Source organism: Streptomyces sp. NPDC030021 (assembly GCF_055574035.1).
Genome location: NZ_JBVIAH010000001.1, coordinates 308,133 through 364,362, shown reverse-complemented (window position 1 = coordinate 364,362; position 56,230 = coordinate 308,133). Strand labels below are relative to the sequence as shown.

General features: G+C 73.3%; 48 protein-coding genes, 1 tRNA gene, 2 pseudogenes and 1 riboswitch (1 of these 52 running past the window's edge). Of the genes and pseudogenes, 27 read left to right on the top strand and 24 right to left on the bottom strand.

Annotated elements, in window-relative coordinates:
* From ACZ4YL_RS01595 to ACZ4YL_RS01585, 3 genes are all read left to right on the top strand, one after another.
* Positions 1–468, top strand: partial view of a hypothetical protein gene (locus tag ACZ4YL_RS01595; RefSeq protein WP_468113211.1) — the 3' portion only. It extends 39 nt beyond the left edge of the window; only the last 468 of its 507 coding nucleotides appear in the window; its start codon lies beyond the left edge, outside the window; it ends in the stop codon at positions 466–468.
* 171 nt (positions 469–639) lie between these two features.
* Positions 640–1,539, top strand: coding sequence for an arginase family protein (locus tag ACZ4YL_RS01590; protein ID WP_468113210.1), 900 nt, complete (start codon positions 640–642; stop codon positions 1,537–1,539).
* 65 nt (positions 1,540–1,604) lie between these two features.
* Entirely contained in the window at positions 1,605–3,578 is a 1,974-nt protein-coding gene (locus ACZ4YL_RS01585; protein WP_468113209.1) for a DUF5107 domain-containing protein, read from the top strand.
* Here the strand turns inward: ACZ4YL_RS01585 and ACZ4YL_RS01580 are convergent.
* Complete coding sequence (locus ACZ4YL_RS01580; RefSeq protein ID WP_468113208.1) at positions 3,565–3,975, bottom strand: LppU/SCO3897 family protein; 411 nt, start codon at positions 3,973–3,975, stop codon at positions 3,565–3,567. The genes ACZ4YL_RS01585 and ACZ4YL_RS01580 overlap by 14 nt on opposite strands.
* A 90-nt stretch (positions 3,976–4,065) precedes the next feature.
* Positions 4,066–4,917 carry a methyltransferase domain-containing protein gene (locus ACZ4YL_RS01575; protein WP_468113207.1) on the bottom strand — a complete coding sequence of 284 codons (852 nt, stop codon included), beginning with the start codon at positions 4,915–4,917 and terminating at the stop codon, positions 4,066–4,068.
* Between the two features lie 200 nt (positions 4,918–5,117).
* On the opposite strand from ACZ4YL_RS01575, the gene ACZ4YL_RS01570 reads away from it, so the two are divergent.
* From ACZ4YL_RS01570 to ACZ4YL_RS01560, 3 genes and pseudogenes are all read left to right on the top strand, one after another.
* Entirely contained in the window at positions 5,118–5,690 is a 573-nt protein-coding gene (locus tag ACZ4YL_RS01570; RefSeq protein ID WP_468113206.1) for a TIGR03086 family metal-binding protein, read from the top strand.
* A 180-nt stretch (positions 5,691–5,870) separates the two neighbouring features.
* On the top strand, positions 5,871–7,088 hold the full coding sequence (locus ACZ4YL_RS01565; RefSeq protein ID WP_468113469.1) for an aminotransferase class I/II-fold pyridoxal phosphate-dependent enzyme: 1,218 nt from the start codon (positions 5,871–5,873) through the stop codon (positions 7,086–7,088).
* Between the two features lie 6 nt (positions 7,089–7,094).
* A pseudogene (locus ACZ4YL_RS01560) lies at positions 7,095–7,445 on the top strand (MBL fold metallo-hydrolase); the annotation flags it as partial.
* Between the two features lie 16 nt (positions 7,446–7,461).
* Here ACZ4YL_RS01560 and ACZ4YL_RS01555 read toward each other — a convergent pair.
* Entirely contained in the window at positions 7,462–7,923 is a 462-nt protein-coding gene (locus tag ACZ4YL_RS01555) for a MarR family transcriptional regulator (protein ID WP_468113205.1), read from the bottom strand.
* Positions 7,924–8,063: 140 nt separating this feature from the next.
* Between ACZ4YL_RS01555 and ACZ4YL_RS01550 the strand changes: the two genes are divergently transcribed.
* A complete protein-coding gene (locus ACZ4YL_RS01550; RefSeq protein WP_468113204.1) occupies positions 8,064–8,309 on the top strand; it encodes a hypothetical protein in 246 nt (81 codons plus the stop codon).
* Between the two features lie 94 nt (positions 8,310–8,403).
* Here ACZ4YL_RS01550 and ACZ4YL_RS01545 read toward each other — a convergent pair whose 3' ends face one another.
* Positions 8,404–9,033, bottom strand: a complete 630-nt coding sequence (locus ACZ4YL_RS01545; protein ID WP_468113203.1) for a DedA family protein — start codon at positions 9,031–9,033, stop codon at positions 8,404–8,406.
* Positions 9,030–9,806, bottom strand: coding sequence for an MBL fold metallo-hydrolase (locus ACZ4YL_RS01540; protein WP_468113468.1), 777 nt, complete (start codon positions 9,804–9,806; stop codon positions 9,030–9,032). Before ACZ4YL_RS01540 ends, ACZ4YL_RS01545 begins: the two co-directional genes overlap by 4 nt.
* A gap of 282 nt (positions 9,807–10,088) precedes the next feature.
* On the opposite strand from ACZ4YL_RS01540, the gene ACZ4YL_RS01535 reads away from it, so the two are divergent.
* The 6 genes from ACZ4YL_RS01535 to ACZ4YL_RS01510 all read left to right on the top strand — a co-directional run bounded on the left by ACZ4YL_RS01535 (position 10,089) and on the right by ACZ4YL_RS01510 (position 17,835).
* Entirely contained in the window at positions 10,089–10,493 is a 405-nt protein-coding gene (locus ACZ4YL_RS01535) for a recombinase family protein (protein ID WP_314246320.1), read from the top strand.
* 147 nt (positions 10,494–10,640) lie between these two features.
* Positions 10,641–12,899, top strand: coding sequence for a phage holin family protein (locus tag ACZ4YL_RS01530; protein WP_468113202.1), 2,259 nt, complete (start codon positions 10,641–10,643; stop codon positions 12,897–12,899).
* Positions 12,900–12,974: 75 nt separating this feature from the next.
* Positions 12,975–14,378: an amino acid permease gene (locus ACZ4YL_RS01525; RefSeq protein WP_468113201.1), complete on the top strand. Its 1,404-nt coding sequence runs from the start codon at positions 12,975–12,977 to the stop codon at positions 14,376–14,378.
* A 41-nt stretch (positions 14,379–14,419) separates the two neighbouring features.
* Positions 14,420–14,860: an SRPBCC family protein gene (locus tag ACZ4YL_RS01520; RefSeq protein ID WP_266377403.1), complete on the top strand. Its 441-nt coding sequence runs from the start codon at positions 14,420–14,422 to the stop codon at positions 14,858–14,860.
* 99 nt (positions 14,861–14,959) lie between these two features.
* Positions 14,960–16,021 carry an ATP-binding protein gene (locus ACZ4YL_RS01515; protein WP_468113200.1) on the top strand — a complete coding sequence of 354 codons (1,062 nt, stop codon included), beginning with the start codon at positions 14,960–14,962 and terminating at the stop codon, positions 16,019–16,021.
* Positions 16,018–17,835: a vWA domain-containing protein gene (locus tag ACZ4YL_RS01510; protein ID WP_468113199.1), complete on the top strand. Its 1,818-nt coding sequence runs from the start codon at positions 16,018–16,020 to the stop codon at positions 17,833–17,835. The genes ACZ4YL_RS01515 and ACZ4YL_RS01510 overlap by 4 nt, the downstream gene beginning before the upstream one ends.
* 75 nt (positions 17,836–17,910) lie before the next feature.
* Here the strand turns inward: ACZ4YL_RS01510 and ACZ4YL_RS01505 are convergent, their stop codons facing one another.
* On the bottom strand, positions 17,911–19,494 hold the full coding sequence (locus tag ACZ4YL_RS01505) for an RNA polymerase sigma factor (protein ID WP_468113198.1): 1,584 nt from the start codon (positions 19,492–19,494) through the stop codon (positions 17,911–17,913).
* 215 nt (positions 19,495–19,709) lie between these two features.
* Positions 19,710–20,471 carry a class I SAM-dependent methyltransferase gene (locus tag ACZ4YL_RS01500; protein WP_468113197.1) on the bottom strand — a complete coding sequence of 254 codons (762 nt, stop codon included), beginning with the start codon at positions 20,469–20,471 and terminating at the stop codon, positions 19,710–19,712.
* A gap of 57 nt (positions 20,472–20,528) precedes the next feature.
* A riboswitch (ZMP/ZTP riboswitch) is annotated at positions 20,529–20,631 on the top strand.
* 84 nt (positions 20,632–20,715) lie between these two features.
* Between ACZ4YL_RS01500 and ACZ4YL_RS01495 the strand changes: the two genes are divergently transcribed.
* Positions 20,716–21,561 (top strand): bifunctional 5,10-methylenetetrahydrofolate dehydrogenase/5,10-methenyltetrahydrofolate cyclohydrolase, encoded by an 846-nt coding sequence (locus ACZ4YL_RS01495; protein ID WP_468113467.1) that lies wholly within the window; start codon positions 20,716–20,718, stop codon positions 21,559–21,561.
* A gap of 107 nt (positions 21,562–21,668) precedes the next feature.
* Here ACZ4YL_RS01495 and ACZ4YL_RS01490 read toward each other — a convergent pair whose 3' ends face one another.
* From ACZ4YL_RS01490 to ACZ4YL_RS01475, 4 genes are read right to left on the bottom strand one after another with little or no spacing between them, the layout of a single operon-like run.
* A complete protein-coding gene (locus ACZ4YL_RS01490) occupies positions 21,669–22,877 on the bottom strand; it encodes an MAB_1171c family putative transporter (protein ID WP_468113196.1) in 1,209 nt (402 codons plus the stop codon).
* Positions 22,874–24,394: an NAD(P)/FAD-dependent oxidoreductase gene (locus ACZ4YL_RS01485; protein ID WP_468113195.1), complete on the bottom strand. Its 1,521-nt coding sequence runs from the start codon at positions 24,392–24,394 to the stop codon at positions 22,874–22,876. Before ACZ4YL_RS01485 ends, ACZ4YL_RS01490 begins: the two co-directional genes overlap by 4 nt.
* A 16-nt stretch (positions 24,395–24,410) precedes the next feature.
* A complete protein-coding gene (locus ACZ4YL_RS01480; RefSeq protein ID WP_468113194.1) occupies positions 24,411–25,046 on the bottom strand; it encodes a toxin-antitoxin system, toxin component in 636 nt (211 codons plus the stop codon).
* A complete protein-coding gene (locus ACZ4YL_RS01475) occupies positions 25,043–26,068 on the bottom strand; it encodes a hypothetical protein (RefSeq protein WP_468113193.1) in 1,026 nt (341 codons plus the stop codon). The genes ACZ4YL_RS01480 and ACZ4YL_RS01475 overlap by 4 nt, the downstream gene beginning before the upstream one ends.
* Before the next feature lie 251 nt (positions 26,069–26,319).
* Here ACZ4YL_RS01475 and ACZ4YL_RS01470 point away from each other — a divergent pair, with 251 nt between their 5' ends.
* Positions 26,320–26,763 (top strand): hypothetical protein, encoded by a 444-nt coding sequence (locus tag ACZ4YL_RS01470; RefSeq protein ID WP_468113192.1) that lies wholly within the window; start codon positions 26,320–26,322, stop codon positions 26,761–26,763.
* A gap of 172 nt (positions 26,764–26,935) precedes the next feature.
* Here the strand turns inward: ACZ4YL_RS01470 and ACZ4YL_RS01465 are convergent, their stop codons facing one another.
* Positions 26,936–27,922, bottom strand: coding sequence for a hypothetical protein (locus ACZ4YL_RS01465; protein WP_468113191.1), 987 nt, complete (start codon positions 27,920–27,922; stop codon positions 26,936–26,938).
* Positions 27,923–28,189: 267 nt separating this feature from the next.
* Between ACZ4YL_RS01465 and ACZ4YL_RS01460 the strand changes: the two genes are divergently transcribed.
* Together ACZ4YL_RS01460 and ACZ4YL_RS01455 are read left to right on the top strand one after the other, a co-directional pair.
* Positions 28,190–28,366 (top strand): hypothetical protein, encoded by a 177-nt coding sequence (locus ACZ4YL_RS01460; protein ID WP_468113190.1) that lies wholly within the window; start codon positions 28,190–28,192, stop codon positions 28,364–28,366.
* Positions 28,367–28,811: 445 nt separating this feature from the next.
* Positions 28,812–29,234 (top strand): hypothetical protein, encoded by a 423-nt coding sequence (locus ACZ4YL_RS01455; RefSeq protein WP_468113189.1) that lies wholly within the window; start codon positions 28,812–28,814, stop codon positions 29,232–29,234.
* Here ACZ4YL_RS01455 and ACZ4YL_RS01450 read toward each other — a convergent pair.
* Both ACZ4YL_RS01450 and ACZ4YL_RS01445 read right to left on the bottom strand, forming a co-directional pair.
* A complete protein-coding gene (locus ACZ4YL_RS01450) occupies positions 29,220–30,008 on the bottom strand; it encodes a helix-turn-helix domain-containing protein (RefSeq protein WP_468113188.1) in 789 nt (262 codons plus the stop codon). The two genes, ACZ4YL_RS01455 and ACZ4YL_RS01450, sit on opposite strands and share 15 nt — an antisense overlap.
* Positions 30,009–30,032: 24 nt before the next feature.
* On the bottom strand, positions 30,033–31,814 hold the full coding sequence (locus tag ACZ4YL_RS01445; RefSeq protein WP_468113187.1) for a hydroxysqualene dehydroxylase: 1,782 nt from the start codon (positions 31,812–31,814) through the stop codon (positions 30,033–30,035).
* A 174-nt stretch (positions 31,815–31,988) separates the two neighbouring features.
* On the opposite strand from ACZ4YL_RS01445, the gene ACZ4YL_RS01440 reads away from it, so the two are divergent.
* Entirely contained in the window at positions 31,989–32,294 is a 306-nt protein-coding gene (locus ACZ4YL_RS01440; protein WP_468113186.1) for a 4a-hydroxytetrahydrobiopterin dehydratase, read from the top strand.
* A 29-nt stretch (positions 32,295–32,323) separates the two neighbouring features.
* Positions 32,324–33,058 (top strand): class I SAM-dependent methyltransferase, encoded by a 735-nt coding sequence (locus tag ACZ4YL_RS01435; protein ID WP_468113466.1) that lies wholly within the window; start codon positions 32,324–32,326, stop codon positions 33,056–33,058.
* Between the two features lie 75 nt (positions 33,059–33,133).
* On the opposite strand, the gene ACZ4YL_RS01430 is transcribed toward ACZ4YL_RS01435, so the two are convergent.
* From ACZ4YL_RS01430 to ACZ4YL_RS01405, 6 genes are all read right to left on the bottom strand, one after another.
* Positions 33,134–33,982: an aldo/keto reductase gene (locus ACZ4YL_RS01430; protein WP_468113185.1), complete on the bottom strand. Its 849-nt coding sequence runs from the start codon at positions 33,980–33,982 to the stop codon at positions 33,134–33,136.
* Between the two features lie 128 nt (positions 33,983–34,110).
* Positions 34,111–34,887, bottom strand: a complete 777-nt coding sequence (locus ACZ4YL_RS01425; RefSeq protein WP_468113184.1) for an ABC transporter ATP-binding protein — start codon at positions 34,885–34,887, stop codon at positions 34,111–34,113.
* Positions 34,884–37,553 (bottom strand): ABC transporter permease subunit, encoded by a 2,670-nt coding sequence (locus ACZ4YL_RS01420; RefSeq protein WP_468113183.1) that lies wholly within the window; start codon positions 37,551–37,553, stop codon positions 34,884–34,886. Before ACZ4YL_RS01420 ends, ACZ4YL_RS01425 begins: the two co-directional genes overlap by 4 nt.
* Positions 37,554–37,562: 9 nt before the next feature.
* Positions 37,563–38,831 (bottom strand): ABC transporter substrate-binding protein, encoded by a 1,269-nt coding sequence (locus ACZ4YL_RS01415; protein WP_468113182.1) that lies wholly within the window; start codon positions 38,829–38,831, stop codon positions 37,563–37,565.
* Positions 38,832–38,988: 157 nt separating this feature from the next.
* Positions 38,989–40,812 (bottom strand): AMP-dependent synthetase/ligase, encoded by a 1,824-nt coding sequence (locus ACZ4YL_RS01410; protein ID WP_468113181.1) that lies wholly within the window; start codon positions 40,810–40,812, stop codon positions 38,989–38,991.
* Positions 40,813–40,915: 103 nt separating this feature from the next.
* Entirely contained in the window at positions 40,916–41,773 is an 858-nt protein-coding gene (locus ACZ4YL_RS01405) for a LysR substrate-binding domain-containing protein (RefSeq protein ID WP_468113180.1), read from the bottom strand.
* A gap of 126 nt (positions 41,774–41,899) precedes the next feature.
* On the opposite strand from ACZ4YL_RS01405, the gene ACZ4YL_RS01400 reads away from it, so the two are divergent.
* From ACZ4YL_RS01400 to ACZ4YL_RS01390, 3 genes are read left to right on the top strand one after another with little or no spacing between them, the layout of a single operon-like run.
* Positions 41,900–42,940, top strand: a complete 1,041-nt coding sequence (locus ACZ4YL_RS01400; RefSeq protein WP_468113179.1) for a bile acid:sodium symporter family protein — start codon at positions 41,900–41,902, stop codon at positions 42,938–42,940.
* Positions 42,941–42,949: 9 nt separating this feature from the next.
* Complete coding sequence (locus ACZ4YL_RS01395; protein WP_468113178.1) at positions 42,950–43,381, top strand: (2Fe-2S) ferredoxin domain-containing protein; 432 nt, start codon at positions 42,950–42,952, stop codon at positions 43,379–43,381.
* 1 nt (position 43,382) lies between these two features.
* Positions 43,383–43,847 carry a hypothetical protein gene (locus ACZ4YL_RS01390; protein WP_468113177.1) on the top strand — a complete coding sequence of 155 codons (465 nt, stop codon included), beginning with the start codon at positions 43,383–43,385 and terminating at the stop codon, positions 43,845–43,847.
* On the opposite strand, the gene fdhD is transcribed toward ACZ4YL_RS01390, so the two are convergent.
* Positions 43,837–44,664: a formate dehydrogenase accessory sulfurtransferase FdhD gene (fdhD, locus tag ACZ4YL_RS01385; protein ID WP_468113465.1), complete on the bottom strand. Its 828-nt coding sequence runs from the start codon at positions 44,662–44,664 to the stop codon at positions 43,837–43,839. The genes ACZ4YL_RS01390 and fdhD overlap by 11 nt on opposite strands.
* Positions 44,665–44,869: 205 nt before the next feature.
* On the opposite strand from fdhD, the gene ACZ4YL_RS01380 reads away from it, so the two are divergent.
* The gene (locus ACZ4YL_RS01380; RefSeq protein WP_030011093.1) at positions 44,870–45,811 is read left to right on the top strand and encodes a beta-ketoacyl-ACP synthase III; all 942 of its coding nucleotides are present in this window, start codon (positions 44,870–44,872) and stop codon (positions 45,809–45,811) included.
* On the opposite strand, the gene ACZ4YL_RS01375 is transcribed toward ACZ4YL_RS01380, so the two are convergent.
* A complete protein-coding gene (locus ACZ4YL_RS01375) occupies positions 45,798–46,964 on the bottom strand; it encodes a low temperature requirement protein A (RefSeq protein WP_468113176.1) in 1,167 nt (388 codons plus the stop codon). The two genes, ACZ4YL_RS01380 and ACZ4YL_RS01375, sit on opposite strands and share 14 nt — an antisense overlap.
* Positions 46,965–47,253: 289 nt before the next feature.
* Here ACZ4YL_RS01375 and ACZ4YL_RS01370 point away from each other — a divergent pair.
* A tRNA-Leu gene (locus ACZ4YL_RS01370) sits at positions 47,254–47,338 on the top strand.
* Positions 47,339–47,751: 413 nt separating this feature from the next.
* Here ACZ4YL_RS01370 and ACZ4YL_RS01365 read toward each other — a convergent pair.
* Both ACZ4YL_RS01365 and ACZ4YL_RS01360 read right to left on the bottom strand, forming a co-directional pair.
* Positions 47,752–48,471 (bottom strand): annotated as a pseudogene (locus tag ACZ4YL_RS01365) (IclR family transcriptional regulator domain-containing protein); the annotation flags it as partial.
* An 812-nt stretch (positions 48,472–49,283) separates the two neighbouring features.
* The gene (locus tag ACZ4YL_RS01360; RefSeq protein WP_468113175.1) at positions 49,284–49,859 is read right to left on the bottom strand and encodes a sigma-70 family RNA polymerase sigma factor; all 576 of its coding nucleotides are present in this window, start codon (positions 49,857–49,859) and stop codon (positions 49,284–49,286) included.
* Positions 49,860–50,355: 496 nt separating this feature from the next.
* Here ACZ4YL_RS01360 and metG point away from each other — a divergent pair, with 496 nt between their 5' ends.
* From metG to ACZ4YL_RS01345, 3 genes are all read left to right on the top strand, one after another.
* Entirely contained in the window at positions 50,356–52,071 is a 1,716-nt protein-coding gene (gene metG / locus ACZ4YL_RS01355) for a methionine--tRNA ligase (protein WP_468113174.1), read from the top strand.
* A gap of 209 nt (positions 52,072–52,280) precedes the next feature.
* Positions 52,281–53,513, top strand: a complete 1,233-nt coding sequence (locus tag ACZ4YL_RS01350; RefSeq protein ID WP_468113173.1) for a glycosyltransferase 87 family protein — start codon at positions 52,281–52,283, stop codon at positions 53,511–53,513.
* Between the two features lie 40 nt (positions 53,514–53,553).
* Positions 53,554–56,106 (top strand): MFS transporter, encoded by a 2,553-nt coding sequence (locus ACZ4YL_RS01345; RefSeq protein WP_468113172.1) that lies wholly within the window; start codon positions 53,554–53,556, stop codon positions 56,104–56,106.
* Positions 56,107–56,230 lie beyond the last annotated feature (124 nt).

Genomic DNA, 56,230 nt, shown 5'->3' with positions numbered 1-56,230 from the left:
TACCCCGTCGCGGAACTCACGGACCGTGACATCCCGCCCATGTTCCACGAGGTGGCGGTCGAAGGCTGGTCGTACACTCCCAACGGCGCCCGCGTGCTGACCGGACTTGTCCCCGAGCTGGCCGGCTCGTATTTCGACGTGCTCCAGGAGGAGACGTCGATCAATGGACGGGGCATGATCGATTACGATCTCCCGGCGGCGGAGTCCGATCGGACCGGCCCCCTCCTCAGGAGATGCCTCGCCTATGTCTTCGCCTGTCTCGTCGAAGCGGAGCGGAAATTCGGGGACCAGGAAGTAAGGTCGTACGTCATCCTTTCCCTGGGTGGAGAGGACGATGACCTCCTGACCGCCACCGTCACCTTCTGCACTCACAACCCCAATGCCGTGCCCTACATTCGCAACGTCGAGAACGTTCAGGACGCGGCTGTCGCAGAGCTTGCTCTGGACGACCGTGAAGGGTGGTACTGACGGTCGTCGAGCAGCCACGCCCCCGACGCGGAGAGCGGCCTCGGGCCGCACCGCCCGCAGGGGCTCTCACCAGGCTTCCTCACGTGGACGGTGCCTGGCGTGACGACGAGTGCTGCGGCTGCGCCGGGGAAATGCCGGGCCCCGCGGGGTGGCATCGCACAGGATGAGGGCATGCGAACCCTCGTGCTCCTCGACGCCCCCTCCAACCTCGGGCTGCGCCCGCCCGCGCCCGGCGCCGTACCCGGCGTCTACAAGCTCGCCGGGGCCCTGCGCGAGCAAGGCCTGCTGGCCCGGCTCGGTGCCGTCGAGGGCGGGGTGGTGGTGCCGCCGCGCTACGACCGCGGAGACTGGCGGGAGGGCGACGGCGTGTTCCACGCCGAGGCCCTCGCCGCGTACACGGTCACCCTCGCCGACCGCATCGAACGGCACCTGCGGGCAGGGGAGTTCCCCGTCGTGCTCGGCGGCGACTGCTCCATCCAGCTCGGTGCGGCCCTCGCCATGCGCCGCCTGGGACGCTACGGTCTGGCCGCGATCGACGGCTCCGCCGACTTCCGCCACCCCGGCAACGAGGCGGTGAACGGACCCGTCGGCGCCGCCGGCGGCGAGGAGCTGGCCCTGTCGACCGGCCGCGGCCAGGCGGATCTCGCCGACCTGGAAGGGCGCGGCCCCTACCTGCGCGACGAGGACGTACGGCTCTTCGGGCTGCGCGACGGCGACCCGGACCTCGCCGAGCTGCACGCGGCCCGGATTCCCGTCGCCACCGTCGGGGAGATCCGCCGGCGCGGCGCGGGACCGGTGGCCCGGGCGGCCCTGGACGGACTGCACCCGCCGGAGACCGCCGGGTTCTGGGTGCACCTGGACGCCGACGTGCTGGACCCCGTCGTCATGCCGGCCGTGGACAGCCCCGACCCCGGAGGCCTGCTCCCCGACGAACTCGCCGAACTGCTCGCCGTCCTGGTGGGCTCGCCCCGCTGCGCCGGGCTCAACGTCACGATCTACGACCCGGACCTGGACCCGGACGGACGTGCGGGCGCCCTCCTCGCCGACCTGGTCGCGGGCGCCTTTGCGTAATCCTGACCGGTGGTGATCCGCGGAACCCCTGTGCACCGGCCGCCCTGGCGTGTTCCATTTCCCTCATGGCCACCACCGCCCGACGCGCCGTACTGACCCTCCCCGCAGCCCCGTTGGGCTCGGACAACCCGCTGCCCGCCCTGCGCGCGCCCGACGAGGCGCACGTACTGGACGAGCGTGCGCGCGAGGGGATGCCGCGCGACATGGCACGGCAGATCGGCTACGAGCCACTGCGCTCGCTCCTGCCCGTACGGATCCGCGACGGGTACGGACGGGAGCGCGCGGAGCGGGAGTTCGAGTCGATCGTCATCGAGAACGACCACCTCCGGGTCACCGTGCTCCCGGGCCTGGGCGGGCGCGTCCACTCGCTCGTGCACCTGCCGACCGGCCGTGAACTCCTCTACCGCAACCCGGTGTTCCAGCCCGCCAACTTCGCCCTCAACGGGGCCTGGTTCTCCGGCGGCATCGAGTGGAACACCGGTGCGACCGGACACACCACCCTGTCCTGCGCCCCGGTGCACGCCGCGCTCGTCCCGGCCCCCGACGGGGGCGTGATGGTCCGGCTGTGGGAGTGGGAACGGCTGCGCGACCTGCCCTTCCAGGTGGACCTGTGGCTGCCGGAGGACTCGGAGTTCCTCTACGTCGGCGTCCGCGTGCGCAATCCGCACGAGCGGCCCGCGCCCGTGTACTGGTGGTCGAACATCGCCGTCCCGGAGGACCCCGGCACCCGGGTGCTCGCCCCCGCCGACGAGGCCTGGCACTTCGGCTACGAGCGCGCGCTGCGCCGCATCCCCGTACCGGAGTGGGAGGGCACGGACCGCACGTACCCGCTGCGCGGCGAGTATCCGGCCGACTTCTTCTACGAGGTCCGGGGCGGGGCCCGGCCCTGGATCGCCGCCCTGGACGCCGCCGGACACGGGCTCGTGCAGACCTCCACCGCGCGGCTGCGCGGGCGCAAGCTGTTCGTGTGGGGCGCGGGCGGCGGTGGCCGCCGCTGGCAGGAGTGGCTGACCGAGCCGGGAACCGGCGGCTACGCGGAGATCCAGGCCGGGCTGGCCCGGACGCAGCTGGAGCACGTACGGCTGGAGGGCGGGGCGGAGTTCAGCTGGCTGGAGGCGTACGGGCCGCTGTCGGCGGATCCGGCGCAGGTGCACGGCCCGGACTGGGCGGCGGCCCGCGGCGCGGCCGAGGGCGCGCTGGACGCCGTACTGCCGCGGGAGCGGGTGGACGCGGCGTACGAGGCGTGGCGCGGCCGTGCCGACACCGAGCCGGGGGAGCGGCTGGCACAGGGCTCCGGCTGGGGCGCGCTGGAGCTGCTGTGCGGGGGCTTCGAGCTGCCGGGCACCCCCTTCGCGGAGGACACGCTCGGGGAGGAGCAGGAGCCGTGGCTCCAGCTCTGGCGCACGGGTGTCCTGCCGGCCCCGCGGCGGGTGGTTCCGCCGGGGCCGAGCCTGGTCGCCGCGCACTGGCGGGACATGCTGGAGACGGCCCCGGCGGATCCGCTGACGGAGTACCACCTGGGCGTGGCCCAGTGGCATGCCGGGGACGTGGCCCAGGCGGTACGCAGCTGGGAGCGCGGGCTGGCGCTGGCCCCCTCGCGGTGGCCGCTGCTGCGGTGCCTGGCGGTGGCGGACGCCCTGGCGGGCGACGCGGAGAGGGCGGCCGACGGATTCGCGGCGGCCTTCGAGGACCTGGCCGTGGAGAGCCGCGGCAGCGAGCCGTGGACGGCCGCCGAGTCGGCGCTCGGCCAGGAGGCGATGGCCGCCCTCCTCGCGGCGGGCCGGCTGCCGCAGGCCCGCGCCGTCTGGGACCGGCTGCGGCCCGCCCTGCGCGAACAGGGCCGCTTCCGGCTCCTCGCGGCCCGGCTCCTCGCGGCGGAGGGGCACGTGCGGGCGGCCCGCCGGGTCTTCGAGGACGGCTTCGAACTGCCGGACCTGCGGGAGGGCGAGGAGACCCTCGCCGCGGTCTGGTCCACCCTCACCGACTGCCCGCTGCCCGCGCGCTACGACTTCCGGATGCGGCCGCCTACTTCTTCTTGATCCCGTCGAAGCAGAGCACGAACCGCTTGCCGGACTTGTGCCGGGCCCTGTCGGCCTGCTCCTCGTAGCCCATGTCCGACACTCCCTGGCACCTGGCGGTGTCCACCGTGTCGTGGAACACCTGGACCACCTTGTACACGGCGTCGGCGTCGGCGCAGTCGACCACGCGCAGGTCGGGGAAGACCGGGTCCCCGTTGTTCCTGAGGCAGTCGCCGGCCTCGGCGCGGTCGGCGCCGTCCTGGCTCATGAAGTAGCCGACGGCGACGGCGGCGAGGACGACCACGGCCCCGATGATCCCCAGGGCCTTCCGGACGCCGATGCCCCCGCTCCGGGACGGCGCCGCCGACGGCTGGGCGGACCCCTGCTGGGGCGAGGGTCCCTGCGGCGGTTGGGTCATGGGTGTGTCCCCCGGTGTGCGTGTCATGCGTATTGACGTGCACACGCTATATCGACGGGCCGACACTCCCGCGGGCGAGTCCGCCCGGCGTCAGGCCCGGCACAGGATCTCGGCGTTCAGGACCGAGAACCACGCGTCGGGGTCCGCGCCCCAGGCGTGCCAGGCGTCGGCGACGGCCGCCAGCTCCGCGGCCGTCGCATGGCCGCCGCGGGTGGCGACGGAGGCGTACGCGGAGGCCCGCGTACGGTCCGCCCACAGGGCCGACCACCAGGCGGTCTCCTCCGGGGTGGCGAAGCACCAGGCCGTTGCCGAGGAGGTCACGTCCGTGAAACCGGCCTGCCGGGCCCAGGCCCGCAGGTGGCGGCCCGCGTCCGGTTCGCCGCCGTTGGCGCGGGCCACCCGCCGGTACAGGCCCAGCCAGTCGTCCAGGCCCGGCGCGGCCGGGTACCAGGTCATCGCCGAGTAGTCGGCGTCGCGCGCGGCCACGATCCCGCCCGGCCGGCACACCCGCCGCATCTCGCGCAGCGCCTGGACCGGATCGCCCACGTGCTGCAGCACCTGGTGGGCGTGGACCACGTCGAAGGAGTCGTCCGGGAAGTCCAGCGCGTGGACGTCCGCGGTGGCGAAGGACACGGCGTCGCCCAGGCCCCGCTCCTCGGCGCACGCACGGGCCTGCTCCAGGACGTCCTCGGCGGCGTCGACGGCGGTGACGTGGCCGCCCGGCGCGACCAGCTCCGCCAGGTCCGCGGTGATCGTGCCCGGGCCGCAGCCGACGTCCAGCACCCGAATCCCGGGGCGCAGCTCGCCGATCAGATACGCGGCGGAGTTCTCGGCGGTACGCCAGCGGTGCGAGCGCAGCACCGACTCGTGGTGGCCGTGCGTGTAGACGGCGGTCTCCTTGGCGGTGGCTTCCCTGGCGGCGTCTTCCCTGGCGGCGGTCATGGCCGGACCCCTCCTCGTTTCGTCGTCGAAGCGTTGTCCCCACCGTAGACGATCAGTTCGTCATTTGAGATCACCGTTTTGACATATGGACAGGGGTGGTGCGTGCCAAGGAGATCGGGTGGGGCGGTGGCAGGTCGATGCGGGTGCGAGGAGAGTGGCTGCAGGGGGATACATCCCCATGGCAGAGGGCGGTGAGGGTCATGACGGACACGCTGCTCGAACGGCACGCCGAGGCGCTGAGGCTCTTCGGCGAGCGGGTGCGTGACGTCCGCGGCGACCAGTGGGGGGAGCCGACCCCGTGCACGGAATGGAACGTGCGGGAGCTGGTCAACCACGTCACCGCGGAGCAGCTCTGGATCCCGCCGCTGGTCACCGAGGGCCGGACCGTCGAGGAGCTGGCGGGCAGGTTCTCCGGCGACGTGCTGGGCGACGACCCGGTCGCGGCCTGGGACCGGGCCTCGGCCGCCGCGCACGCCGCCTTCGCCGCGTCCGGCGCAATGGACCGGACCGTGCGCCTTTCTTACGGGCCCGTGCTCGGATCGGCGTACTGCTCGGAGCTGACTGCCGACTGCGTCGTGCACACCTGGGACCTCGCCCGGGGCATCGGCGCGCAGGACCGGCTGCCCGACAGCCTCGTCGAGTTCTCGATCAAGGAGATCATGCCGTACGCCGACGGGCTCGCGGCCAGTGGCGCGTACGCCGAGCCGGTGGAGGTCCCGGCGGGCGCGGACGCGCAGACCAGGCTCCTGGCGATGGTGGGGCGCAAGGGCTGACGTGCGGGGTGGGGTGCGCGGGGCTTACGCGCAGGGGCGGGCATCCCGCATAACAGGCATACAGCACTAAATAATCGTATAAAGGTCAGGTCTGGCGGGGTGCCGTGGGGCATCGCGGTGCGTCGCGGGGCCCGGCGGGCGTGGCAGGGCGAGCGCGGAAGGCGGGAAGCGGTGGCGGGGATGCAGCGCACGGCGGCGGAGGGCCGCGGCCCGGTCCGGTACGGCCCGCCCGCCCCCCAGCCCGGCCTGCCCGTGCTCCCCGAGCTGCTCTCCGTCCTCGCCGCGGCCGCCGGACGCGCCGCCCCCGAGCCCCCGGGCGGCGGCGAGGCCGTACGGGCGGCCGCCTGCCGGCACTGGGGACGGCGGGGGCTGGCCACCTCCCCCGAGAACGTGGCCGCGGGCCCCGGAGCCCCCGCGCTGCTCCTGTCCCTGCTCGGGGCGTACGGGGGAGACGTGATGCTGCCCCGGCCCTGTCCCGCCTGGTGGACCCCGCAGGTCCGGCTGCTGGGACGGCGCGCCTACCACGTGCCGACCCCGGCCGAGTGCGGCGGAATTCCCGACCCCTACGCCCTGCTGGAGACCGTCCGGCGGGTGCGCGCCGAGGGCGGTGACCCGCGCGTGCTGCTGCTGTCGGTCGCCGACGACCCCACGGCGACCGTGCCGCCGCCCGAGATGCTGCGCGAGGCCTGCGAGGCCGCCGAATCCGCCGGACTGTTCGTCGTCAGTGACGAGAGCTGGCGCGACACCGTCCACCGGCCCCACGACACCCTGGTCCTGAGCCCCGCCGAGATGCTCCCCGAGCAGGCGGCCGTCCTCATCGACCTGTCCGGGGCGATGCTGCCGGCCGGCTGGCCCGCCGCCGTCGTCCGCTTCCCCGACACCCCGCGCGGGACCTGGCTGCGCGCCCGTACCCTCGACGTCCTCACCGCCACCGGGGCGATGGTCGCCGGACCCGTCGCGGGGGCCGCCGCGCACGCCCTCGACGAACCCGACGCCGTCGCCGGGCGCGCGCACGCCGCCGCCGCCCTGCACGGGGTGGTGGCCGCCGCCGCGCACCGGCGGCTGCTGGAGGCGGGGGCACTGGCCCGGCCCCCGCAGGCCGGTCGGCACCTGTACGCCGACCTCACCCCGCTGCGCGCCGGACTCGCCCGGCACGGGGTCGGCGACGCGATGGAGCTGGAGGACTGGCTCGGCGGCCGGCTCGGCGCGCCCACGCCCGGCGGGCAGCGGTTCGCCGACGAACTGGGCGCGCTGCGCGTGCGGTTGTCCACCGGGCCGCTGCTGGGCGCCACCCCGCAGGAGCGGCTGGCCGCCCTCACCGCCCGCGATCCGCTCGCGCTCCCGCACGTACGCGACTCCCTTGAACTCCTCGGATCAGTCCTGACCGGGCTGGCCTGACCGCCCCCGGCCCGGATGACCCCGGTCGGGGTGTGCTGGGAGGAGCTGCCGCCGGTGGACGCGGTGGTGATCAGCCACCACCACTACGACCACCTCGACGCCCCCACCCTCAAGCGGCTGCCCCGGCACACACCCCTGTTCGTACCGGCGGGCCTGGCCTGCCTCGACCTCGGCGCCCGCCGGATGGCCCCCGTGCACTGGGCCACCTTCGTCCTCTCCGCGGAGCCGGTCATGGAGCCCCTGCACCGCACCCTGGCCGCCTGGCACCGGGCCGGCCCGCCCCGCGAGGACCTCTGGGACCTGCCGATCGGCGCCTCCCGCACGCTGGTCCCGGAGGGCTCCCGGACCGGCGGGTGAGCGGCGCCGCCCGGGCTCAGTGGTGCCAGGCCTGACCGCCCACGTTGTGGATGAACCGCTGGAGCACCTTGAGGGTGATCAGGTACTCCTCGTCGGAGATGCCCGCGTGCCGCTCGTCCCACAGGTCCTTCTGCAGGGCCGCGGCCTTGTCGAAGAACTCCCGCCCCTCGGGGGTTATCTCCAGGCGCCCTCCGGTGTCCTGGGTGATCCAGCCCTGGACGATGGCCGTGTCCATCTCCTCGGACAGTGCCTCCTCGCCCACCGCGAGGTAGCCCCGCAGGGTCTCGGTCAACCCGTCCCGGGTCATGACCTCGTCGCCCGCCAGGGCGACCCGGGCGAGGATCCACCACTGCGGCTGGGTGGTACCGAGCCCGGCGAGCGCGCCGCGGGTGCGGCTCACGATCGCGTCGTAGGCGGCCCAGCTCCAGTAGCCGATGGGCTGGCGGATCAGTTCGGCGTCGTCGTGCGAGTACTCCATGGTGAGTCGGCTCCCCGTCGGTGTGCGGCGTGATGCGGTGTGGTGCGATGGACAAGACCCTAGGAAATCAACCGCACTTGAGGTCCAGCCCCCGGCGGAACCCGTCCCGATTCCGCCCCCGCGCGGCCTCCGTCGAACGCGTGGCGAAGAAGCCCATGGTGCCCGGCGCGCTGGTGCTGCTGCGTACTCCGCAGGGCACCTGCCGGGCCGTCGTCGGCACCGTCGAGCGGGGCAAGGCCGATCCGCCGGACGTGCGGGACGTGGTGCGGGTCCGCGAGACGGGCGGCGGCGGACAGGTCACGCTCGCCTCCACCGGCCTCAACACGCCGACGGGCCTCGCGTTCCCACCGCCCGGCGCCCGCCCGGGACACGACCGGGACCGGTAAGCCCCGCAAGGCCCCGCAAGGCCCCGCAAGGCCGCGCAAGGCCGCGCAAGGCCGCGCAAGGCCCCGTAAAGCCAGGCAGGCGGTGAGGGCCGGCTCAGGGGCGGGGCCGCAGGCGGCGCCAGAGCGAGGGGCCCGTGCTGATCGCGAGGGCCACGCCGACCGCCAGGGCCACGCCCTTCCAGGGCTCCGCGAAGAGGGTGCCGCCCAGGATGCCGATCAGACCGTACGTCGCCGCCCAGGCCAGGCAGGCCGGGGCGTCGCCGCGGGCGAAGCGGCGCAACGGCATCTGCGCCAGGAGGCAGGCCAGCATCACCGGGATCCGGCCCGCCGGGACCAGCCGCGACAGGACCAGGACCAGTACCCCGTGCTCGTCGAGCCGCGTCCGCGCCTGCTCCAGCCGCTCCGGTGCGGCCCGGCCGCGCAGCGTCTCCAGCCAGCGCGAACCGCCACGTGAGCGCACCCCGCGCTGCCCGAGCCAGTACAGCGTCATGTCCCCGGTGAACGCCGCCAGCGCCGACACCGCGAACACCAGCAGCACCCCGTAGGGCGGCGACTGGTGGTGGAAGGCCACCACCGCCGCCGAACTCACCAGCGCACCCGTCGGGATGACGGGTACCAGCGCACCCAGGGCCACCAGCAGGAACAGCGCCGGGTACCCCACCGCCTGCTGGGTGCTCTCCGGCGGTACCTGGCCGGCCGCCGCCGCGAGCTCGCGCCACGTCACGGCAGTCGCACCCGCTCGCCGTGCTGCGGCACCCGTACGGTCACCTTGGGCGCCACCTGCCGCGCGAGCCGCTCGAACTCCTCGCCCGGCGCGTGGAATTCATGCGGCCGCACCGCGTCCATCCCGACGGGCCAGTACGTCCCGTAGTGCACCGGGACCGCCGCCGCGGGCGCCAGCCGGGCCAGCGCCTGCACCGCCCGCCCCGCGTCCAGGTGCCCCGGGCCCAGGTACGGCCCCCAGCCGCCCACCGGCAGCAGGGCCACGTCCACCGGCCCGACCTCCTCGGCCATCGTGTCGAACAGCCCGGTGTCCCCGGCGAAGTAGGTCCGCGCCGCGCCCCGCACCACGTAGCCGAGCGCCGGGCACCGGTGCGGCCCGAACGGCAGCCGCCGTCCGTCGTGCCGCGCGCCGACCGCCCGGACCCGTACGCCGTCCCGTACGGGGACCTCCTCGCCCGGCACCACCTCCGTCACGGCCAGCCCGCGCAGCCCGGCCACCCGCGCCAGCCCCGGCACGGCCCGGCGCGCCCCGCGCGGCACCAGCAGCCGGGTGCCGGGCGCGAGCCGGGCCAGCGACGGCAGGTGCAGGTGGTCGGCGTGCAGATGGGAGACCAGCACCACGTCCGCCACCGCCGCCTCGGGCGGGGGCACCGCTCCGCGCCGCCGCCGCAGGTGCGCGAGCCGCCGCGCGAACAGCGGGTCCGTGAGCAGCCGGACCCCGGAGTCCTCGACGGTGCACGTGGCATGACCCCACCAGGTGATCTCCACCGGCACCCGGCCCTCCCTCCCTCGCGCCTCGCTCACGAGCCTAGGGGGTGTCTTGCCGATCAGGCCGGGCTCGCGGTGGTCGGCACCGCGCCTCGCCGCGTTGTCCTCGGTCGGCGACGCTCCGCGTCGCCTCCCTCGTCCGCCTTGCGATCCACGGCACCGACCACCGCTCCCTGATCCGGCCTGATCGACATGACACCCCCTAAAGTCTGCCCCGCGCGGCCGCTCGGAACCGGATCTCGGCCGCCCCCTCCTCTACGGCGGAGTATCGGAGTAGGGTCCGGCGGCATGGAAGAGTTGCGCGTGGCCGCGATCACCAGCCTGGCCCCGCTCGAAGACCTCGACGCCGACCCCTTCGCCGTGGACACCCGCGGCCAGCACGCCATGTGCGCGCGCTGGGCCGCCGACCGGGGCTACGTCGTGACGAAGCAGTTGCTGGTGTACGGGCTGCGCGCCGACCACTGCGGGCTCTGGTCCGACGTCGACACCGGGCAGGTCGACCTCTTCGTCGCCGCCAACCACCGGGTGCTGGCCCGCGCGCTGCGCTCCGTCGAGGAGTTCACCGCCGAGTGCGAGCGGCGCGGCGTACGGCTGGAGACCGCCGGGGGCGAGGAGCCCCGGTACACCTCCGCGATGAAGGCCGAGGTGCACCGCAGGCTGTCCATGCCGACCGCCGGCTACGACGGCACCTGACCGGGCCGGGACGCGCGGCCCGCCCGATCCGGCCCGCCCCGCCCCGCCCGCCCGCCATGCGCCCCTGTGCGCCGTCCGCTTCGCCCGACCGGGTGCGCCGGGCTGTGCGAGCCTGGAAGGCGGGACGGGCGCGCGGGAGGTGGCGGCGTGGGGCGAGGACGGTGGCGGACCGCGGGCAGCGCCCTGGTACGGGTGCTCCTCGTCTGGGCCGTGTCCACCCTCACGATGCTCGCCCTCGCCGGGATCCTGCCGGACTTCCGGCTCCAGTCCGACGACGGTGACAGCATCACGCAGATCGGGCTGACCGCCGCCTGGGCCGCCGGGGCCTTCGGTCTGCTGAGCGCGCTGGTCTGGCCGGTGCTCGTCCGGGCCCTGCTGCTGGTGCCCGCCCTGGTGCTCGGGCTGCTCGTCTTCTTCCTCAACGGCTCGCTCCTGCTGATAGCGCTCAGCCTGATCCCGGACGGCCGCAGCGAGGTGGCCCCCGAGACCGCGGTGGTCGTCGCCGCCGTGATGTCCGCGGTGGCGTCGGCGACCTCCACCGCCCTCGCCGTGCGCGACGACGAGGCCTACCGGCGCCGCCTCTACCGGCTCGCCGACCGGCGCCGCCGCAGGCAGGGCAGGGCGGGCCCGTCCCGGGCCGCCGAAGCACCGCCGGGCCTGCTCATGCTCCAGCTGGACGGGGTGGGGTACGAGGAGTTGCGCCGCGCGTGCGGCAGCGGGCTGATGCCCACCGTCGCCGGCCTGCTGGAAGACAGCCACCGCGCCCGGTCCTGGCGTACGGACTGGTCGAGCCAGACCGGTGCCAGCCAGCTCGGGATCCTGCACGGCTCCAACTTCGACGTGCCCGCCTTCCGCTGGTACGAGAAGGACACCGGCGAGGTGATGGTCTGCAACCGGCCGACCAGCGCCGCCGAGCTCCAGCGGCGGGCCATCGGGCGCACCGGGGACGGCGGACTGCTCACGCTGGACGGGGCGAGCCGGGGCAACCTGTTCAGCGGCGGCGCCGACCAGCTGGCGCTGGTGCTGTCGGTCTCGGCCCGGCGGGGGCGGGCCAACCGGTCCCGCGCGGGCTACTTCGCGTACTTCTCCGACCCGGCCAACGCCGTCCGTACGGCCGGGTCCTTCGCGGCCGAGGTGGTCCGGGAGGTCGTCCAGTCACTGCGGGCGCGGATCCGCGGGGACCGGCCACGGGTGTCGCGCGGCGGGCTGTACCCGCTGATCCGGGCCTTCGCGACCGTGGTCGAAAGAGACGTGGTCGTCGCGGCCGTGATCGGCGACATGCTCGCCGGGCGCACCGCGGTCTACGCCGACCTGGTCGCCTACGACGAGGTCGCGCACCACTCGGGCCCGCGCGGCCGGGACACCGACCGGGTGCTGCAGCGCCTGGACCGGAGCCTCGCGCTGATCGCCCGGGTCGCCGAGCACGCGCCGCGCCGGTACCGGATCGTGCTGCTCTCCGACCACGGCCAGAGCCCGGGGGAGACCTTCCTCGGCCGGTACGGGCTGACCCTCAAGGACCTGGTCCGGGCGGGCTGCGGCCTGCCGGTCCCGCGCCGGGCCGGCCGTACCCGCAGCGGGGCCGAGGCCCGGGCGGCCGTGCTCGCGGCGCTCCACCGGCCGGTGGAGGAGGGCGAGGAGGCGCACCCGGGCCCGGGCTCCGATCCGGTGGTGCTGGCCTCGGGCAACCTCGGCCTGATCTCCTTCCCGGACATCCCCGGCCGGGCTTCGCGGGCGCGTGTCGAGCGTGCGCACCCCGCCCTGCTGACCACGCTGGCGAACCATCCGGGCGTGGGATTCCTGCTGGTGGACGGGGTGGTGCTGGGCCGGGACGGAAGGATGGCCCGGCTGGACGTCCCGGGCGAGGCGGAGGAACTGCTGGCTCCCTTCGGCCCGGGCGCGGCGCAGGCCGTCCGCCGGACCGACGCCTTCCCGCACGTGGCGGACGTCATGGTGAACTCGGCGTACGACCCGCGGACCGGCGGGGTGCACGCCTTCGAGGAACAGATCGGCTCGCACGGCGGGCTGGGCGGGGAGCAGGGGCATCCGTTCCTGATGTGGCCCGCGGAACTGTCGGACCCCGGGCCCGGCGAGGAACTGGCCGGCGCGGAGGCGGTGCACGCCGTGCTGCGGCGATGGCTGCGGGAGGCGGACGGGCCGCAGGTACCGGTGGCCGCGCCCCTGACCGCGCCCCTGACCGCGCCCCTGACCGCGCCCCTGACCGCGCCCCTGACCGCGCCCCTGACCGCGCCCCTGGCTCCGCCGGTGGAGCGGTCGGCGGGGGACCCCGCCGGGCGGGCGCCCGCGAGCGAGCCCGCGGGGCGGCCGCTGGAGGAAACCCCGCCCGGGGAGGGAAATAGCGGAAGCCTTCCTTCCGCAGGGGTGCCCGCGCGGGACGAAATCCGCTGATTTTGTGGCGCTTTCGCGGTGGTCAACCATGTGTTGACCTGCCCAGCATGTGAGACATCCAGAGGCGCACCACCGATGACCAGCACCGCAACCCTGCCCGCCGAGGCCGCCGCACCCCCCGAGCAGGGCCGCGCCCCCCACGCGCGCCGCTTCGGCCTGCCCGTCGCGACCTGCCTGGTCATGGGCAACATCATCGGCGGCGGGATCTTCCTCCTCCCCGCCTCGGTGGCCCCCTTCGGCACCATCAGCCTCGTCGCCTTCGCCGTCCTCACCGCCGGCGCGATCGCCCTCGCCCTGGTCTTCGGCCGGCTCGCCGAACGCCACCCGCAGACCGGCGGCCCCTACGTCTACGCCCGCGCCGCCTTCGGCGACTTCGCCGGCTTCCTCGCCGCATGGAGCTACTGGATCACCGCCTGGGTCTCGAACGCGGCCCTGGCCGTGGCCGCCGTCGGCTACCTCACGGTGCTGTTCCCCGCCGCGGGCGAGCACAAGTGGTCCATGTGCCTGGCCGCCCTCGCCGTCCAGTGGCTCCCGGCCCTCTCCAACCTGGCGGGCACCCGCTACGTCGGCGCGGTGCAAGTCGTCGCCACCGTACTGAAGTTCGCCCCGCTGCTCCTGGTCGCCGTCGGCGGGCTGTTCTTCTTCGACCCCGCCAACCTCGGCCCCTTCCGGGCCACCGACCAGAGCGCGGCCGGCGCCGTCTCCGCCTCCGCGGCGATCCTGCTCTTCAGCTACCTCGGCGTCGAGTCCGCCACCGTCAGCGCCGGCGAGGTCCGCGACCCGGCCCGCAACGTCGGCCGGGCCACCGTCCTCGGCACGGTCGGCGCCGCCACCGTGTACCTGCTCGGCACGGTCGCCGTCTTCGGCCTGGTCGCCCACGACCGGCTGATCGCCTCCACCGCCCCCTTCACCGACGCCGTCAACGCCATGTTTTCCGCAGACGGAGGGGCCGGCGGCACCTGGGGCGGCACCGTGGTCGCCTGCGCCGCCGTGATCTCGATGCTCGGCGCCCTCAACGGCTGGACCCTGCTCAGCGCGCAGACCCCGTACGCCGCCGCCAAGGACGGGCTCTTCCCGAAGGCCTTCGAGACCAAGAAGCGCGGCGTCCCCGTCGTCGGCGTGATCGTCACCGTCTCCCTGGCCTCCGCCCTCACCGTCTACAACTACACGGCCGGAACCCAGGGCGTCTTCGAGAGCCTGGTCCTGATCACCACCTTCACGGCCACGGTCCCGTACCTGCTGGCCACCGCCGCGCAGATCTACTTCCTGCTCTCCGGGCAGCGTGAGCGGGTCCACCCCGGCCGCCTGGCCCGCGACGGCGTCCTCGCCGCCCTCGCCTTCGGCTTCTCGATGTGGCTGGTCGCGGGCTCCGGCTACGCCGCCGTCTACCAGGGCGTGCTCTTCCTCTTCGCGGGCGTGCTCGTCTACGCCGCCATGTCCGCGCGGAAGCACCGCGCCGCCGCGTCCCCCGCGGAGTAGCGTGGAGGAAGGGGCCGGTCAGGGGGCGCCAAGGAAGCACCATGTCCGCGATGAGGAAGAGCATCGACATCGACCGCAGGCCCGAGGACGTCTACGCGTACCTGACGGACCCCACGCACCTGCCGGAGTGGCAGGACAGCGCCGTATCCGCCGTCCCGATCGGCGATCTCCCCGTGCACGTCGGTTCGAGGGTCCTCGTCACCCGGCAGATCGGCCGCCGGCGGGTCCCCACGACCATGGAGTTCGTGGAGCTCGATCCGCCGAGGAGCTGGCACGTGCACGGGGTCGACGGGCCGGTACGACCCGATGTGCGCGGCACTGTCGAACCCCTCGACGGCGGCACCCGCTCCCGCCTCACCCTGGACGTCGACTTCGAGGGCCACGGCGTGGGCCGGGCCCTCGTACCCCTCGTGGTCAGGCCCATGGTCCGCAAGGAGATGCCCCGGGGCGAGGAGAAGCTCAAGCACCTCCTCGAAACCTGACGGATCGCGGCCGGGGGAAAACCGGATGCCCCGCGGTGTGCGGTGCGGTGACACTGGCCGTACCACACACCCGCCACACCCCCGAGGACATCCACGCCCGTGCAGGCTGCCGTCACCGTCACCCCCGCCCAGATCCCCGAACTGCTGCTCGGCCTCGCCACCGTCCGGCCCGTGTTCCTCTGGGGGGCTCCCGGCATCGGAAAGTCCTCGCTCGTAAGGAAGTTCGCCGACGCGCTGGGGCTGGAGTGCGTCAGCCTGCTCGGCACCCAGCTCGCCCCCGAGGACCTGATCGGCGTCCCGCAGATCCGCGACGGCCGGTCCGTCTTCTGCCCGCCGGAGGCCATCGCCCGCGACGAGCCGTACTGCCTCTTCCTCGACGAGCTCAACGCCGCGAGCCCGGACGTCCAGAAGGCCTTCTACTCGCTGATCCTCGACCGCCGGATCGGCTCCTACGAGCTCCCGGCCGGCTCCATCGTCATCGGCGCGGGCAACCGGGCCACCGACAACGCGCTGGCCCGGCCGATCGCCTCCGCGCTGGTCAACCGCCTCACCCACGTCCACCTCCAGGCGTCCGCACAGGACTGGCTGGTCTGGGCCGGCGAGCACGGCATCCACCCCTGGGTCACCGACTACCTCACCGACCGCCCGGACCACCTCTGGTCGCAGCCGCCCAAGACCGAGGAGCTCTTCTCCACCCCGCGCTCCTGGCACATGCTCTCCGACGCCCTGCACTCCTTCGGCACGGAACTCGACGAGCAGATCCTCAAGGTGATCGCGCACGGCACCCTCACCCCCGCGCACGCCGTCTCCTTCTGCGGCTACGCCAAGATCGTGCGGCACAGCTTCGGCATCGAGGCGATCATGAAGGGCGACGCCTCCTGGCCCACCCGCCCCGCCGACCGCGACCTGCTCTACTACCTTGCCGAGGCCTTCCGGGGCCGCCTGGTCAAGGAGCTGCCCGCGCAGCGCGAGCACGTCTCGCCCGCCCTGCGCCAGACCGCCTACCGGGCCAAGGCGCTGCTGGTCCAGCTCGCCGAGATCTCCGTGGAGGTGGCGCAGACCGTCATCGCCGACGACGCCGACGGCCTGCCCGTGCTGCCCTCCTGGTTCCTCGTGGAGGCCGCCCGGGACATGCCGCGCCTGGTCGAGGCCCGCCGGTGAGCGCCTCGCGCCCCCGGCCCAAGAAGAAGACCCAGCCCGACCCCGCCGCCCAGGCCTTCGCCGAGGGGCTCGCCCTGGTCAAGCGGAACCCGGCCCTCGCCGCCGTCGGCGGGAGCGTGTGCGAGCAGCCCAAGTGCCCCGGGACCCCCGCCGCGGGCCTGGTCGCCGTGGACTCCAACGGCGTCCTCCACGTCCGCTCCGGCCTGCGCGCCGAGCCCGGCACCTGGGCCTGGGCCCTCGCCCACGCCCTGCTCCACCTCGGCTTCGGCCACGTCCCGGCCGCGGCCGACCGGGACCGCGTGCAGCCCGACCGCTTCGACCTCGCCGCCCGCTGCGCCGTCGTCAACCGCTTCCTGCTGACCCAGCCGTCCGTCCGGCCCCCGGACGACCTCCCGGCCGCGTACCCCGGCGGTGACGAGGAACTGCTCGCGGCCCGCTGGCGCCGGGACGGCATCCCCGCCGCCCACGCACTCTGCGGCACCGCCGGCGACCACCCCGACCAGCTCCTGGTCACCTGGCACGCATGGAACTCCACCCCGGTCCCCGACTGGGAGACCGCCTTCGCCCACGCCCTGACCCGCAGCGTCTCCGCCGCCATGGAGGTCGCCGGCGGGCGCCGCGACCGGGTCACGGGAGAACGCGTGGCGCAGCGCCCGTGGGACCGCGCCCTGAACTGGTTCGTCTCCTCGTACCCGCTCCTCGGCGGCCTGGCCAGCGGCCTGAAGATCGTCGCCGACGCCGAGCTGGCCCGCGCCCAGGACATCGACATCGCCGCGGTCAGCGCCACCGCCGGGGAGATCTACGTCAACCCGCTGCGCAGCTTCGAGGAGGGGGAATGGCGATTCATCCTGGCCCACGAGATGCTGCACGCCGCCCTGCGCCACGGCGAGCGCCGCGGCGCCCGGGACCCGTACCTGCACAACGTGGCCGCCGACTACGTGGTCAACGGCTGGCTCGTGGAGATGGGCGTCGGCGAGATGCCCGCCGGGCTGCTGTACGACCCGGAGGTGAAGGACCTCTCCGTCGAGGAGGTCTACGACCGGATCACCACCGACCTGCGCCGGATGCGCCGCCTCGCCACCCTGCGCGGCAAGGGCCGCGGGGACATCCTGGGCGACCCGCTGCCCCACCCGGGCAGCGCACCGTACGCCGACCTGGACGAGTTCTACCGGCGCGGCCTGGTCCAGGGCTTCGACCTGCACACGTACGGGGAGCGCGGGCTGCTGCCCGCCGGGCTGATCCAGGAGATCCGGGCCCTGGCCCACCCGCCCGTGCCGTGGGACGCCCGGCTCGCCCGCTGGTTCGACGAGTACGTACCGCGCCCCGAGCCCGTACGGAGCTTCGCGCGCCCGGCGCGCCGCCAGGCGTCCACCCCGGACATCCCGCGCGCGGGCCGCTCCTTCCCGCCCGAGGAAGTCGCCCGCTGCACCTTCGGCGTGGTCCTCGACACCTCGGGGTCGATGAACGCCGCCCTGCTCGGCAAGGCGCTGGGCGCGATCGCCTCGTACGCGGAAGCCCGCGACGTACCGGCGGCACGCGTCGTCTTCTGCGACGCCGCGCCGTACGACGCGGGCTATCTGCCCCCGACCGAGATCGCGGGCCGGGTACGGGTCCGCGGGCGCGGTGGGACCGAGCTGCAGCCGGGCATCGACCTGCTGCAGCGGGCGGAGGACTTCCCGCCCGGCGCCCCGGTCCTGGTGATCACGGACGGCTGGTGCGACACGCTGCGCATCCGGCGCGAACACGCCTACCTGATCCCCCAGGGGGCCTCCCTGTCGTTCACCCCACGGGGACCCGTCTTCCGCCTGGCCTGACCTGCCCTCGGGCAGGATGCAGAACGCCCCCGACCCGCGGGTCCGCAGGTCAGGGGCATGCTGGAGGAGATCGGCTCAGTCGAGGTAGTCGCGCAGCACCTGTGAACGCGACGGGTGGCGCAGCTTCGACATGGTCTTGGACTCGATCTGGCGGATGCGCTCACGGGTGACCCCGTACACGCGGCCGATCTCGTCCAGCGTCTTCGGCTGGCCGTCGTTGAGGCCGTAGCGCATGGAGACCACGCCCGCCTCGCGCTCCGAGAGCGTGCCCAGGATGGACTGGAGCTGCTCCTGGAGGAAGGTGAAGGAGACCGCGTCCGCCGGGACGACCGCCTCGGAGTCCTCGATGAGGTCACCGAACTCGCTGTCGCCCTCCTCACCCAGGGGGGTGTGCAGGGAGATCGGCTCGCGGCCGTACTTCTGGACCTCGATGACCTTCTCGGGGGTCATGTCGAGTTCCTTGCCCAGCTCCTCCGGGGTGGGCTCACGGCCCAGGTCCTGGAGCATCTGGCGCTGCACGCGGGCGAGCTTGTTGATGATCTCGACCATGTGCACGGGGATGCGGATGGTGCGCGACTGGTCGGCCATGGCACGCGTGATCGCCTGCCGGATCCACCAGGTCGCATACGTGGAGAACTTGAAGCCCTTGGTGTAGTCGAACTTCTCGACCGCGCGGATCAGGCCGACGTTGCCCTCCTGGATCAGGTCCAGGAAGAGCATGCCGCGACCGGTGTAGCGCTTGGCGAGGGAGACCACGAGGCGGAGGTTGGCCTCCAGCAGGTGGTTCTTCGCGCGGCGGCCGTCCTCGACCAGGATCTCCAGCTCGCGCTTGAAGGCGGGCTTGTGGTCCTCCTCCTCTTCGAGCTTGTACTCGGAGAACAGACCCGCCTCGATGCGCTTGGCGAGCTCCACCTCCTGCTCGGCGTTGAGGAGCGGCACCTTGCCGATGAGCTTGAGGTAGTCCTTGACGGGGTCGGCGGTGGCACCGGCCACCATGACCGTCTGCGCCGGGGCGTCGTCCTCGTCGTCGTCGGACAGGACGAAGCCCTGGGTGCCGCCGGCCTTGGGCGCCTCGTCCTCGGCCTCGTCGGCGAGGTCCTCGGCAGCCCAGTCCTCGCCCTCGGCGACGGGGGTCTCGCCCTCGTCGGCGTCCTTGGCGCTGGTCTTCTTCGCCGCGGTCTTCTTCACGGCGGTCTTCTTCACGGCGGTCTTCTTGACCGTGCGCTTCTTCGGCTCGGCGGCGGCCTCGGCCGACGCCTCGTCCCCGGTGGCTGCGGCCGACGAAGCGGATATCGCCGTGGCGGTGGTGGTGACGGCCGTCGCCGCGGTCTTACGGGCGCCGATGGGGCGCGGCGCCGCGGTGGCCTTCTTGGCCACGGTGCGGGCCGGGGCGGCGGCAGCCTTGCGGGGCTTCTTGGCGGCAGCCTTGGTGGCGGGGGCCGCGCTGACGTGGAGGGCGACACCCTCCTCGTCCAGGACCTGGTTCAGGCTGCGCAGGACCCGCTTCCACTGGTCCACCGGGATGCGGCCGGCCTCGAAGGCCTGGCGCACGTCGTCACCGTTGATGTGGCCCTGCTCGCGGCCGCGCTCGACGAGCGCGACAAGGGCCTCGGATTCGGCGATCTCCGGAGGGAACGTACGGGACGGGCTGAGCGACACAAGGAGCCTCTCGTTGCGAACAGATTAAGGGTGGGCGGGACATCATCGCGCGAACTCGGGAAACAGACCCGAGGGGGGTCTGTATTCCGGGCCGCGCGAGGACACCTGTCGGTTCATCGCATGCCCGAGTCGATTCGTTACGCGCTGAATTGAGTGACCTGCGCCACGCTGTGGCCACGCAACCCGATCCGGCGCAGATCCGTCCGCCCTTCAGATCAGCCCGTTTTACGGGCCTCGATGAGGAAGCGGGCGGTGTGAGCGATGAACGGACCTTCGCGTTCGATCCGTTCGTGGAGCTCACGCAACCGGTCCCGGTACTGCCCGACCGTGAAGCCGGGCACCATCCAGATCACCTTCCGTAGAAAGTAGATCACGGCTCCGATGTCGTGGAACTCCGTGCGCAGACGTTCGGAGCGCAGATCGAGGACTTCGAGGCCGGCCGCGGCGGCGTCGGCGACCGCGTCGTCGGGGTGCCGGGCGCGCCGGACCTCCTCCGGCTGCGGGCCGAGGAAGTACTCGACGAGCTCGAAGACGCTCGCCGGACCGACCTGCTGCGAGAGGTAGCTGCCGCCCGGCGTCAGGACCCGCGCGATCTCCTCCCACCAGATGGTCACCGGATGCCGGCTGGTCACCAGCTCGAAGGCCGCGTCGCCGAAGGGCAGCGGCGGCTCGTCGGCGTCGGCGACCACCACCGCGCCCAGCGGGTGCAGCAGCCGCGTCGCCTTCTCGATGTTGGGCGGCCAGGACTCGGTCGCCGCCGTCAGCGGCGGCAGCGGAGCGCACCCGGCCAGGACCTCACCGCCACCGGTCTGGATGTCCAGCGCGGACCGGACCTGGGCCAGGCGCTCGGCCATCAGCCGCTGGTACCCCCAGGAGGGGCGCTGCTCGGTGGCCCGGCCGTCGAGCCAGGAGAAGTCCCAGCCGTCCACCGAGACGGACTCGGCCTCGGCGACAAGATGGTCGAAAGTACGCGTCATGTATTGATCGTCCCAGGTCGGACGCCCGACAACCACCGGATATGTCGACTACAGTGGTCGGCGGGCCGTGACTGGCGTTCGGGTGGATCACCACCGGGGAGCGGCCCGGCGTACCTGTGGACCTCCGGTACGTCGGCTGCCGCGCGCCTGGGCGAACCGCGATCCGCAGCGACGTTCAGGAGACCCCGTGACGACTGCCCAGACTGCCACTGCCCCCGCCTCTGCCGCCGGCTCCGCCCAGCTGATGGACGGCACGGCCCTCGCCCGCCGCATCTCGGAGCAGACCGCCGCCTACGCGGCGAAGATCACCGAGCGCACCGGCACCGCGCCCTGCCTCGCGACCGTGCTGGTCGGCGAGGACCCGGCCTCCGTGACCTACGTCCGCATGAAGCAGAACCGCTGCGCCAAGGCGGGGATCACCTCCCGCCACGTCGAGCTGCCGGCCGGGACCACCACCGAGGAGCTGGTGGCCACCCTCACCGCGCTGTCCGAGGACCCGGAGATCAGCGGCATCCTGCTCCAGCACCCCGTCCCGCACCACATCGACGAGCGCGCCGCCTTCGAGGCCATCGCCCCGGGCAAGGACGTCGACGGGGTCACCATGCACTCCTTCGCCGCCATGGGCTTCGGGCTGCCGGGCTTCGTCTCCTGCACCCCCGGCGGCATCATGCGCCTGCTCGCCGCCTACGACGTGGACCTGACCGGCAAGCACGCCGTCGTCGTCGGCCGCAGCGCGATCCTGGGCAAGCCGGCCGGGATGCTGCTGCTGGAGCAGAACGCCACCGTCACCTACTGCCACTCGCGCACCCAGGACCTGCCCTCCATCGTGCGCCAGGCGGACGTGCTGGTCGCCGCCGTCGGCAAGGCCGAGTTCATCCGGGGCGAGGACATCAAGCCGGGCGCGGTGGTCCTGGACGCCGGTTACAACGAGGGCAACGTCGGCGACGTGCACTTCGAGTCGGCCGCCGCCCGGGCCTCGCTGATCACTCCGGTGCCGGGCGGTGTCGGCCCGATGACCATCGCCGTACTGCTGGAGCAGACCGTGCAGGCGGCCGCCGCGCAGGCCGGGCTGGACCTCGCGGAGCTCTGATCCCACCGCGCGGATCCCGCGTACGACGCACGCCCGCGCTCACACGCGCACGCACGCACGCCCCGGCCCTCGGTCCGGGGCGTCGCGTTTCCCCGGGGCTGTGCGCCTCACACGCCGACCGGGTCGGGGTTCAGGTCCGGCGTGCCGGCGGTGTCCGCGTCACGGGCCGCGGCGACGATGTCGGAGGTACGGAACGCGTCGGCCAGGGCGGTCAGGGGCCGCCGGCCCAGACGGTAGGGCTCCGGGATCGCGGCCGGCCCCGGCACGGATCCGCGCGCGGCGGCGGCCTTGCGGTGGCAGGCGGCCGCCAGGACGGCCGCGTCCGCGAGCGTGGCGGCCCGCGCCTCGCCCATGCCCCGGCCCCGGGCCTCCTCGTACGCGGCGCTGCGCACCCGGGGGTCGAACCAGCCGGCCAGTGCCAGGATGCCGTCGTCGATGACCGACTCGCGGTGGATGAGCCGGATCCCCACCGGGGACCACCAGGCCAGCGGGACGGTCCGTCCCTGGGTCGCGGCGAATCCGCGCAGGGCCTTCCACAGCGGGCGCAGCCGCCGGTACTGGCCGAGGGCCACCCATGTCGCCGACCCGCCGACCAGCGGCACGACGAACCCGGCACCGAGCAGCAGCCCGGCGGCCCCGGCCAGTGGCGGCGCCACGTCCGTGGACAGGAACACCAGGTCGTGGCCGGTCCAGCGGGCGACCACCGAGGCCCACTTGGCGGCCAGGTAGGCCAGGTCCATCAGCCCGGCGACCACGATCAGGGCCAGCCCGGTGCGCAGCGGGCGCTGCGCGCGGTCCGCGCGCGTCAGCCACTTGCCGCACAGCCAGGTCAGCGCCGAGGTGCCCATGGTGTGCGCCACGAGGAAGCAGACGATCATCTCGCGGATCCACGGCGTCGTCGCGTAGTACGTGTCCAGGTCCTGGAGCCGTTCCACCGGTGCGTCGCCGATCACGAACAGGACGACGATGGCCGCGGTCGCGGTGCCGAACAGGGCCGTGGTCAGCCGGGTGGACCGGCGCACGGCCGCGGGCGGCCCGCCGCGCCACTGCAGGACCAGGACGACGCACAGCCCGGAGAACACCGTGCACAGGCCGAACACCAGGGGCGCGGAGAAGTTGACCACGCCGGTGCGGCGGTTGACCGAGGCGATGGTCGACGGCGATGCCAGGAAGTTGATGGGTGCCCCGACGGCGAGCAGCGCGCACGCCGTCCGGTTCAGCGGCCGGTCCCGGTCCCGGCGCAGCTTCGGCAGCTTGATCAGCAGCGCCAGGACCATCAGGGACGCGGGCAGGAGCGGCAGCATTCTGCCGCTCATCGGGCCTGTCCGACGGCGTCGGCGCCCGTCCCTGTCCCCGTCCCTGTCCCTGTTTCGGCAGCGGTGCCGGTGCCGGTTCCGGTTCCGGCTCCGGGGGTCGCGCCGGGCTTCGCGCCGGGCGCCCGGTCGAGCCCGGCGACGGCCCGCTCGGCGGCGGTGAGCGGCGGCGCCTTCAGCGCGCCCCGGTCCGAAGCGCGCAGGACGTGCCAGACCACCGACGGATGGAGCCAGTGGGTGGGCGCGGTGCTCATGGTGAGGACCTTGAACAGGGCGGCGGTGAGCGCCTCGTCGGTGGTCGCCCCCGTCATCAGCCTGCTGACGTACCCGTTGAGCAGACCGGTGCCGGCGCGCGGCTTCATCCCGGTGGCCCCCGGATACAGGATGTCCTGCGACGTGGCGAGCTCCCAGGCGGTGCTGACGTGCGGCGCGATGGCGCGCTGCGCCTCACGGCCGATCCCGGGATGCTCCAGTCCCTTCGCCCGCAGCAGGGTGCGTACGGCGAGGATCCCCTGGGCCGCGACGCTCATGCCCTGTCCGTACAGCGGGTTGAAGGTGGCGACGGAGTCGCCGACGGCGAAGAAGCCGTCGGGCAGCTCGGCCTTCTCGAAGTAGATCCGGCGGTTGGCGGTGCCCTGGGTGACGGCGACGTCCGTCAGGGGCTTGCGGCCCTCCAGGAGCTCCCCGACGATCGGGTCGCGGACGGCCTTGGCGAACGGGATGAACGCGTCGGGGTCGCTGGTCGGCTGGCCGCCGCGGGTCCCCGAGAGGGTGGCCTGCCACTGGCCGTTCTCGATGGGCACGATCGTGGCCGTCCGGCCCGGGACGGGCACCCGGGGGTCGGACTGGACGTTGACGATGGGGAAGCCCATCTCGTGGGCTCCGGCCGGGGCTTCGAAGATCCTCGTCGCGTAGACGAGCCCCGAGTCGACCTCGGCCTGCCGGATGCCGGTGACGCCGAGCGCCTGGAGCCAGGTCCGGGCGCGCGAGCCGCGACCGCTCGCGTCGATCACGAGGTCGGCCGTCAGCAGCCGGCCCGCTTCCTCCGGGGTGTCGACGAGGACGCCGGTGACCCGGGACGCCGTGCCCTCCAGGGCGCGGACCCGGCTCCGCTGGAGCGTGGAGACCCCCTTCAGGCCGGTCACCCGGGCGCGGACCACCGAGTCGAGGAGATCGCGGCTGCAGGAGATGTTGAACTGCTTCTCCCCGCAGCGCGGGATCCAGCCCTGGGCGGTCTTGGTGACCAGGTCGGTGGGCAGGCTGCGGCGGAGGGCCCCCGCCTTCGTCCAGTCGTCGGTGATGCCGGGCAGGATCCGCTCGATGGCACGGGCACCGCCCGACCACAGGAGGTGGGTGTGCCGTGCCTGCGGGAGTCCACGGCGCGGGGCCGGACCCTCGGGCAGCGGGTCGGCGTCGATGACGGTGACCGTGGCGTGCTCGGCGAGGACAGCCGCCGCGAGGAGGCCGGCCAGACTGCCGCCTATGACGACTGCGTGGCGGGGCGGGGTGGACTGGTTCATCGTGGCGTGCTCTCTGTCAAGGCCGTGCTGAGGGCATCGGCGTGAGGGATGCGGCGACCGGCTGGTGCGGGTCACGGCGTGGCACGGGGCTTCCCCAGCCGAGTGAGGACTTGATGCGCTCGATGGCCTCGGGGAGCTGCTGTTCGCGGGGCGAGGGCAGGTAGGAGCGCAGGGTGTTGCCGAGGTGCAGGCCGAAGGTCTCGGCCCGGATCTCCGCCGGATCCCCGTGGTCGGCGCGGGCGGCGGCCTGCCGGACCACCGCGTCCAGCCCGGAGCCGGAGGTCAGCAGATCGGCGAGGCGGCCGGGGCGTCCGGCCAGCCGGGCAGCCACCAGCATGCCCGGACCGAGGCTCTCGCAGGTGCCCTCGTCCAGGTGCCACAACTCGTGGCACGCGATGACGAGCTGGTGTTCGGGCCGGGTGTGCTGCTCGACGACGATCAGGTCGACGTCGTCCAGCTCCAGCCACAGCCCGCTCGCGGTGTCGGGCGGGAAGGAGGTGAAATGGACATCGACCTTCCGCTCTCCGCCACGCCGCTCGGAGTAGGCGGCGCACAGCGCCCCGATGATCTCCCTGGCATCGGCCGGCGGCGTCAGGCGCGCGCCCTCCAGCAGTTCGGAGCCCAGCTTGCGCATGGCCCGTGTGGTCCTCATGGTGCTTCTCCCTCGGCGGCGGCGCCCTCGGTCGGCGCCCCGCTCTTCGTGCCCGGAACTCCGAGCTGCCCCTCGCGCGCGAGGAGGTCGTCCAAGTGGTCGGCCAGTGACTTCCAGCCCTGGGGCGACAGCCGCCCGGCCCGCGTGACGATGCTGCGTACGTCGTGCGCCCGCAGCACCGCCAGCATCGGGTTCTCCCGGTCCCGCACCGCGGACTCCAACTCCCCCTCGATCAGGGCGAGGGCGCTGGAGAGCGCCTCGGTGTCGTCGGCCAGCAGGAAGCCGCCCTCGACGCCGTAGAAACGCTGGATCCCGGCGGCCGCGGCGAGGTTCGGCAGGCCCTCGCCCTGGGCGAGGCGGGTCAGCGACTGCCCCGACGCGTCGAAGGACTTGGCGATGGCCGCCAGCGAGTGGGGCTGGCCGTCCTCCCGTACGCGGGTGCGGCGCAGGTGCTCGAACCGCAGGTGCACCTGCTCCTTGAGCGGGAGCCGGGGCGGCCTCCCGTCGAGGGTGAGCCGGATGGCCTGCGGGGTCATGCCGGTGAGGTACGACAGGTGCTCCAGGTCGTCCCGGCCGTCCGAGACGGTGGTCGCGGACAGGGCGAGGACCCGTTCCACCGCGCTCTTGCTGTCGGCCAGGAGGAAACCGGCATGGACGCCGAAGAACCGCTGCACACCGGCCGCGTGACCCATCCGGGGCAGCCCGGTACCGGCGTTGAGCGGCCCGAGAGAGGCGCCGGGGGCGTCGAAGTCGTCGGCGATGGCCGCCAGCGGCCACTCCCGGCCGTGCTTGTCGCGCCGGGTCGCGCGCAGCCGCAGGAACCGCTGGTGCACCCGCCGTTCCAGCGGCGCCTCCACGGCGGTGCCCGCCACCACCTGGGGTACGCGCCCGGGTTCGACCCCGGACAGATGACTCAGCCGCTCCACCGCCAGCACCTCGGCCGGATCCTGCCCGTGCTCCTGCGCCAGTGCCCAGGTGCGGCGCCAGATGGCGCCGAGATCGGGTCGGGCGGCGGCTCGCACCGGCGGATTCTCCATATGTCGACAAGGCGTTCGAGTGATTCGGGCTCCGTGAAGCCTAGCCTCCCGCCTCTGGCCGAACCAGGGGAACCCCAACGTTTCCTGCCGTACAGCTCAAAAAGGGTTGGCATCACCCCGCCCCGAAGCTGCACGGCAAACTCCGCCCGGACAGCAGGTGTTGGCCGGGCGCGCGGCCGGCGGATCGGGGGCGGCGCGCAGCCGCTAAGATCGCCCCATGACCTCACATCAGGCGGATGCCGCGTAGATCCCCGCGTGCGCTGAGGGCCACCGCGCCCGACAGGCAGAGCGACAACGAGAAGAGCACGCTGCTCATCAGCGCGTGCCCCGGGCCGCCGGTGTGTGCGGCCGTCCACACCTACCTCTTCGTCGACGGCCTCGACGTGGTGGCGCGCAGCGACAGCAGGATGGCCGGTCTCGGCCCGAGGCAGCTGCTCCGCCCGGGCGGGCCGCTCTATCCGACGGACACGCCGCGCGGCGCGGACGTGGCGACCGAACCACCCGAATCAGGGCCGGACCGGCTGACCATCCAGGTCCGGCTCCGTGGCGAGACGGTCATCTGGTCCGACCTCATGTACGCGGACCGCGACGACACCACCGTCGACGAGGTCCGCTTCGGCCTGGAGCAGTACCTGGGCGAGATCGAGCGAGCCTACGAGGCGCTGAAGGACCACTCCTGAGACGGCGCTTCCGGGCGGAGCCGGGCGGCGGCGGTCGCGCTCGGGGCGCGTCGTGGGCCCGGCCTGAACGGTCGGCTTCCTGTCAGAACCGATGCCTCTGGCGGGGCGCCGTAGGTGGGCGCAGTACGTCGTGGGAAGCGTGGGGAGGGTCCCATCCCCTCTGTCAGCAGCTTCAGGCGGTGAGTTCGGGGCGGGGAACGGATGCGGGTAGTGCGGAGCGGCGATGGCGTCCGGATGGACCGTCCTCGGGATGGATGTCGCCGATCGCGAAATCCATCAACAGCTGCTCCAACGTCTGGGCGATGTTCGGTTTGCCGACGCGGTGGAGGGCTTCCTGGGTGTCGCGAACCATCCGCTGGATTTCGATACGTGCGCGCGCCTTGAGCCGGTCGGCATCGCGCCGTGCGTCTGCGGCCACTGCATCAGCTTCCCGCAACAGGGCGTCGACCTGCTCGCCGGCCCGCCCGTGCAGGCTGGAGGCGTAGGTCTGGGCGTCGGCACCGATGCGTTCCGCCTGCGCCCGAGCGCTTTCGACAATGTGAGCGGCCGTGTTCTCCGCATCGCGGATCAGCTCGGTTGCCTCCACTTGTGCACGCTCTTTGCTGAGGGTGGCCTGTGTCATCGCGTTGCGGATCATCTCGTCGCCGTTCCGTTCGATGCTGGTGCGCATGTCCTCCAGTCGACGCATTTGGGTCTGCACCTGCGTGAGGAGTTCCGAGGCCTGACGCTCCATGTCCGACGCGCTACGGGCCTGGTCGGTCGCGGCGGTCAACTTGCGATCCGCCCAGAACCCGGCATCGTCCGGGTTGGCGATCATGAGTTTCAACGCGGCGATCTCCTCGCGAGCACGCTTCAGTTCCTCCGCGGGTCCGGGGGCGGACTCCCGCTGGGGCTCCTCCTCGCGCTGGACCTGAGCGAGCAACGCCAGCCACTCCCGCGGGTTTCCCCCGAGCCATTGCACGACGTCCTGAAGGAGCTCACGGCTGGGTGCCTGACCGTTGAACAGGCCGGACAAGGCGGTACGCGAATAGCCCGTGCGCTTGCTGATCTCGACGTAGGTGGGATCCCCGGCCTGCTCCTTCAGCACGCGCATGCGCTGCGCAAGCCGGGTGCGGGCCGATCCGTCGTCCGGTAAGTCCTTGAGCCTGCGGCCTGCCACGGATGCCCCCCGTTGTTCGTACCCCGCCGATTGTTCCGGAACAACAGCCGCAGCGTGCCCCGTTCGGTGAAGTTGATGTTGCAGGCGCAGGTCAGCGCCTTGTTCGGCATTCTTTCCGCAGTCTGTTCACACGTTGGAAGGATCAATGTGCAGCCCGTGTACTGGATTCGTTCCTCACCCAAGCCGGAAGCCGGGTGCGCCCCCTTGTAGATGCGCTTCGGGGCAGCGCGGCTTCAGGCAGGTGGTCACTCTGAAGGAAGGAGAACCGTGCACGACGCGCACGACCCCCACGAGGACGAGCCTTGGTGGCCCCGCTTGCGGCGGCGCCTGGCCGACGCTCTCAAGACCGTCGGCCGCATCGAGCCTCTGGTCGCCCTTGCGGTCCAGATCGGCTCGCTCATCGTCACCGTGACCAGCAACTGGCCCGGCCACCCTCACGGATGACCGGGCCGTTCAGAAGGAGCTGATGACAGGTCAACCCCGGGGTCGAGCGGGCAGCAAGCACACCCGGGGTCGGCCGCACACCTTCATGACGACACTGTGCCACGCCTTCAGATCCGTGGTCTCACTTCTCGTCTCACACGAGCTCTGTTCCTCCACGTGCCGGTACGGCACCGGATCCAGCGGCGAATCATGGGGAAGGGGGGCAGCGGTGTGTTCGCCAGGACGGCCCTGCTTCCGGGCCGCCTCTGGGCCGGACGGTGTGGGGTGGGAGCCGGCCGGAGCCGTGGCCTGCCCTGGACGTCCCCGGGTGGGGCCGTTACCTCGGAGGTAATCGACCCTCCCCGCAGGCCCCGGCACAGTGGACGCATCGGGTTCCGGGGCCGCGCACTCGGTCCCGGGATCCGTGTCCCACCTGGCCGTTCGACCTCGATGGAGGCTGATTCGCATGTCCGCGACCCCGCTCACCGGCTTCGCCCGCAACCGCGTCCCGCAGACCGCGCTGCGCCGGTTCCTCGCCCTCGACTCCTTCGTCACCACCGCCAACGGGATCGCGTACGTCGCCTTCTCCGCCCCGCTCGGCCGGCTGCTCGGGGTCGGGCAGCCGCTGTTGCTGGAGCTCGGCATCCTCCTCGTCGCGTACGGGGCCGCCGTCGGATGGCTCGGCTCGCGGCGGCAGCCGCCCGTCCTTCCCGTGAAGCTCGTCATCGAGACGAACTACGCCTGGGCCGCCCTCAGTCTGGCGTCGGCGGCGCTCTGGTTCGAGCCCACCACTGCCGGGCTGCTGTGGATCCCGGTGCAGGCCGTCACCGTGGCCGGCTTCGCCGTGCTCCAGCAGCTCGCCCTGCGCTCGGGCTCAGCCGCCCAGTGAGCGCAGGTACTTCACCGTCGCCGGGTCGGCCGGGAGCATCGTCTCGATGGCCAGCTCGGCGACGGTCACGTCCATCGGCGTGTTGAAGGTCGCGATGGACGACACGAAGGACAGCAGGTGCCCGTCGTGCTCGATGACCAGCGGCAGCGCGATGTACGAGGTGGGCTCCTCCGGAGCGCTGCCGCCCGGGCGCTCGGCGACCGGATAGGCCGACACCTCCTCGTACAGGGCGCGCAGCGGCTCGGAGCGGGCCAGCGCGATCTGCCGCTCCATCTGCGCCAGCAGGTGCCCGCGCCACTCCTTGAGGTTGTGGATCCGCGGGGCCAGGCCCTCGGGGTGCAGGGTGATCCGCATGGCGTTCAGCGGCGGGGCCAGCAGGTGCTCCGGCAGTCCGTCCAGCAGCATCGCGATGCCCCGGTTGGCGGCGACGACGTTGTACACGGCGTCCACGACCAGGGCCGGATAGGGCTCGTACCCCGTCAGCAGGCGGGCGATGCCCTCGCGCAGCGTCTCCATCGCCGGGTCGTCCAGCGCGGTGTGCGCGTAGCGCGGGGCGTAACCCGCTGCGAGAAGCAGGGAGTTGCGCTCCCGCATCGGCACGTCCAGATGGCCGGCGAGCCGCAGCACCATCTCCTCGCTCGGCCGGGACCGGCCCGTTTCGATGAAGCTGATGTGCCGGGACGAGGAGTCGGCGCGGCCCGCCAGCTCCAGCTGGCTGATGCCGCGCCGCTCCCGCCAGGCGCGGAGCAGGGTGCCCACACTCGTCGTCGTCATGCGCACGACGTTAGCCGAGGAGGGTCAGCCCAGGTCGAAGACGTTCCGCAGGCCGAGACGGTAGCGCCACCGGTCGTGCCGTTTGGCGGGCTCCAGCTCCGGCGCCCGGTACATCGGGTGGACCGTGCACCGCGGTGCGCCGGAACCGTCCCGGTCCAGCAGGGAGTTGACGGCCGCGCGCGCCGACGCGTTGGCCCCTTCCATCGTCGCGAGGTCGATGTCGACGGCGACGTAGTCCCCGCTGAGGAAGAAGTTCGGGATACGGGTGCCCGCGCTCGGCCGGTTGTGCAGGGTGCCGACCGGGTGGATCAGCAGCTCGTCCTGGTTGGTGGGGTGCGGGGTGCCGAGCCCGTCCACGCCCGGGTCCAGGAACCACGAGTGCAGCGCGGAGTCGGTCAGCAGGGTTCGCCCTGTGTCGTTGAGGGAGGCCTTCAGCTGCGCCCACACCTCGCGCGCCACCTCCTCGCGCGTGCACTGCTTGGCCGTCTTCCCGTACAGGATCCCCGGCTTGTCCCACTCGGAGATGTCCACCGACAGGCAGTCGACCGCCGCCCCGTCGCCGTAGTCGGCCGGGAAGTCGCGGGACGGCCAGTGCTCGGCCTGCTGGATCGCCGTCAACGACCAGGGCGAGTCGATGCAGTTGAGGTGGCCGTGCACCAGCTCGGCCCGCTCGGTCAGATAGAACTGGATGCCGGTCATCCAGTCCGTCTCCAGCTTGTCGCAGCGCCCCAGCATCGGATCGGCGGCCCGCAGCGCCGCGCTCCACGTGCGGCGGGCATGCTCGACGGGCAGCGCGCTCACGTAGTGGTCGGCGGTGACGGTCTGCGCGGCGCCGTCCGGCCCCTCGACGGCGACCCCGCTCACGCGGCCGCCCGCGTACCGCACCTCCCGCACGGTCCAGCCGATCCTGAACTCCACGCCGAGGGAGCGCAGATGGGCCTCCCAGGGGTCGATCCAGGCCTCGTTGGTCGGCAGGTTGAGGATCCGGTCGGGCGGGCCGTCCGCCCCGCGCCCCAGCAGGTTGAGGACGAAGGCCTCGCCGAGGGTGCCGACCGTACGCGTGGAGGCCTCCTCGGCCTTGGTCGCCACGATGTTGCGGGTGATGCCGACGGCGAGGATGCGCCGGTACTCGTTCGACATCTGCTCCGCGCGCACGAAGTCCCACCACGGCGTCCGCTCCCAGACCTCCTCGCGCCGCTCGTCGCAGCTGGTGAGGAAGACCAGCACGCGGTCGGCGAAGTACGCCGTCTCGTGCGGCGGGAGCCGGACCAGTGTCTGCAGGATGCCGCCGAGGGCCCGCCGGATCTCCTCGGGCGTCAGCTCGGCGGGGGAGTGCCCGGGCCAGGGGATGGGTCCGCGCAGGTCCTCGCGCCCGGCCGCCCGGGCGAACATCATCTCGCGCGGGGCGACGAGGTTGTCCCACACCCCGGCCGCGTTCCCGGGGAAGGGGATGCGCCGCATGGTGTCGGGCAGGTTGTGGTAGATGCCGGGGATGAAGCGGAAGCCGTGCTCGGCGGGCAGCGGCCGGCGCCCGCCGCGGGCGCTGCCGGGTACGTCCATGCTGCGCGCCTTGCCGCCGAGGGCCCGGCGCTCGTACACGGTCACGGCGTAGCCGCGCTCGGCGAGTTCGTGCGCCGCCGTCAGGCCCGCCACCCCGCCGCCGAGCACCGCGACACGCCGTCCGGCAGGCGGTGGTCCGGCAGCCGCCGCCGGGGTCGCCCCGGCCCCGGCCAGGACCGCCCCGGCGGCGGCCGCCGCGCCCGCGCCCGCGATGAACGTACGCCTGGAACTTCCTGTGCCCGTCATGGCGAATGCCCCCTCGTTACCGCTGGTAACAGTGTGTTCGGCGCAGGAGCATATGGGGGGTGCGACGGACCTGGAAGGCGTAGAAGTACCCGAGCGCACTATGGCGCGAAAGGATTGGTCCGGTGTGCACTGTGGGAACCTTGACTACACGTCACGGGGAAAAGGAGCCGGTGCATGCCGAGTGAGCCGCTGTCACAGAAGGAGATCGAGGACCGGTTGCGGGAGCTCCCCGGCTGGTCCTTCGAGGACGACCGGATCTTCCGCACCTACCGGCTGGGCACGCATTTCGCCGCGAGCGCCCTCGTCGTCCATATCGCCACCGTCCAGGACGAGTTGAACCATCACTCCGACCTGACCCTCGGCTACAACACGGTCCGGCTCTCCGTGAACAGCCATGACGCCGGCGGTGTGGTGACGGAGTCCGACTTCGCACTCGCCGAACGCGTCGAGGCCCTCGCCCCGGCCCACGGCGCGAGCTGATGACCACGCACATACCGTCCGTGAGATCCCTGCTCGACTACGACGCCGAGGCCGAGGCCTACGACACCACCCGCGGCGGCGTCCCGCGCGCCGAGGCGGCGGCCGCAGCCGTCCTCGCGCTGCTTCCCGCGGACGCGCACACCCTCCTCGACCTCGGCTGCGGCACCGGCATCGTCACCAGCCGGCTCAGGCGCCCCGCCCTGCGCGTCCTGGGCGCGGACGCCTCCCGCGGCATGGCCGCGACGGCGCTGCGGCGCGGCATCCCGGTGACCCTCGCCGACGCGGCCCGGCTGCCGGTCCGCTCGGAATCCCTGGACGCGGTCAGCGCGGTGTGGCTGCTGCACCTGCTGCGCGAGCCGGGACTGGTGCCGGCGGTGATCGCCGAGGCCGCCCGGGTGCTGCGGCCCGGCGGGGTCTTCCTCGCCACCGTGGACAAGGACTCGGCGCACGACGTCGGCAGCGACATCGACGCCGTCTTCGCCGCGCACCTGACCCCGACCCCCTCGGACGCCTCCGGGGAGGTCGAGGCCTACGCGGCCCGGGCGGGCCTGCTTCCGGTCGGCGAGGCCCGTTTCACCGGCCACGGCCAGGGCCGCACCCCGCGCGGCTCCGCCGAGTCCCTGCTTGCGGGCCGGTACGCCTCCCGGATCGTCCCGCGCGGCATCACCGCGCAGGAGCTGGCGGCCCGGCTGGAACTGCTGCCGGACCAGGACGTCCCGCGCGCGGAGCCGACGTACCGCATACGGAGCTTCGTACGCGTCTGACCCGCGGGAAGGGCCGCCCGGACCCGTACCCGGGCCGGGATCCGTACCCGTACCCGGACCCCGACCAGGATCCCGTCACACGTCGAATTCGGCCGGGTCCGGCCCGATCCGGCGGCCCGCCGCGCCCGCGCCCAGGGCGTCCAGCGCCGCCATGTCCGCGGCCGCCAGCTCGAAGCCGAACACGTCCAGGTTCTCCCGGATGCGCGCGGGCGTCACCGACTTCGGGATCACGATGTTCCCGTGCTGCAGGTGCCAGCGCAGCACCACCTGCGCGGCGCTGCGGCCGTACGCGGCGGCGATCGCCGCCACGGCCGGGAGCGTCAGCAACTCCTTGCCCTGGCCCAGCGGGGACCAGGCCTCGGTGGCGATCCCGCGCCGGGCGTGCACGGCGCGCAGCTCGGCCTGCGGGAAGAGCGGGTGCAGCTCGACCTGGTTCACGGCCGGGACCAGCTCGCTCTCGGCGGCGATCCGCTCCAGGTCGGCCGGGCGGAAGTTCGACACGCCGACCGCCTTGGCACGCCCGCTCGCCGCGATCTCCTCGAAGGTCTTCCAGATCGCGACGAAATCGTCGCGCATCGGACGCGGCCAGTGGATCAGGTACAGGTCGACATGGTCGAGGCGCAGCTTGGCGAGGGAGTCGTCGAAGGCGCGCAGCACCTGGTCCCGGCCCCACTTCTGCTTCGGGCCGTTCCACAGCTTGGTGGTGACGAACAGCTCCTCGCGGGCCAGCCCGGAAGCGGCGACGGCCTTGCCGGTGCCCGCCTCGTTGCCGTAGATGGCGGCCGTGTCGATGCTGCGGTATCCGGCCTTGAGGGCGGTCCCGACGGCGCGCTCCGCCTCCGCGTCCGGCACCTGCCAGACGCCGTAGCCGAGCTGGGGCATGAGCGTGCCGTTGTTGAGCTTGATGGCGGGGACCTGGTTCACGTCTGGTCGTTCCCTCACGTCGGTTCGTGGTTCGTGGTTCGTCGGTGCGGCGGTGGTGGAGCGTCGCACGAGGGGCGATAACCAGCCGCTCGTGCAACGTATTCCCGCCATCGGTTCCGTACGCACCCTCAAGCGGACCCGAGGTACGCCTCCCGCACCAGCGGGTTCGCCCGCACCTCGGCCGCGGTGCCCTCGGCCAGCACCGTCCCGAGGTCCAGTACGACGACCCGCGCGCACAGCTCCATCACGAAGGCCACGTTGTGCTCGACCAGCAGCACCGCGCAGCCCTCCCGCTCCGCCAGCCGCCGCACGACCTCCGCGAGCCGGTCGCGCCCGGGCGCGGACATGCCCGACGCGGGCTCGTCCAGCAGCAGCACCCGCGGCGGATCGGCCACCGCGCGGGCCAGCTCCACCATCCGGGCCTGCCCGACCGGCAGCCCGCCGGCGTACGAGGCCCCGAGCGCGCCGATCCCGCAGTCGGCCAGCACCCGCTCGCCGCGGGTCCGGCGCTCGCGCTCCCGGGCCCGCCGGGCCGGCAGGGCGAGGAGATCGGCGGCCGGCCCGCCCCCGCCGCCCCGCCACTCCTGCGCCACCAGCACGTTGTCGGCCACGCTCAGCTGCCCGAACAACTGCTGCCGCTGGAAGGTCCGGCGGATCCCGTGCCGGGCCCGCCAGACGGGGGAGCGGCGGGTGACGTCCGCCCCGTCCAGCAGCATCCGCCCCTGGTCGGGGCGGCGGATTCCGGACAGCACGTCGAACAGCGTGGTCTTCCCGGCGCCGTTCGGCCCGATCAGCCCGCACACCTCGCCCGCGCGGACCCCGAGATCCACCCCGTTCAGCGCCCGGACGCCGCCGAAGCGCACGCCGACCCCGCGGGCCTCCAGCACGTACCCGCCCTCGCTCATGTCGCCATCCCCAGGTAGGCCTCGGTGAGCCGGTCCGCCTCCACCTCGGCCCGGGGGCCGCACCAGGAGACCCGGCCCTGAGAGAGGTAGGCCACGGTGTCGGCGATCCCGAGGATCTCGGCCGCCTTCTCCTCCACCAGGAGCAGCGCCGTCCCGGCGTCGCGGAGTTCGGTGAGCAGCGCGTACACCTCCTCCACCACGCGCGGGGCGAGCCCGAGCGAGGGTTCGTCGGCGATCAGCACCGCGGGCGGCCGCTGGAGCAGCGGAGCCAGGGCCAGCATCTGCTGCTCCCCGCCCGAGAGCGCTCCGGCGGGGATCCCGCGCCGCTCGGCGAGCCGCGGGAAGCGCGCGTAGACGGCGGCCCGGGCACCGGCGTCCCGGAGGTACAGGGCCAGGTTCTCCTCGATGGTGAGCGCGGGGAAGATCCCGCGGCCTTCGGGGGCGAGCAGGACCCCGGCCCGCGACCGGCGTACGGCCCCGTCCCGGGTCGCGTCCCGCCCGCCCACGTACACCGCCCCGCGCGTGGCGAGCAGCAGCCCGGCGGCGACCCGGCAGGCGGTGCTCTTCCCGGCCCCGTTCGGCCCGAGCACGGCGAGGATCTCGCCCGCGCGGACGGTGAGATCGACCCCGTGCAGCACGAGCCCCCCGTCGTACCCGGCGGTGACCCCGCGCAGTTCCAGGGCGACGCCGGGTTCGCCGGGCGAATTCAGCCCCGCCGGCGTTTGAGGCGCGGGGTCCGGGGCGGAGCCCCGGGAATCGGTGGCGCGCCGCCGCGCGAGCCGCACCGGCACCGCCGCGCAGTACCCGTCCGGGTCATTGGCCAGGGCCAGCCCGGCCAGGCCGAAGAGGATCACCGGCAGGTGCGCGGACTCGGTCACGTAGTCGGACAGCAGCCGCGGGGCGACGGCGAACACCAGCCCCGCCACCACCGCGTACTGCGGCCTGCGCACGCCCGCCGCCACGACCACCGCCAGCCACACCAGCCCGGTCATCGCCGTGAAGTCCGTCGCCGTGATCCGGGTGTTGTACGACGCGTACAGCACGCCCCCGAACCCGGCCAGCCCCGCCGACAGCGTGAACAGCAGCAGTTTCGTGCGCAGTACGGAGACCCCCGAGGCGACCGCCGCCGCCGGGGCCGACCGGACCGCCAGCATCGCCCGCCCCGACGGCGAGTTCCGCAGCGCGGTCAGCCCGGCCGCCACCAGCGCGACCAGGACCACCAGGGCCACCCCCAGAGCCCGGTCGTCGGAGAGGTCCACCGGTCCGAACACCGGCCGCGGGATCGGCCACCCCGCATCGCCGTTGCGCAGCCAGCGCAGCTGGAACAGCACCTGATCGGCCAGGAAGGCCAGCGCCAGCGTGGCCAGGGCCAGGGACCTGCCCCCCAGCCGCAGCGCCGGCAGCGCGACGAGCGCCCCCAGCACGGCCGCCACGCACGTGCCCACCGCCAGCGCGGCCACGAAGGGCCAGCCCCGGCTCATGAGCAGCCCGGCCACGAGCGCGGCGCCGGTCACGAAGGTGCCCTGCGCCAGCGACACCATCGCCCCGAGCCCGGTCACCACCGTGAAGGACATGAACACGAGGGCGATGGCGAGCCCCTGCGCCAGCAGGCCGCTCCAGAAGGGGGTGGTCACGGTGTAGAGCGCCACGCACAGGGCCGCCGCGCCCGCCGCCCACACCCCCCACCGCCGCCCCCACGAGGCTCCGGCCAGGTGGTCGACCGGCGGTGCGTCCACGGCCGCGACCCCCGCCGTACGTGCCGCGCGGGTCAGCACCAGCAGCCCGCCGAACAGGATCAGGAAGGGCACGGCCGTCCGGAAGCCGGTGACGGACTCGGCGAAGGACGCGTACCCGGCCACCAGGTTCTGCAGCACTCCGAGCCCGAGTCCGCCCGCGAAGGCGAGCGGCACGGACGCGAACCGTCCGATGACCGCCGCCGTGGCCGACACGAACAGGAACAGGGTGAAGTCGTGCGCCGACAGCCCCAGCAGCGGGGTGGCCAGCACACCCGCGAGCCCCGCCAGGCCCGATGCGATCATCCAGGCCACCGACGACAGCCGGTCGGCGCTGATGCCGCGCAGCTCGGTCAGCGAACGGTTGTCGACGGCGGCCCGCAGGTGCAGCCCCAGCCGTGTGTGCCGCATCAGCACCCACAGGGCCACCGCCACCAGCGCCGTCACCACCCAGGTGATCAGCTGGTCCGAGTCGATGCCGACGCCGTCCGTGAGCTGCCAGGACCTCGCCGGGCTGGGCCCCACCCCCGGCAGCCCGAACTGGTTCTCCGCCGGCTTCACCGGCGCGCCCGCCTCCGCCAGTAGTTCCACCGCCCACAGACCGGCGGCCGGCAGTGCCACCAGCAGCCCGATGGTGGCCACGATCTGCGCGGTCTCGCCGACCCGGGCGAGCCGCCGGAACATCAGCCGGTCCAGCCCCCAGCCGAGACCGGGGGCCAGTACGAAGACCACCAGCAGGGCGGCCGGGACGGCGGGCCAGCCCAGCCCCGAGTGCAGCTCGTAGAAGGTGAGCGCGCACAGGTAGGCGGTGGCCCCGTGCGCGAAGTTGAACAGTCCGGACGCCGAGTACGACAGCACCAGCCCGGTGGCCAGCAGTGCGTACAGGGCGCCGGAGACCAGACCGCTCAGCACGAAGACGAGCAGATCCCCCATGCCGCGGCCCTACTTGAAGGGGATGGGTTCGTAGCACTTGAACGGTACGGAGACCTCGTACGCGCCGTTCTTCAGCTGTACGAGCGCCCCGCAGCCGAAGCTGTCCTTCTGCCCCTTGGGCAACGCGCGGTCGCCGACGAGCGTGCCGGTGTCGGAGAAGCCCTGCGCGGCGGCCTGGAAGGACTCGACGGTCAGGTTCTCGCCGGCCTTCTGCGCGATGGAGAGGAAGAGGTCGGCCGACATGTACCCGGTCAACATGTGCATGCTGAGCGGCACCTCCCGGCCGCCCGCGGCCGCCTTGATGTCGGCCTTGAACTGCGCCATCTTCGGGTCGGCCGACTCGAAGGGCTGGAACTGCAGCAGCACGTGCACCCCGTCGAGGGCCTGCTTGGTGGCGTCCTTGGCGAGCAGCCCGGGGTCGTAGTCGGTCGGGTCGGAGAGCAGCCCCTGGTAGCCGCTGCGCTTGAGCGCGGTGAACAGTCCGATGTTGTTCGGGGTCTGCATGACGGAGACGACGGCGTCCGGGGCCTTGCCGTCATTGCCGGTGAGGATCTCCTTCACGTACGCGGACCAGTCGCTCGGGACGGCGGTGGCGGGCACGGAGGCCTTGGCGTAGGAGACCTTGAACCCGGCGCTGGTGAAGCCCTGCTGGAAGGTCCGGATGCCGAACTTGCCGGCGTCGCTGTCGTTGGCGATGATCGCGACCGTTTTGCCCGGGGCCCCGCCGAGGATCTGGCCGATGCCCTCGGGCCAGGTCTGGTTGAGGGTGCCGCCGGGGGCGGGGACCAGGCAGCCGTTGAAGCCGTAGATGTGCCGGGAGCCGCAGAAGGCGGGCAGGGTGCCCCAGCCGAAGGTGGGGACCTTCTCCTGCTCCAGGAAGTCCGCGCCGGAGAAGGTCACCGAGCTCATGGGGGAGACGGCGAAGACCTTGTCCTGCTGGACGAGTTTGCGGGCGGCCGCGAGGTTCTTGGCGGGGTCCTGGCCGTCGTCCTCCGCGCCGAGGTAGTCGATCGTGCGTCCGTTGATCCCGCCCTCGGCGTTGGCCCGGAGATAGCGGGCCCTGGCGCCGAGGTCGGTGTCCTTCTTGCTGTAGCCGCTGGCGCTGGTCATCGACACGATCCCGCCGACCTTGATCGAATCGGCGCTCACCCCGCGGGAGTTGCCCGGCGCGTCGCCGGGTTTGCCGGGGGAGGTCCCGTTGGTGGAGGCGGAGTTGCAGGCGGAGACGAGCGCGAGGGCCGCCGCCGCGGCGGCCAGGGTGCGGATCGGTCGCAACATGTCGGGGATCCCCTCCGGTTGGAATCCCCGCATTCTGTGCGTGACCTGACGGATCGTCAATATTGTCGGCGAATGGAAATGACGATCCGTCAGTTCCGTGTGTGAGCACTCGGTGGACGGCCCGGACCTGCCGCGACGGCCCGCCGCCGGACCCGGCTCAGGAGGAGTACAGGGCCGCGACCTCCTTCGCGTACGCCTTCTCGATCGCCCGGCGCTTGAGCTTCAGCGAGGGGGTCAGCAGCCCCCGCTCCTCCGTGAACTGCTCACCCAGCACCCGGAAGGTGCGGATCGCCTCCGCCTGCGAGACCAGGGTGTTCGCGGCCACCACCGCCCGGCGCACCTCCGCCGTCAGCTCGGGGTCACCCACCAGCTGCGCGGCCGGCAGCTGCGGCCGGCCGCGCAGCGACAGCCAGTGCGCGATCCCGTCCATGTCCAGAGTGAGCAGCGCCGCGATGTACGGCCGGTCGTTGCCCACCAGCACGCACTGCGACACCAGCGGATGCGAACGGACCCGCTCCTCCAGCGCGGCGGGCGCGACGCTCTTGCCGTTGGAGGTCACCAGGATGTCCTTCTTGCGCCCGGTGATGGTCAGGTACCCGTCCGCGTCCAGCCGGCCCAGGTCCCCGGTGGCCAGCCAGCCGCCGCGCAGGACCGCCTCCGTGGCGCGGGGGTCGTTGAGGTACCCGGAGAAGATGTGGCTGCCGTGCAGCCAGACCTCCCCGTCGTCCGCGATGTGCACCGTACTGCCCGGGATCGGCCGCCCCACCGTGCCGTACTTGGTCGCACCGGGCGGGTTCGCGGTGGCCGCCGCGCACGACTCGGTGAGCCCGTACCCCTCGAACACCGTGATCCCGGCCCCGTCGAGGAACAGCCCCAGGCGGCGCGACATCGCCGACCCGCCCGACATGGCGTGCCGCACCCGGCCGCCCATCGCCTCGCGGACCTTCCCGTAGACGAGCCGGTCGAAGAGCTGGTGCTCCATGCGCAGCGCGGCCGAGGGCCCCGGCCCGGCGCCGAAGGCCTTGCGCTCGCGCGCCTCCGCGTACCGCACGGCCGTCTCCACCGCCCGGTCGAAGGGGCCCGTACGCCCCTCCGCCTCCGCCTTGCGCCGGGCGCCCGCGAAGATCTTCTCGAAGACGTACGGGACGCCCAACACGAAGGTCGGCCGGAAGGCGGCGAGGTCCGGCAGCAACTCGGCCGCCGCCAGCACCGGTTGGTGGCCCAGCTTCACCCGCGCCCGGACGGCGGCCACCTCCACCATCCGCCCGAACACGTGCGCCAGCGGCAGGAAGAGCAGGGTGGACGGTTCCTCACCCTGCCGGGCCTGGAAGACCGACTCCCAGCGGCTGACCAGGGTGTCGGTCTCGTACATGAAGTTGGCGTGCGTGAGCACGCACCCCTTCGGCCGGCCCGTCGTCCCGGAGGTGTAGATGACGGTGGCGGTCGCGTCGGGCGTCACGGCGCCCCGGTGGCGGTGCACGACGTCCTCGGCGACCCCGCGGCCGTCGGTGACGAGCCCGTCCACGGCCCCGGCGTCGAGCTGCCACAGCCGGCGCAGGTGGGGGAGCCGGTCGATGACCGACCCCACCGTCATGGCCTGGTTCTCGTCCTCGACCACGCAGGCCGTGCAGTCGGAGTCGAAGAGGATCCAGTGGACCTGATCGGCGGAGGACGTCGGATACACCGGGACGGGCTGGGCGCCGATCGCCCACAGGGCGAAGTCGAAGAGGGTCCACTCGTACCGGGTGCGGGACATGACGGCGACCCGGTCCCCGAAGCGCACCCCCTGGGCCAGCAGCCCCCGGGCGAGCGCGAGCACCTCGGCGGCCAGCTCCCGGGACGTCACGTCCCGCCAGACCCCGTCGGTCTTCCGGCCGAGAACCACCCGGTCCGGCTCCTCGCGAGCGTGCTGGAAGACGATGTCGGCCAGGCCGCCGACGGGTGCGCCCGTGACGACGGGTGGGACGGTGATCTCGCGCAAGGCCCCGCTCCTCTCCGCGCGCCGCGGTGAACGTACCTCATGGTCAACAGGGGGTGACCGGCCTTCGGATACCTCCACAAGACCTCCCCAGTGATCGCGGTGTTCACGCCGTTGACGTGCGACTGAGCCGGTCCGCGCCGGAGAGCACGGCCGCGGCCAGCGCCTCGGCCGCGGCCGACGGACGCGGCCCGCGGAGCAGGGCGAACTCCACCGGCCCGAGCTCCGGCAGTCCGCCGACCCGCACCAGCCCCGGCGGGATCAGCCCCCGGGCGTGCGCCATCACGCCGAGCCCGGCCCGGGCCGCCGCGATCAGGCCGCTCAGGCTGCCGCTCGTGCACGCGATCCGCCACGCCCGCGCGTCCCGCTCCAGCACCTCCAGCGCCCGGGCGCGGGTGATGCCCGGCGGCGGGAAGACGATCAGCGGAACAGGACGCTCCGGGTCCACCCGCAGCCCGTCCGCGCCGATCCACACCATCCGGTCCCGCCAGACGAGCCGGCCCCGCTCGTCCCCGGGCCCCCGCCGTTTCGCCAGCACCAGGTCCAGACGCCCCGCGTCCAGCCGCTCGTGCAGTGTGCCGGAGAGCTCCACCGACAGCTCCAGATCCACCTCGGGATGCTCGTGCCGGAACCCTTCGAGGATCTCCGGAAGGCGCGTCAGCACGAAGTCCTCGGAGGCCCCGAACCGCAGCCGGCCGCGCAGCCGCGTCCCCGCGAAGAAGGCCGCCGCCCGCTCGTTCGCCTCCAGGATCGTCCGCGCGAAGCCGAGCAGCGCCTCGCCGTCCTCCGTCAGCCCCACGCTGTGCGTGTCCCGGACGAACAGCGGCCGCCCCGTCGCCTCCTCCAGCCGCCGCACGTGCTGGCTGACCGTGGACTGCCCCACGCCGAGCCGCCCCGCCGCCTGCGTGAAGCTGAGCGTCTGGGCCACCGTGAGGAAGGTCCGCAGCTGGACAGGGTCGTACATACCGCCACGGTAGCCGCTCATCACGGATCGCGATGGCAGTGAGTGCGGTGTGCGGGTTTCCCGATGAACACCCACCGCCGACCATGAAGGGAGAACCCCGCCCCGACAGCAAGTGAGCACCCCCGCATGCGCCGCCCGCACCTCCCCGCCCGGCTGCCCCTGGACCCGTACATCCTGGCCCTGCTCGCCACCGTGGGCCTCGCCGCCCTGCTCCCCGCCCGTGGCCCGGCCGCCACCGCCGCCGACCTCGCCTCCACCGCGGCCGGGGCCCTGCTCTTCTTCCTCTACGGCGCCCGGCTCTCCACCCGCGAGGCCCTCGACGGCCTGCGCCACTGGCGGCTCCACCTCACCGTGCTCGCCTGCACCTTCGTACTCTTCCCGCTCCTCGGCCTCGCCGCCCGCGGCCTCGTCCCCGGCCTGCTCACCGCCCCCCTCTACGGCGGCCTGCTCTTCCTCTGCCTGGTCCCCTCGACCGTGCAGTCCTCCATCGCCTTCACCTCGATCGCCCGCGGCAACGTCCCCGCCGCGATCTGTGCGGGCTCCTTCTCCAGCCTGGCCGGCATCGTCCTCACCCCCCTCCTGGCCGCCGCCCTGCTCGGCGGCGACGCGGGCGGCTTCTCCCTGGACTCCCTCCTCAAGATCACCCTCCAGCTCCTGCTGCCCTTCCTCCTCGGACAGGCCCTGCGCCCCTGGGCCGGCGGCTTCCTCGTCCGCCACAAGCAGGTCCTCGGCTACGTCGACCGCGGCTCGATCCTGCTCGTCGTCTACGCCGCCTTCAGCGCGGGCGTGGTCGCGGGCATCTGGCACCAGGTGAGCCTCCCGCGGCTCGCCGCCCTGATGCTGGTGGAGGCCGTACTCCTCACCGTCATGCTCCTCGCCACCTGGTACGGCGCCGCCCGCCTCGGCTTCGGCCGCGCGGACCGCATCGCCATCCAGTTCGCCGGGTCGAAGAAGAGCCTGGCCGCCGGACTCCCCATGGCCAGCGTGCTGTTCGGGGCCCATGCCGCCCTCGCCGTGCTCCCGCTGATGCTCTTCCACCAGATGCAGCTGATGGTCTGCGCGGTCATCGCCCGGCGCCGCGCCCAGGACCCGCTGCCCGAACTCACCGCCGACCGTGTGGCGGACGTCTCGCCCGCGCGCCAACGGCCCGCGCCCCGGGCCCGTTAACGTTCGGTGGTGACCTGGATACGCCCGCTCGCCGCCCACGCCGAACGCCCCTGCACGCTGGTGGTCTGCCGCGGCTGCTGCTGCGGTGACCCCCGCAAGAACCCCGGCTCCGACCACGCCGGTCAGCTGGCCCGGCTGCGCGAGGCCGCCGCCGCTTCAGGGGGCCGCCTGGCCGTCCGGACGAGCGAGTGCCTCGGGCCCTGCGCCCAGGCCAACGTCATCGTGGTCCAGCCCACCACGGAGGCCCGCCGCCGCGGCGCCCGCGCGACCTGGTTCGGCTGGGCCCTGGACGACACCGCGACCGACCAGATCATCGCCTGGGCCGAATCCGGCGGCCCGGGCACCACCCCGCTCCCGCCCACCCTGGACCTGCACCGCATCGACCCGCCGACCCCGAAGCCGGCCAAGGACTCCGCGCGCCGCGGCCGCCTGGGGCGATGACGTGCAGAACCTCGCCCGCGCGGTGCTCGTGCTGTTCGGTCTGCTGGTCCTGGTCACCGTGAAGGTGGCCTTGTCCGTCGAAGGCGGCGACCCCTCCGTGCCGCTGACGGCGCAGGACGTCACCGGCACCTGGCAGGGCGACCACGGAGCCCGGCTCGAAGTAACGGCCGACGGTCGGGCCCGCCTCGCGGACTCCTCGGGCTGGACGTGCACCCCGAGCCGGGCGCAGGCCGCGCTCACCGCCGAGGGCAGCTGGACCATCGACTGGATGGACGACGAGATGCCGGGAATCCTCATCAAGTTCACGCTCGACGGACCGTCGGCGGTGCCGTACTGCGGGGACTACTTCACACTCGTCGGCACCGGGAAGAGTGGCGCCTCGGGAGACGGCAGCGATGTGCAGGCCTACTTCCACGGTCAACGGGGTGCGGGCCGCGAGACCTACCGCAGGACCGCTACACCGTGATCCGCTCCTCGCCCGCGTAGATGTTCATGTCCGGCCCCCGCAGGAAGCCCACCAGCGTCATCCCCGACTCCAGTGCCAGGTCCACCGCCAGCGAGGACGGCGCCGAGACGGCCGCCAGCACCGGGATGCCCGCCATCACGGCCTTCTGCACGAGCTCGAAGGAGGCCCGGCCCGACACCAGCAGGACCGCGCCCGTCAGGGGGAGCCGCCCGGACTGGTACGCCCGGCCCACGATCTTGTCCACCGCGTTGTGCCGGCCGACGTCCTCCCGCAGGTCGAGCAGCTCGCCCTGCGCCGTGAACAGACCGGCCGCGTGCAGCCCGCCCGTACGGTCGAAGACCTTCTGCGCCTCGCGCAGCCGGTCCGGCATCGCGCACAGGACCTCCACGGGGACCCGTACCGGATCGGCGGCGAGCCCCGGGAAGCGGGTCGCCGTACGGACCGCGTCCAGGCTGGCCTTCCCGCACAGGCCGCAGGAGGAGGTGGTGTAGACGTTCCGCTCCAGCGTGATGTCCGGCACCGGGACCCCGGCGGCCAGCTGGACGTTCACCACGTTGTAGGTGTTCGCCCCGTCCTCTGTCGCCCCCTCGCAGTAGGTGACGGCCTGCACGTCCGACGCGGCCGCCAGCACCCCCTCGCTGACCAGGAAGCCCACCGCCAGGGCGAAGTCGTCGCCCGGCGTGCGCATCGTGATGGCCAGCGGTTTGCCGTTCAGCCGTATCTCCAGCGGCTCCTCGGCCACCAGCGTGTCCGGCCGGACACCTGCCGCGCCGTTCCGGATCCGGACGACACGACGACGCTCGGTGACCCGTCCCATGGTGATCAGCACACCCCTTCTGTTCCCGCGCGTTTCCGACAAGCTCATTGTCGCGGTTCCGCTTCCTGCGACGCCCCCGGCAGGTGGATCCTCGGGAAGCTCCAAAATCCGGGGCCGGAATCCTGTCGGGTCACACGCACACGTACCCACCAGTAGCAGGCAAAGCTGGGTGATCCTGACTTCCGTACAAGGGGGGACCCCGCCCATGACCGGTTCACGCGTGGTGGCGCTAGGGCACTACCAGCCCGCGAAAGTGCTCACCAACGAGGACCTCGCGGCCATGGTCGACACCACCGACGAGTGGATCCGCTCCCGCGTCGGCATCCGCACGCGCCACATGGCAGGCCCGGACGAACCGGTGGACGAGCTGGCCTACCAGGCGGCGGGCAAGGCTCTGGCCGGCGCCGGCCTGACCCCGGACGACATCGACCTGGTGCTGGTCGCCACGTCCACCGCGATCGACCGTTCGCCCAACATGGCCGCGCGCGTCGCCGCCAAGCTGGGCATGGGCGGCGGCCCGGCCGTGATGGACATCAACGTCGTCTGCTCGGGCTTCACCCACGCCCTGGCCACCGCCGACCACGCCATCCGGGCCGGCTCCGCCACCCGCGCGCTGGTCATCGGAGCCGACAAGATGACCGAGATCACCGACTGGAGCGACCGCACCACCTGCGTGCTCACCGGCGACGGAGCGGGCGCGGCCGTCGTCGAGGCCTGCGAGGAGCCGGGCATCGGCCCGGTCCTGTGGGGTTCGGTCCCGGAGATGGGCAACGCGGTCCGGATCGAGGGCTCGCCGCCGGTCTTCGCCCAAGAGGGCCAGTCCGTCTACCGCTGGACCACCAGCCAGCTCCCACCGCTCGCCCGCAAGGTGTGCGAGAAGGCCGGGATCACCCCGGAGGACCTGGCGGCGGTCGTCCTCCACCAGGCGAACCTGCGGATCATCGAGCCGCTCGCCGCGAAGATCGGCGCCGTCAACGCCGTCGTCGCCCGCGATGTCGTCGACTCCGGCAACACCTCGGCCGCCAGCATCCCGATGGCCCTGTCGAAGCTGGTCCAGCGCGGCGAGATCCCCTCCGGCGCCCCAGTCCTCCTCTTCGGCTTCGGCGGCAACCTCTCCTACGCGGGCCAGGTCATCAGCTGCCCGTAGGCGTCGCGGTGCAGCCCGGGGTCCAGCGGACCTCGGCTCCCAGCGTCGCCAGCAGCACGACGACGAGCGCCACCAGCTGCCAGAGCCCGGAGGCGCCCGTGCCGACCGGGACCGTCGCCAGGACGAGCACCAGCGCCGCCGCCCGGAACCGGGCCGGGCCGATCCCGAGGACGGCCCGGAAGGCCAGGTCACCGGCGAGGTAGACGGCGACCCCGCCCGCGAGGGCGAGTGCGGGTCCGGTGTGCAGGTGCTCGCCCAGGTGCCCGATGGTCTTCTTGACACCGGCCGCGAAGGCGGCGATCCCGAGCAGCATGGGCAGGAAGGCGTAGTAGTACGCGAGCATCGCGAGCTTGAAACGGTTCTCGGGCGGTGTCTCGGCGAAGACCTCCTCGGCCCGGCCCTCGTCGCGCACGAAGTACATCCACCACAGCGCCGACGCGACGGCGAGCGCGAGGAAGGCGCCCCCGGCGATCCCCGGGGACAGCGGCAGCGAGCCGGTCCCGATGCCGATCGCGATGACGGACTCGCCGAAGACGATGATCAGCAGTAGCCCGTGCCGCTCCACGAGGTGCCCGGAGCTCATGCCGCCGAGCTGGTCGCTGACGGTCGTCACCGCGGTCACGGCCTCGGCGGGCTCCGCCCCGCTCGCCGCCACCCGCTGCACCAGCTGCGGCACGGCGAACTGGATCAGCAGGGCGAGCATCCACAGCCCCCAGGCGGGCGGCCCGTCGAAGAACCCGGCGGCCAGCACCGACAGCGCGCACAGCATGTTGGGGAGCGCGAACCAGAGCACTCCGAACCCGTGCGCCTGCGTGTAGAGGGCGCTGTGCACGAGGACCACGAACACGTACCCGAGGCCGAAGGCGATCCCGCCGGCGCCGAACGCGGTCGGCACGGCCAGCGCGCACACCAGGAACGCCCCCATGGCCAGCATCAGCAGCACCCGCCGGACCGTCCGGTCCGGCGGCACCTGGTTGGTCAGGTGCGCGTAGCCCCCGTACATCCAGAACAGGACGGTGAAGATCAGCACCACCTGCCCCGCGCCCCGCAGGCTCAGGTCGTCCGCCAGAAGCACCGTCAACTGCGTGATGGTGAAGACGAAGACGAGGTCGAAGAACAGCTCCAGCGTGCTGACGCGGTGCTCGGATTCCATGCGCGGCTCCCCCCGGATGTGTGCGCAGACATCCGACCGCCCGGCTCCCCCTGATGTCCAGCCGGTATCAGCATCCGGAAGTGGCCGCGTGGCATCCCCGCTCCCCGCCGCCGGGGACCGGCCCGCCCCCGGCGGCGGCGAGACGGTCCGTCCCGCTACGGCCTTCGGTGCATGCGTGCAGGTCAGCCCGGCGTGGCGGAGGATCACCGCCCGGATAAGTGGTCGGAAGCCCGCCGATCCTTTGCTATTGTTGTCCATGTCGCCGCGGGAAACCGGGGCCGACCACCTGGTCCGGGTGGCGGAATGGCAGACGCGCTAGCTTGAGGTGCTAGTGCCCTTTATCGGGCGTGGGGGTTCAAGTCCCCCCTCGGACACAAGAAGCAGGAGCCCCACACATCGTGTGGGGCTCCTGCTGTTTTCCCGGTCCGGCCGGACCGGCCGGGCAGGACCGGGGCGGTCACGGACCCAGGACCACCAGACCCGTCGGGGCGGTCAGGCTGCCCGGGACGACCGACGTGAACGTGTGGGGCAGCGACAGGCGGGGCTGGCCGGAGTCCGGGGCGGCGGCGTCGAAGAGATACGCCGCGGCGGCGGCGGTGTCACTGACCAGGTGCGGGCCGCCCGCCGCGGCCGTGCCCCCGGCCAGCGGGGTACGGAAGAGCCGCCGCAGGTGCCGCAGGGTCTCCGGAGTGACCGGGGTGACCGGAGCCCGCATCGGCCCGGGCCGGTCGGCCGGAGTCTGCTCCGCGGCGGCCGCCGCCGGGGCGTCCGGGGGGATCGCGCCCGTCAGGAGCAGGGCCAGGAGCACCGGGACGGCCTTGCGGCGCAGGGTCTCGGTGGCCGCACCCAGCCGGTGGGCATGGCTCGCGGGCAGCGAGAGCGCGAGGCTCCCGGCGGCGTCCCCGGTGGCGATCGGGACCGCCGCGCAGACGACCCCGGGGGAGTACTCGCGCAGGTCGAACACGGGCGCTCCCGGAGCCACCGCGTCCAGGGCGCTGAACAGGACCCGGCTGTCGGTGATCGTCCGCCGGGTGAGCCGCGCGGGCCGGTGCCGGGCCACGTGGTCGGCGCGGCCGTCGTGGTCGAGCTGCGTCAGCAGGCACTTGCCGACCGCGCTGGCGTGCGCGGCGGCCCGGAAGTCGACCCACTCCCGCACCGGCGGGGTCGCGGGCCCGTCCGCCATCTGCGTGATGCGGACCTCGCCCTCGGCGTACCGGCCGAGGTACACAGCGGCGCCCGCGCTGTCCCGGGCCAGGGCCAGGGTGCGCTGGAGCTGCCCGGCCAGGCCGTGCCCGCCGGGGGCGGCGAGCCGGTCCAGCGCGGGGCCGCGCCCGAACACCCCGAAGGCCGGGCGTACCGCGTACTCCTCCTCGCACAGCATCGCCAGCAGGGGCCGAAGTTCCCCTTCGGCGAGGCCGGACTCCCGGGCGAGCCGGTCGGCCCGGACCCCCAACGGGTGCCGCTCCAGGACGCGTACGACCGCCAGCGCGCGGCGCGCCTCCGCCAGGGCCTCGCTCGTTCCGGCCCGGGCGGCGGTCCCGCGGTTCGCCGCCGTCAGCGCGGGGTGGCGCAGCGGTCCGGCCGCCGGGCGGAGCGCGGCCACCGGCCGGGGCGCCGGGGCCGACACGGTGACGGGCTGCGGCAGGAACGCGGCCAGCACCCCGGACAGCCCGGGCCTCGGCAGTGGCACCGGGCCCAGGTCGGGATCCTCGAACTGGTCGACGTAGCGCAGCACGGCCGCCTGCGTGCACAGCCGGACCTCCCGCAGATCCCGCCGGCCGCCCGGCCGGAACCCGTGCCGGCCCAGCTCGCGCGCCCAGTGCCGGGCGTCGTGGTGCTCGCCGCGCCGGGAGTGGTCGAGGAAGAGGCAGTACGCGGCCGCGGAGGTCCGCGGGCTCCCCGACCCGGCGGCGAACTGCCACCAGAAGCGCGCCCCTTCGCGCAGCCCGGCCAGGTGCAGCAGGCAGCCGAAGACGACCGCCCCGGCCAGGTCGGTGTGTCCGTCGGTGCGGAAGGAGTCGAGGTGCGCCCCGGCCTTGGGCGCGCACGCGGAGGCGAGGCAGACGGCCTTGAGGTCGCGCCGGGCCCGTTCGGCGTCGAGCGGGCAGTCCCGGGCGGGGTCGCTCCAGCCGTGCACCGACCGGCGCCGGGCGCGGTGTCCGGAGGCGGGCGGGTGCGGTGTGGCGCGCAGCAGCCGGGCCTCGGCGGCGCCGAGGTCGTAGTGCCGGTAGCGGTCGCGGACGCCCGCCCGGGCCAGGAACTCGGCCAGGGAGCGGGGGACCGGGTCGCCGTCCTGCAGCTCCTGCCGTTCGTAGCGCCTCATGATTCGGCTGATTCGGCTGATTCGGCTGATTCGGGCGATGCGGCGGAGGTGGCGGACGTCGCGAGCAGGCGGGCGAGCCGCCGGTGGGCCTGTCCGAGGTAGGAGCGGACCGTGGCCTCGTCGACGCCCATCACGGCTGCGGCCTCGCCGGGGGTGCACTGGAGTCCGTACCGCAGCAGTACGGAGTCGCGTTGCCGCTCGGCGAGCCGGGAGACGGCGGAGTAGAAGCGGATGGTGTCGGTCAGCACCTCGTACTGATCGGCGTGGGCCTCCTTGAGGGCGGCCTCGAAGGCGCTGATGTCCATCGGCTCCGGCCGCTGCTGCCACGGATGGCGCCGGCGCTGCCGGTCGACCAGGCAGTGCTTGAGGACGGTCCAGGCGTAGGCGTCGAGGCGGTCCATGTGGAGCATCCGCAGCCACTCACCCATGATCGAGTCGAAAGCGGCGTCCACCGCCTCCTCCGCCGCCGCGTCGGAGCCCAGCTGCAGATACGCGAACCGCATGTACGCGGGCCGCCGATTGGCGTGGAAGGCCCAGTACGACAGGCGCGCCGTCGGATCCCACTGGCTCATGGGAGTCGGCCGCCGACGCCGACTCGGTAGTCCCACGGCCCCACCGGACTCCTCCGGTCCGCCATCGTTCACCGCTCCACCTCATCCCCTGTGCGCTGAACAGGAAAGCAGCGCGGGCGCACTCGGAGGGCGCAGAGAAGAAACCTGGAAGCAATGCGTCGCGGATGATCGACTCGTGATCGATCTCGATCACGCACGGCTCCAGCCAGCACGTATGCATATGCCCGCTGCCGGTGCCACCGCAGGTGCCGCTGTCGCCGAGGCCGTCGCTGTGGCCGCGGTCGTCGCCCGGGCGCCGGTCGGGTGCGCCGCGGTCCGGCTGTAACATGGGCCCGATCGCGAGGGCCGTGACGGAGAGGTCACTGCCCTCGCTTTTGCTTTACGTCCACCCATGAACAAATGCGGCGCGTGGCTTCGCGGCGGTTCGATACGATGAACCGCATTCACAATCCGTTACGTCACGTTGTACCGCACATAGGAAATGGAGCATCCGAGGATGGCTCGACACCTGATCACCAGCGCGCTTCCGTACATCAACGGGATCAAGCACCTGGGCAACATGGTCGGGTCGATGCTTCCGGCGGATGTGTACTCCCGGTACCTCCGCCAGCGCGGCCACGACGTCCTGTACATCTGCGCCACCGACGAGCACGGCACCCCCGCCGAACTCGCCGCCAAGGAGGCCGGCATCTCGGTCGCCGAGTTCTGCGCGCAGGCCCACGACGCCCAGAAGGCGGTCTACGACGGCTTCGAGCTGTCCTTCGACTACTTCGGCCGCAGCTCCTCCGCGCAGAACCGCGAGATCACCCAGCACTTCGCGCGGAAGCTGCAGGAGAACGGGTTCATCGAGCAGCGCGCGATCCGGCAGGTGTACTCGCCGGTCGACGGCCGCTTCCTGCCGGACCGCTACGTCGAGGGCACCTGCCCGCACTGCGGCTACGACAAGGCCCGCGGCGACCAGTGCGAGAACTGCACCCGCGTCCTGGACCCCACGGACCTGATCGAGCCCCGCTCGGCCATCTCCGGCTCCACCGAGCTGGAGGTCCGCGAGACCAAGCACCTCTTCCTCCTGCAGTCCAAGCTCCAGCACGAGGTCGAGGCCTGGGTCGCCGAGCACGAGGAGGAGTGGCCGCAGCTCGCCTCCTCCATCGCCCGCAAGTGGCTGACCGAGGGCCTGCACGACCGCGCCATCACCCGCGACCTCGACTGGGGTGTTCCGGTCCCGGCCGACACCTGGCCCGAGCTCGCCGCCGAGGGCAAGGTCTTCTACGTCTGGTTCGACGCCCCGATCGAGTACATCGGCTCCACCAAGGAGTGGTCCGACCTGGACCCGGCGAACCGCGACTACAAGTCGTGGTGGTACGAGGCCGAGGACGTCCGCTACACCCAGTTCATGGCCAAGGACAACGTCCCGTTCCACACGGTGATGTTCCCCGCCACCGAACTGGCCACCCGCGAGCCGTGGAAGAAGGTCGACTACGTCAAGGCCTTCAACTGGCTGACGTACTACGGCGGCAAGTTCTCCACCTCGCAGAAGCGCGGCGTCTTCACCGACCAGGCGCTGGAGATCCTCCCGGCCGACTTCTGGCGCTACTTCCTCATCGCCAACGCACCCGAGTCCGACGACTCGTCCTTCACCTGGGAGCACTTCCAGGCCACGGTCAACAAGGATCTCGGCGGCACCCTCGGCAACTTCGTCAACCGCGTGCTGACCTTCTCCCGCAAGAAGTTCGGCGACGAGGCCCCCGCGGGCAGCCCCGCCGGCGAGGCCGAGGCCAAGCTCGGCGAGCAGATCGCCGAGCTGCTGGCCGAGTACGAGGGCCACATGGACTCCCTCCAGTACCGCAAGGCCGCGGCCGCGCTGCGCGCCCTGTGGTCGGCCGGAAACGCCTACCTCGACGAGAAGGCCCCCTGGACGCAGGTCAAGACCGACCTGGAGGGCGCCGCGCTCACCCTGCGCACCGCGATGAACCTCATCCACCTCTACTCGGTGGTCTCCGAGCCGTTCATCCCGGCCTCGGCGCGCGCCATCCGCTCCTCGTTCGCGCTCGCCGACGACACCGCCACGTGGATCACGCCGGAGCAGGCCCGGTCCCTGGACGCCGTGCCGGCCGGCACCCCGTTCACCGTCCCGCCCGTGCTGTTCGCGCGGGTCACCGAGGAGGACCTGGAGTCCTACCGCGAGCGGTTCGGCGGTAACCCGGAGGCCTGAGACCCGAGGCCTGAGACCTGGGGCCCGGGGCTCGGGGCCTCCTCAGGGCCCGGTGACACCTGAGTGAGGGGCACGACCCGATGGGGCCGTGCCCCTTTCGCATGCCCGCGGGGAGGGCGGGGGAGGGGCGAAGGGTAGGGGAAACCCCACCGCGGACCGTCCACCTGGCTGTGCAGACCCGGCCGGGGCCGCGCGGCTGGAATGGGCCCATGACCCTTTCCCGTACCGCCCGGTGGGCCACCGGCTGGCTGCTCGGCGCCGCGTGGGCGCTGTCCTTCCCGCTGTTCTCCTCGCTGGCGCCGCACCGGCTGTGGGGCTGGTGCGCCGCCGCCGGGTACCTCGGGGCCGCCGCGGCCACCGCACTCGGCCGCCGCCGCGCGGCGCTCGCCACCGCCCTGCTGGGCGCCGTCGCCGTACCGCTCCTGTGGCTGGTCCTGACCGGGCAGGGGCAGTCGGAGGTGACGGTCATCGAACGGTCCGCGCGACTCCTGCTGGAGTCCGGCCGGCTCTACGTCGACCGGCCCGCGCGCGTCGAGGAGTACACCCCGTACCTGCCGGGCATGGCGCTGTTCGGCATACCGCGGGCGCTGCTCGGGGGCGACGGCAGCGGCGACGGCTGGGCGGTGCGGCTGCTGGGGGACGCCCGGATCTGGTGCGCGGCCGTGCTGTTCGGCTGCCTGTGGGCGGCCCGGCGGCTGCTGGGTGGCGGTGGGCCCGGCCGGCTGCTGCCGGTCCTGGTGGCCTCGCCCGTGGTGGCGCTGCCCCTGGCGGTGAGCGGGGTGGACCTGCCGCTGGCCGGGCTCTGCTGCCTGGCGCTGGCGGCCGCGGCCGCCGGGCGGCCCGCCCTGGCCGGGGCGGCCCTGGCCGGGGCGTGCGCGCTGAAGTGGACGGCGCTGCCCGCGGTCGCCGTGACCGTCGCCCTGCTCGCGGTCTGCCGGGGCGGGCGGCCGGCGGTGCGCTGCGCGCTGGTGGCGGCCGGCGGCACGGCCCTGCTGGTGCTGCCGGCGGCGCTGCTCCAGCCGACGGAGCTGTGGCGCCAGGTGTTCGCCTTCCCCACCGGGCGGGCGGAGGTGCCGACCCCGGCGAGCAGCCCGCTGCCCGGGCACCTGCTGGCCGAACTGGGCCCCTGGGGCTGGTACCTGACGGTGGGCCTGCTGCTGGCGGGAGGTCTCGCGGTGGCCCTTTCCCTGCTCGCCCGGCCGCCGCGTACGGTGGCGGCCGCCGCCGACCGCCTGGCCCTCGGCCTCACGCTGGCCTTCCTCCTGGCCCCGGCGGGCCGCTTCGGGTACCTGGCGCTGCCGGTCCTGCTGTCGGTCTGGGCCCGCTCGGTGGCCGTGCCCGGTGTCTCGCGCGTGGTGACGGGCTCGTTCCGGCTCCGGCTCCGGCCGTCGGACGGGCGGCCGGAGGTGCGCGGCGAGCGGCCGGGAGGGCATTTCGCCTGATGGCCCCCGCACATTGGATAGTTGCACTATCCTTCGGTCCGTGGATCAGCTGATCGCCGAAGACCCGAACCGTATCGGACCGTACCGCCTGATCGCCCGGCTGGGCGCGGGTGGCATGGGCCTGGTCTATCTGGGCCGCTCCGAGGGCGGCCGTACCGTTGCCGTGAAGGTGGTCCAGACGGAGTTCGCCGGGAACCCCGAATTCCGCCGGAGGTTCGCCCGCGAGGTGGCCGCCGCGCGGCGGGTGGGCGGCAGCTGGACGGCGGCGGTGCTCGACGCCGACACCGAGGCCGCCGTGCCCTGGGTGGCAACCCAGTACATCCCGGGGCCCGACCTGCAGACCGTGGTCGCCCGGCAGTTCGGTCCGTTGCCCGAGGATTCGGTGCGGACCCTCGCCAACCGGCTCGCCCTCGCGCTGCGGGCCGTGCACGAGGCGGGCCTGATCCACCGCGACCTGAAGCCCTCCAACGTGCTCGTCACCGTCGACGGGCCCCGCGTCATCGACTTCGGCATCGCGCGGGCGATGGACAGTCTGACCGGGGACAGTCTGCACACGCGCACCGGCATGCTGATCGGCTCGCCGGGGTTCATGTCCCCGGAACAGGTCCGAGGTCTCGAACTGACCCCCGCCAGCGATGTCTTCTGCCTCGGTGCAGTCCTCGTGTACGCCGCCACGGGACGCATGCTCTTCGGCGCAAAGGACACCGGTCTGAACGCCCACCTCTTCCGGATCGCCGAGGAGGAGGCGGACCTGACCGGGGTACCGGAGTCGCTGGCCGGCCTCGTGGGCGCGTGCCTGCACAAGGACCCGGCCCGGCGTCCCACCCCCGAGGAGGTGGCGGAGCGTACGGCGGCGGACGCCGCCGGGGAATGGCTCCCGGGCAAGGTGCTGGCCCAACTGGGCCGACATGCCGCACAGTTGCTGGACTACGCCCCGGCATCTCCCGCAGGCGCCGGAGTCGGCGGCGGGGCCCCGACCGAGGAGACCCCCGCCGAGAAGACGCCCGCCGAGAAGACGCCGGATCCCCGCCTCGTGCCGTCGCAGTCCCGGCAGGACGCCTCCCCGTACCGGACACCGCCCCCGCCGCCCGCGTACGCCCCCACGGCCCCCGGCCACTTCGGTCCCGCGGACGGCTTCGGCCCGCCCCCGGGCCCCGTCCCCGGCGACCCGTCCGTGCCCGCGCCCCCGCACCCGAGGCGTTGGTGGGGCCTTGCGGTCCTCGCCCTGACACAGCTGCTGGTGCTGGTCGAAGCGGCGCAGTTCAACCTGCTCGGACCGCGGATCCATGCCGAATTCGCCCTCGGCGCCGACGGCCTCGGCCCGCTCTTCAGCGCCTACCTGGTCGCCTTGGGCGGACTGCTGCTGCTCGGCGGGCACCTCGTCGACCTCCTCGGGGCCCGGCGGATGCTGGTGACCGGACTGATCGGATGCGCGGCGGCCGCCGTGCTCGGCGGCGCGGCCGGCGGCTCCGGGCTGCTGATCACCGCCCGTGCCCTGCAAGGCGCCTTCGCCGCCCTGCTCGTCCCGGCCGCGCTGTCCCTGGTGGCCACCGGATTCACCGACCCCCGGGAACGCGGCCGGGCCTTCGGGATCTACGCGGCGGTCGCCGCGGGCGGCGGTGCACTCGGCGTGTTCACCGGCGGGTGGCTCGCCGAGACCCTGGACTGGCGCTGGGCCCTGTGGTCGGTCGTTCCGCTCGCCGTGCTCGCCCTGATCGGCGCGCTCACTCTGCTGCCCGACCGTCCGGGCCGCACCGGCGCCCGGTTCGACGGACTCGGCGTACTCCTCGGCACGGCGGGATCCGCCGCCCTGACCTACGGTCTCGCCGAGGTCGAGACGGTCGGCTGGAGCGTCGCCCTGAGTCTGCTGCTGATCGTGGGCGGCATCGTGCTGCTCGCCGCCTTCCTGTGGTGGCAGACCAGGACGTCCGGCCCGCTGCTCCCGGCGTACGTCCTCGCCGACCGGAGCCGCCTCGCCTCCCTCCTGGTCCTCCTCTGCACCGGCGTCGCCGTGGTCGCCCTCCTCCCGGCCCTGGGCTTCTTCGCCCAGCAGATCCGCGGCGAGGGCCCGGGCGTGTCCGGGACGGCCCATCTGCCCCTGGCCGCCGCGGCCCTCGTGGCCGCCACCCAGGTCTCCGCGCGCCTGCTGCCCCGCCTCGCGCCGCGCGTCCTGCTCCTGCCGGGCCTGGTGGTCACGGCCCTCGGGCTGGCCCTGCTGGCCGGTGCGGGCGGCGCCGCCACGTACGCGACCGGGGTGCTGCCCGGCATGCTGCTCACCGGCGTCGGCCTGGGCCTGGCCCTCGTCCCGCTCTACGCCGTCGCGACCGCCGGAGTGGCCCCGCAGCACGCGGGCGCGGCCTCGGCGGCCCTGGGCGCGGCCCACCACCTGGGGCAGTCGATCGGCGGGGCGGTGCTCGGCACCGTCCTGATGAGCCGCATGAACCAGGTCTCGGACGACACCGACGTGTTCGCCCGGCTGCTCGACTCCTACACCACCACCCTCTGGTGCGCGGTCGGAGCCCTCCTGCTCGCGACCCTGCCGGCCGCCCTGCTGACCAGAGCCGCGCGGCGGGACCCGGGCGTGACCGGCTAGGCCGGAGGCTGCCTAGTGGTGTGGGCGGACAACCCCTTCCATGCCCACCCCCCGCCCCCCCGCCCCACACAAAGGACCAACACCCCACACACCCACAATTGTCCCCCTTTGCGCCCCACGCTAA

Excerpts from the sequence above, each read along its gene's own strand:
- ACZ4YL_RS01590 (WP_468113210.1), top strand. The coding sequence starts at position 640 with ATGCGAACCCTCGTGCTCCTCGACGCCCCCTCCAACCTCGGGCTGCGC.
- ACZ4YL_RS01585 (WP_468113209.1), top strand. The coding sequence starts at position 1,605 with ATGGCCACCACCGCCCGACGCGCCGTACTGACCCTCCCCGCAGCCCCG.
- ACZ4YL_RS01580 (WP_468113208.1), bottom strand. The coding sequence starts at position 3,975 with ATGACCCAACCGCCGCAGGGACCCTCGCCCCAGCAGGGGTCCGCCCAG.
- ACZ4YL_RS01575 (WP_468113207.1), bottom strand. The coding sequence starts at position 4,917 with ATGACCGCCGCCAGGGAAGACGCCGCCAGGGAAGCCACCGCCAAGGAG.
- ACZ4YL_RS01570 (WP_468113206.1), top strand. The coding sequence starts at position 5,118 with ATGACGGACACGCTGCTCGAACGGCACGCCGAGGCGCTGAGGCTCTTC.
- ACZ4YL_RS01565 (WP_468113469.1), top strand. The coding sequence starts at position 5,871 with ATGCAGCGCACGGCGGCGGAGGGCCGCGGCCCGGTCCGGTACGGCCCG.
- ACZ4YL_RS01555 (WP_468113205.1), bottom strand. The coding sequence starts at position 7,923 with ATGGAGTACTCGCACGACGACGCCGAACTGATCCGCCAGCCCATCGGC.
- ACZ4YL_RS01535 (WP_314246320.1), top strand. The coding sequence starts at position 10,089 with ATGGAAGAGTTGCGCGTGGCCGCGATCACCAGCCTGGCCCCGCTCGAA.
- ACZ4YL_RS01525 (WP_468113201.1), top strand. The coding sequence starts at position 12,975 with ATGACCAGCACCGCAACCCTGCCCGCCGAGGCCGCCGCACCCCCCGAG.
- ACZ4YL_RS01520 (WP_266377403.1), top strand. The coding sequence starts at position 14,420 with ATGTCCGCGATGAGGAAGAGCATCGACATCGACCGCAGGCCCGAGGAC.
- ACZ4YL_RS01500 (WP_468113197.1), bottom strand. The coding sequence starts at position 20,471 with ATGACGCGTACTTTCGACCATCTTGTCGCCGAGGCCGAGTCCGTCTCG.
- ACZ4YL_RS01495 (WP_468113467.1), top strand. The coding sequence starts at position 20,716 with ATGGACGGCACGGCCCTCGCCCGCCGCATCTCGGAGCAGACCGCCGCC.
- ACZ4YL_RS01490 (WP_468113196.1), bottom strand. The coding sequence starts at position 22,877 with ATGAGCGGCAGAATGCTGCCGCTCCTGCCCGCGTCCCTGATGGTCCTG.
- ACZ4YL_RS01485 (WP_468113195.1), bottom strand. The coding sequence starts at position 24,394 with ATGAACCAGTCCACCCCGCCCCGCCACGCAGTCGTCATAGGCGGCAGT.
- ACZ4YL_RS01480 (WP_468113194.1), bottom strand. The coding sequence starts at position 25,046 with ATGAGGACCACACGGGCCATGCGCAAGCTGGGCTCCGAACTGCTGGAG.
- ACZ4YL_RS01470 (WP_468113192.1), top strand. The coding sequence starts at position 26,320 with ATGCCGCGTAGATCCCCGCGTGCGCTGAGGGCCACCGCGCCCGACAGG.
- ACZ4YL_RS01455 (WP_468113189.1), top strand. The coding sequence starts at position 28,812 with ATGTCCGCGACCCCGCTCACCGGCTTCGCCCGCAACCGCGTCCCGCAG.
- ACZ4YL_RS01450 (WP_468113188.1), bottom strand. The coding sequence starts at position 30,008 with ATGACGACGACGAGTGTGGGCACCCTGCTCCGCGCCTGGCGGGAGCGG.
- ACZ4YL_RS01445 (WP_468113187.1), bottom strand. The coding sequence starts at position 31,814 with ATGACGGGCACAGGAAGTTCCAGGCGTACGTTCATCGCGGGCGCGGGC.
- ACZ4YL_RS01440 (WP_468113186.1), top strand. The coding sequence starts at position 31,989 with ATGCCGAGTGAGCCGCTGTCACAGAAGGAGATCGAGGACCGGTTGCGG.
- ACZ4YL_RS01425 (WP_468113184.1), bottom strand. The coding sequence starts at position 34,887 with ATGAGCGAGGGCGGGTACGTGCTGGAGGCCCGCGGGGTCGGCGTGCGC.
- ACZ4YL_RS01420 (WP_468113183.1), bottom strand. The coding sequence starts at position 37,553 with ATGGGGGATCTGCTCGTCTTCGTGCTGAGCGGTCTGGTCTCCGGCGCC.
- ACZ4YL_RS01415 (WP_468113182.1), bottom strand. The coding sequence starts at position 38,831 with ATGTTGCGACCGATCCGCACCCTGGCCGCCGCGGCGGCGGCCCTCGCG.
- ACZ4YL_RS01405 (WP_468113180.1), bottom strand. The coding sequence starts at position 41,773 with ATGTACGACCCTGTCCAGCTGCGGACCTTCCTCACGGTGGCCCAGACG.
- ACZ4YL_RS01400 (WP_468113179.1), top strand. The coding sequence starts at position 41,900 with ATGCGCCGCCCGCACCTCCCCGCCCGGCTGCCCCTGGACCCGTACATC.
- fdhD (WP_468113465.1), bottom strand. The coding sequence starts at position 44,664 with ATGGGACGGGTCACCGAGCGTCGTCGTGTCGTCCGGATCCGGAACGGC.
- ACZ4YL_RS01380 (WP_030011093.1), top strand. The coding sequence starts at position 44,870 with ATGACCGGTTCACGCGTGGTGGCGCTAGGGCACTACCAGCCCGCGAAA.
- ACZ4YL_RS01375 (WP_468113176.1), bottom strand. The coding sequence starts at position 46,964 with ATGGAATCCGAGCACCGCGTCAGCACGCTGGAGCTGTTCTTCGACCTC.
- ACZ4YL_RS01360 (WP_468113175.1), bottom strand. The coding sequence starts at position 49,859 with ATGAGCCAGTGGGATCCGACGGCGCGCCTGTCGTACTGGGCCTTCCAC.
- metG (WP_468113174.1), top strand. The coding sequence starts at position 50,356 with ATGGCTCGACACCTGATCACCAGCGCGCTTCCGTACATCAACGGGATC.
- ACZ4YL_RS01350 (WP_468113173.1), top strand. The coding sequence starts at position 52,281 with ATGACCCTTTCCCGTACCGCCCGGTGGGCCACCGGCTGGCTGCTCGGC.